We start from the raw sequence: 54,949 nt of genomic DNA, 5'->3' as shown, positions 1-54,949 counted from the left end.
GGAACGGTAAATGGCGATGTGATTGACTATACGTTAAGCACTACCGCTACGACCACTTCAGCAGTAGGAAGCTATCCAATTGCAGTGGCTTTAGGCAGTAATCCAAACTATACGGTAAGCACAACAGACGCTCTATTAACGGTAACACCAAAAGCGATCAACGTGAGTGTGGTAGCCGATAATAAAACCAAAGTATACGGAGACGCGAACCCAGCGTTAACCGCTGTGGTAACCGGAACGGTAAATGGCGATGTGATTGACTATACGTTAAGCACTACCGCTACGACGACTTCAGCAGTAGGAAGCTATCCAATTGCAGTGGCTTTAGGCAGTAATCCAAACTATACGGTAAGCACAACAGACGCGCTATTAACGGTAACACCAAAAGCGATCAACGTGAGTGTGGTAGCCGATAATAAAACCAAAGTATACGGAGACGCGAACCCAGTGTTAACCGCTGTGGTAACCGGAACGGTAAATGGCGATGTGATTGACTATACGTTAAGCACCACCGCTACGACGACTTCAGCAGTAGGAAGCTATCCAATTGCAGTGGCTTTAGGCAGTAATCCAAACTATACAATTATTACTACTAATGCCATTTTGACTGTTATTAAGAAACCAAGTATTGCACTTGTTAAAACAGGCGTTTTTATGGATGATAATAATGATGGTTTTGCACAAGTTGGTGAAAAAATAATGTATACTTTTTCAGTTACTAATACTGGAGATATGACTGTAAATTCGATCAATGTTACTGATGCAATGGTAGGTTTGATAGTTTCTAATACTATGATTCCATCTCTTGCTGGAGGTATGACAGACAATTCTATTACAGGAATCTATGTATTAACTCAAACTGATATTGATGCTGGTCAAGTAACGAATACTGCTGTTGTAAAAGGTAAAGATCCTAAAGGAAATGAGGTAATAGATATATCTGGTACTGATCTAAATAATGATACACCAACAATTACTTTCTTAACTCAAAAGGGAAGTGTTGCAATTACAAAAGATGGAGTATATGTTGACAGTGATAATAACGGAGTAGTGAATGTTGGTGATAAGATAAGATATAATTTTGTTGTAACGAATACTGGTAACGTGACATTAACAAATGTAACGGTCAGCGATCCTTTACCAGGAGTAATACTATCTGGAGCTCCTATAAATTTAAATATAGGTACTTCTAATTCTACTAATTTTGTAGGAACCTATTCTATAACTCAAGCTGATATAGATAATGGTGTTGTTTACAATTTAGCTAGTGTTACGGGTACAACTCCATTTGGTAGTAAAGTAACAGCTAGTTCTACTGATCCAAATCCTTGTACGGATTGTTCTCCAAAACCAAACTGTACTGATTGTACTATCACTTTGTTAACGCAAACTCCTAATTTGAAAGTAATAAAAACAGCTTCTACAACGGGGTATAGTTTAGTAGGTGATACAATCAGCTATACTATAGAAGTGAAAAATACTGGTAATACAACTCTTTATCGAGTTGTTGTAACTGATCCATTGACAGGTCTAAATACTACTATTGCTAGTTTATCTCCAGGTATTTCTAAGTTGTTTAACGAAAATTATTCAGTAACTAAAGCAGACTTGGTGAACAATTCAGTAACCAATACAGCTACTGCTAGTGGATTAACTCCAGGGAACATTACAATTAGTGCTACAGATTCAGTGGTAATTGATAAATCATTAGTATTAGGTTGTGGAAGCATAGTAGTTCACAATGCTTTTTCTCCAAATGGTGATAATATAAATGATGTTTTTGTAATCGACAACATTGATAGTAAAGAATGTTACCCTGAAAATAGTGTCGAAATATACAACCGTTGGGGAGTATTGGTTTTTGAAACTAAAAATTATGACAATAAAACTAATAATTTTGAAGGTATATCAAGAGGAAGAACAACTCTAAGTCAGTCTGAAGGACTACCTACAGGAACTTATTTTTACATTTTAAATTACACTTTCGTAGACGGAAATGGAGATCTTCGAAATAATAAAATGGATGGATATTTATATCTTACTAAATAATTTTAATTCCTGAGGATAATCAATTGTCCTCAGGATAAAAATATAATTTTATTTAGGATTACAGTATTAACATTTAGCTAAACGACTCGTTTTTTAATAGAATAGTGTCGTAATAAAAAACCTACTATGAAAAAGAATTTTTTTTTAATTATTTTGATGTCTACAGCTTTTACTAGTTTTGCCCAACAGGATGCTCAGTATACACAATATATGTATAATACCATAAATGTAAATCCAGCTTATGCCGGATCAAGAGGTGTCATGAGTATTTTTGCTTTGCATCGAACGCAATGGGTAGGGTTAGATGGTGCACCAATTACAAATGTAGCTTCAATAAATACACCAATAAGTGATAGTAGAGTGGGACTAGGTGTTTCTTTTGTCAATGACAAGATTGGACCTACTAATGAAAATACTCTTTCTGCGGATCTATCGTACACAGTTCCTATGTCTGAGAATTATAAACTTTCGTTTGGTATAAAAGGGACAGCAAATTTGTTTAATCTTGATATTTCAAAATTAAATCCAGTTGATATTGATCCTTCAATACAAAATGTAGAGAATAAATTTTCTCCCAATGTTGGTGCAGGTATTTACTTGCATTCAGACAAGGCTTATGTTGGATTTTCGGTTCCAAATTTTATTGAATCGAATCGTTATGATGATAATGAAGTAGCCATTTTTAAAGAGAAAATAAATTACTATTTGATGGCAGGTTATGTGATCGATTTAAGTAGTGAAGTGAAATTTAAACCTGCTGTTCTTTCTAAATTAGTTATTGGTTCACCTCTTCAGGTAGATATTTCAGGAAATTTTTTATTTAGTGAAAAATTCACCGTTGGTGTTGCCTATAGATGGAGTGCAGCTTTGAGTGGTATGGTTGGATTTCAGGTTTCTGATGGCATATATATAGGTTATGGTTATGATAGAGAAACCACAAAACTAAACAACTATAACTCTGGTTCACACGAAATATTTTTGCGATTTGAATTGTTCAGTCGTCAGTCTCGAATAGTATCACCTAGATTCTTCTAAAAATCATGATAATGAAATCAAAGATTCCAAAAAGCCAATTAAGTACTACTAAAGATTTACATAAAAGTAGCTTTGTATCGCTAATGATAGTGTTATTAACTTCAACAGGTATGTTTGCGCAATCGTCTAAAGAGACTAAAGCAGATGATCAATACGAGAAGTTAGCGTATGTAGATGCTATTCAAACTTATGAGAGAATTGCTGTTAAGGGATATAAATCTCAAGATATGTTACAAAAACTAGCAGATTCATATTATTTCAAAGCAGATTTAGATAACGCTGCAAAATGGTATAAAGAATTATTTGCTTTCGCAAAAGATATTGCTCCGGAATATTATTATCGCTATTCACAATGTTTGAAAGCCATAAAAGAGTATAAGAAAGCAGATGAAATGTTAGCAATGTTTAACCAAAAAAGTGGAAATGATTTAAGAGCAAATCTTGCGAGTTCTCAAAAAAATTACCTTGCAGAAATTAAGAAAAATTCAGGAAATTATACTATCGAAAATGCCGGTATTAACTCTGAATATTCAGATTATGGAAGTGCCTATTATGGTAATAAATTAATTTTTGCTTCAGCTAGAGATACCAGCGGATTAAGAAACATGAAGCATACCTGGACAGGTGAAGGTTTTACTAACTTATATGAATCTGATATCGACAATCAGGGTGTTTTGTCTACTCCAAAAAGATTTGGAAAAAAATTAAATTCTAAATTTCATGAATCTACACCCATTTTTACAAAAGATGGAAAAACGGTTTATTTTACAAGAAATAATTTCCTAAACGGAAAAAAAGGGAAAGATTCGGCTAGGATAACTTTGTTAAAATTGTATAAAGCGAATTTAGATGGCGATAAATGGTCAAACATTACTGAATTACCATTTAATAGTAATGAATATAGTGTAGCTCATCCTGCTCTTAGTGGAGATGAAAAGACTTTATATTTTGCATCAAACATGCCTGGAACATTGGGTCAGTCTGATTTGTTTAAAGTTGAAATCAAATCTGATGGTAGCTTTGGTAAACCTGAAAATTTAGGCAAAGGAATAAATACAGAAGGAAGAGAAACTTTTCCTATGGTCACTTCTACAGGCGAATTATATTTTGCCTCTGATGGTCATCCCGGATTAGGTGGATTGGATATTTTTGTATCAAAAATAGATTCGGATGGAACTTATAAAAATGTTCAGAATGTTGGAGAACCATTAAATAGTTCTAAAGATGATTTTGGTTTTTTAATTAATGAGGTAACACGTAATGGATACTTCACCTCTAACAGAGAAGGTGGAAAAGGGGGTGATGATATATACAAATTAATAGAAATTAAAAAAGCAGTATGTGAGCAAATGTTAGTAGGGATTGTTACTGACAAAGAAACTAATTTACCTCTAGCAAATACAGTAGTAACTTTATTAGACGCCAATTTCAAACTATTAAAAGAATATACTACAGCTTTAGACGGTAAATTTGACTTTGGGCAAGTTACATGTGATTCAAAATTTTATATAAAAACAGAAAAAGAAACTTATACAATTATCGAAACCACAGTAAGTATTCCAAATGAATCTGGAAAAACTTTTATTACCATTGCTCTTGATAAATCTGTAAAAGCAGTTAAAGAAGGTGACGATTTATTTAAAATGATAGGTTTAAATAGTATTTATTTCGATTTAGATAAATCATTTATTCGTAAAGATGCAACTGTAGAATTAGCAAAAATCCTTGATGTTTTAGAGCAAAACCCTTCTATGGAAATTGATATCCGCTCTCACACAGATTGTCGTCAGACTGCCAAATATAATTTAGCTTTATCTGAAAGAAGAGCTAAATCGACAATGGAATGGTTGGTGAAAAAAGGTATAAATAAATCTAGATTATCAAGTAAAGGATATGGAGAATCACAATTGGTTAATGATTGTGGTTGTGAACCAACTAGTAATTCAAATTGTACTGAAGAGCAACACCAAGCCAATAGACGTAGTGAGTTTATTGTTAAGGCTAAGAAAAAGTAACACTATTATATCTATATAATATAAAAACTTTCAACTTTATTAATGTCAGTGGTTAGATCAATTTGTTAATTAAATACAGACATATTCCTAAAAAGGTTTAAGTTGAAAAAAAAGGCTTCGATTTTATATCGGAGCCTTTTTATTATGAAATTTATCCAGTTATAATTAGCCATATCTAATAGTACTTTTATGTAAGATGAATATTTATAAAAGTTCAAGAAAAACAACTGATTTAAATAAAATAGGAATTTAAGTTTCTATTATTTGAACTTTAATTCCCAAGACAAAGCAAGAGAATAAATCCAAAAGAAATTTCCTTGGTCAAAAATAATTTCTTGATGTGCTACTCCAAATTGTGCTCCCCAAGCATTTTGTTTATTAGTTGTCGTAAAGTAATAACCAACATTTAACTTTTGGGACTCAAGATTTACTATCGCTGCGTCATTTGGGTTAAATTGAAATTGATTAATTTCTGGAGAGAATCCCATTCCAATAGAAATGCCTAAATAATTATCAGCATCACTTCGATATTTTCTATAAGTTAAGGTTCCAGATTTACTAGTTCCTGTGTCACCTGGAGTAAAATAAGGGCGAAAAGACCAATAACTATTTCCTGTATACCAGCCCAACGATCCAGTAAAAATGTTTGTGGTAGATGAATATTTTAAGGTTCTAAATCCAAGTGAAATCTCAAAACTTTTAGGCAATGATTGGTACAACTCAGCACCATATTTTAAATCTGGAAATAGAAATGAATTTGCTATTCCAACATTTACATAAGCATATAATCCTTTTCTAATTTTAGGATATAAATCAACTTCAAACTGTGCTCCGTTTTCACCAAAGCGCCTATTTATATTTACCTTTGGGGTAATACTTCCATATTTCGTTTGTCTGCTATATTTTAAGGAATAATATTGCATCGGATCAAAAACAGAGGAATACAGATCGACAGCCGCATTAATACCGATACTATTTTTTCTAAGTAATTTATCTAAAGACATTTTGAAATCTTTAGCTTTTTGATCCTCGGGATTTTTATCTAAAACCGCTTCAATTGTTACTAATGCCTCTAATGGATCATTAGTATTTTCTTGAGCGCTTGCTTTTAGATAAAGTAATTCTGAGTCATTTGGAAATAGTTTCAAAGCATTATTAGTCATATCTAATGCCGCATAAGGCAAGTCTGCCCACAATTCATTTTTTATAGCAGCAATCCAAGTATCTTTACTGCTTGAATCTTTTTCTAAAATTGAAGCAAATAATTTTCTTGCTTTTTTATAATCACTATCCCAAGAATATGTTGTTGCCAAAAAGGTATTAATTTCATGGTAATTAGGATATTTACTCAAAATATTTAGCAACGTATCTTGCGCTTGTTTGCGTTGCTGGTTAAAGGCTAAATTTCGAGCAGTTTGAAATGAAGTATCAGGATTTCCATGATACTCATTCTGTTGTCCACGTACTATTATTGAAGTAAAGAACAAAAATGTAAGAGACAGTTTTATATTTATTTTCGATATCATTTCTTAAGATTTTTTTTAAAATTTAAATATTCTTTATTTTCAGGATAAAGTATTAAAAGGCTATCTATTATTCTTTTAGAATCCTTTAAATTACGATTTCTTTTGTATGCTTGACCCAATTTAAATCCAATTTCTGGATTGTTAATCTGATTACTCAAAGCCTTTTTACCTATTGCTATTCCTTTCTTATTTTGTCCAGACCACCAATAAATGTCCATTACAGCCAAATAGGAATCTCCATAAAAAGGAGTTCTATTGATGACTTCAAGCAATTCTTTTTCTGAATTTTTATAGTCACCTTCCCAAGCCAGTATTCTGCCTTTCAGAGTTCTTACATCACCATAATTAGGCATGTCATTTAATATATAATTACACAACAATTTTGCTGATTTACGTTCTTTTTTGAAAGCTAATTCTCTAGCCAAAAAGAAAATTTGATCATGATCAAGTCCTTTTGTTAATTTTTTAATGTTTGCCATTTCGGCATCAGTAAATTCATAAGCAGGCTTGTTAAAGTTAGAAGTTGTACTTGTAATTTTATCTTTTGTGGTTAAGTATGAATTTAATTTTTTAAAATTAGAAAAGGAATTGCTAATCGTTTCTCTAATACCATCGTTAGTTTCGCTAATGTTGAAATTTTCATCGATTTTAAACAAAGTTCCGTCAGAATAAAAGTATTCTTTGTAGATATAATCATTTATACTTCCCTTATAGCGCATTAATGCAATATTATGAACATTTCTAAATTGTCTAACAGTATCTAATCCTTGAGCAATCCAATCTGTTTTTTTTAACTTATTAATATTGTAGTTATTAGTTAAAAAAGAAACTAAACTTGGGGTTACATCTGTATGCGAAGAAATTGATTTTATAATAGCTGTTTTTTTTAATAATGGACTAAAAATGTAAAAAGGCACATGAAAACGAGACAAATTATCTTTTTGAGGTACTGGAATTAATCGATGATCTCCTGTAATTACAAAAATAGTATTTTTATAATCGGCTCTTTTAGAATAAGCTTGCATGAAGTCTTTTAGAGAATGATCAGTGTATAATAAACAAGCTAATATATCTTTATAATCTTTTATTTTACTTTTTTCGGAGCTGGTCTTTGTATTAAGAATGTCTTCTACTTTAGTCAAATATTCCTTTTTTGTTGGAAAATCAAACGGTTCATGATTGGTAAGTGTCATGATAATATCCAACCGCGGTTGTTTATCGTCTTTGAGTTCTGATAAAGTTTTTTTATATATTTCAGCATCTGGATAACCCCACGAAAATCCGCCAGAATTTGCTTTTGTCATTGTATATCCTGGACCAAATTTATTAATATCAATAATTTTGTCAATTCCATTATATTCTAAAAAATTACTTTTTCTATCAAATGTAGATTCGTCACCACAATAATAATTGGTTGCGTACCCATTTGATTTCAAAATACTAATCAACGAATTGTGTTTAGGAAGGGGATTTAATTCCATAAAACCATTTTCCCCAAAAGGTAGAGATCCCATTAATGACGGAAGAGCACCAAAAGTACGGCCTGCATTACTCACGAAGTTGCTCCAATAAATAGATTTTTTAGTCAAGGAATCCAAATAAGGAGTAAAGCCACTATATTCTCCATCATCTGTAAAATCTCTACCTAGTCCTTCAATAATAATGAATACAATATTTGGACTTTGTTCTTTATTAATTGTAAAAAAAGAACCTAATACATCCTTGTTCATTTCAGCATTTTCATCTAAAGGGAATTCTTTTTTAAATGATATATTTCCTTCTGTAGCGTTGGCATTATCATTTTTTGCTCTTATTATATCGCTAACTAAGAAATTTAATTTATTTTGAGTGATGGTTTTTTTAGTACCGGGAATTATTAAATTCAGTAAGCCAATAATTAATAGAACTAAGAGTATTATTTTATAATTTATTTTACTTCCTAAAAAATGGAGTAATCGAATAATTCCTATGTAAAAAAGAGGCAAAATTATAAAAGGTAAAAAAGTCAAAAACGATATCGATAGAGATGCTGTAACCGTGGTGTACATATCATTAAAAGAATATCCTAAAAGGTCGGCTCCAAGATTGAGGTGAGTAGTTATACTATAGCCTATCAAGGCCATTTGCACGATAGCAATTATACAAAACAAAATTTTTACAACAACTACTCCTAACTTACTACTAATAATTTGTAATAGTAGGAAAAGCGGCAAAAACACTAAACCAATTAGTATTGCTGTAAAAAAATCATTCAATAGTTTATAGCCAAAAAGCGCTGCATCAAAATTTTTAAAAATTTCAATGAAACTCAAAAGACAAAATATAAGTAGTAAGGAAACGGTCGAATAGAGGTAATCTAATAAACCGTTTTTATAATTAAATTTAATATTCATTTAGCTGTTATTTATGCTTTTGTCATTCCTTTTCGTGTCATCTCTCCCCATTTCTTTTTTTTGTTAAAATAGTAATCTATATTTCCTCTAATTGCTGCATATAAAATAAAGGGATGATTGACTAAAGGCTCTAGAAAAGCAATAAGTAGTAATCGAAATCCTGTTCCCTTTTTCTTATATTGATGATAGGTTAATTCCTCTGTAATTAAAGCAATCAACGAAAAGAAAACGGTGAATAAATAGGCTAAAACAATAAAAGAAAATGCATAATCCCATCTTATTTTATTGCTTATAACTAGTATGGCAAAATAGAGAATACCCACAAATTCTACCACGGGAGCCATTCTCTCGAAAAAAAACCAGTACGGATAACTTAAAACCCCTAAAGTTTTATACTTTGGATTAAAACCAATTTTTCTATGTTTTTTTAGAGTTTCAATAGTACCACGAGTCCATCTGTTTCTCTGTGAAATAAATATTTTATAATTGTCTGGTGCTTCTGTCCAGCACAACGGATCTGGAATATAGGCGACTTTATATTTTTTATTTTGTTCCTCCATATAGCCTCTCATGCGCACCACTAGCTCCATGTCTTCACCTACCGTATTCTTATCATAACCACCCACTTGTATGGCAATTTTTTTGTCAAACAAACCAAAAGCTCCAGAAATTACTAAAAGTCCATTAAGTCTGCTCCAAGCCATTCTGCCTAATAAAAAAGCGCGAATATATTCTAGAATTTGTCCTTGTTCGATTAGTTTTTTTGGAAAATTCACATCATGTAATTTCCCATCTTTAACGATGCAGGAATTTGAAATTCTGATAACACCGCCTGCTGCAATTACTTTTTTATCAGTAATTTCAAGAAAAGGTTTTATCATTTTTTGAAGAGAGTCTTCTAGTAACAAACAATCAACATCAATACAAGCAACATATTTACTATTGCTTATATTTAAACCCATATTCAAAGCATCCGATTTTCCACCATTTTCTTTATCGACTACAATTAATTTTTCAAATGCAGGATTTGTCGATTTGTAAATTCCCTTTCTAAGCGGTTGCGTCACGATTTGTTCATTCATTAAGTAATCTACAGGTACAAGATTATAGACGGTAATTAATTTTTCTAAACTATCATCTTTGCTTCCGTCATTAATTATAATTACATCATAATTTACATAATGGTTGGACAATAATGAGCGCACATTTTCGACAATATTTAAACTTTCGTTATAAGCAGGAGCAATTATCGAAATGGAAGGCGAAATAGTAGAGGACATGATTTCCTTATAGTTTACAAAGCTATTTTTGTGTTTATACTCGATTGTTTCTATTGCCGAAATAGTAGCTAATACAAGATAAGATAGAATTGCACATATGCTATAAATGAAAAACAAGTATTGTATAATATCAATAATAATTTGCGTTATCATAATTAATTATTTTCTAAAAAATTAATAATTTTTAAAAAATCAGGATCAGGAAACTCTACTTTAAGCTTGGTAAATTTATCCTTATTAAGTATTTTTAAAATTTTTAAGCTAGAAACTTTAATTTCAAATACTTCAGAATGAATGAAATTTATAATAAATGATTCATCACTTTTTTCATAAAGATTTTCCATCATTTTAAAAAAAGCAATTTGTTCCTCTAAAGTACGTTTTTCAATATTTTCCTTTAATATTTCTTTAGCCTCAATCACATCTAAATAGTTAAGGACTTGAATAGATTCTAATCTTACTTTTTTATTAATATGATTAAGCAGATTAATGATTTCTTCTTTGCATTCAAATTGATTGTATATTTTAGCTAATTTCAAAGCAAAAAACACAACTGATTTATTGTTAGAACGCAACCATAATTTAATATTTGAAATGTTCTTACTTTCTAATCTTTCTAGAACTCCCAACAATTGTATTTGATCCCATTCTGAAAGCGGAGTTTCTAAAAGTTCTAAGAATTTTAAACCTTCAAAATGAAATAAACTAACCATGTAGAGTTGCATTTCTTTTCGCACTTCTCTTCTAGGATGGTTAATATGAAGAATAACCTGATCGTATGCTTCTTTTATGTGAAATTGTTTTAATTCTCTTATTCCTTTGGCTATTACATACCACTTTTTATGGTTCAATCGGTTCAAAGCATATTGCATAAGACCACTATGAAAATAGAGTGTCTGAATAGATTCTGCAATTTCACCGGAAATTTCATTTTTTAATTTGATCAATACTGAAATTAATATTTTTCTTTTGTATGATTCGCTCGTTGATCTTTTTAACTGATTGATAATAACTTGTTGTTCTGGACTAATAATTTCTTGCTCATTTCCAGAATATAAATAGTTGATAAGATACGATTCATATTTTTGTTCATACAGTGCTACCGTTCTTTCTTGTTTTCTCAAATGCTTTCTTAAATATCTAAAATAAAAAGTAAGCGGAATAATTACAACCATGAAAAACGCTGACATTATCCAGGTAACTTGAATAATTAGCGAAGATTCGTTAATGTAATTAAAAAGAGATTGATGTATACTCATAGGACAACTTGGCACTGTTTATCAGTTGTATTAACGAAGTAATTTTTTTACTCTAATTATTAATTCATTTGGACTTAAAGGTTTACTCATAAAATCAGTTGCACCCAAATCAAATGCTTTCAATACAATTTCTTCTTGACCTGCTGCTGAAAAAACAATAATAGGAGTAGAGCGCTTTAATTTATTTCGCACATAACTAATTAATTCTAATCCACTAATAAAAGGCATCATAATATCAGTCAAAATTATATGTGGTTCTTGATCCTCAATCAAATCAATTGCTTCTTTTCCATTTGTTGCTGTCAGTATAGTATAGCCCTCTTTTTGCAATCTAAACTTCAGCAATAACAAAAAAACAGAATTGTCTTCTGCTATCAAAACTTTTTTATTAGTGTTCATATTAGTTTTGTATTTTCTGTAGGAGAGTTATTATTTTACACCCTTTTTACTTAGGTGTTTTTGGTAAATTATATCCGTTTAGGTTGTAATTTTAACATTAGTTAATCCATCAACGATTCAATCTATACTTTATTTTATAATTGAGTTTGTTTATAATTAATTTAACATTGAAAGGCATTTTACATACGTAAAATTAGTAGCAGCGGTTTAGTATTTTTACAACAAACATTTATTTGATACAATTAAGCATTTTTTAAATTTTAATTTTTTAGATATTACTTTTAAGAATGCAACGGAGATTATAAATTATTGTATTTATTTAATATTTATTAGCCTTTTTTTTAAGCCTTTAGAATCTCTTATATTTCATTGAAAACAGTTTAATAGAATGTTGAATTAAACCCAATAAATAGAAACGCAAGAATCAAATGAAAATTGAATAAAATTGAGTCGTAGTAAATTTACAAAGACCTCTTAAAGCGCATTAATCTCTTTCTTAAATCGAAGTTTATAAGAATGTTTTTTTTGCTAAGACAGAAGTAGGTTTTCATGTTTTACAATATTTAGATAAAATTTTAATATTTGAAGTGCATAAAAGGGTATTGGGATTTTACTACTTTTATTGTTGTCTAAATATAAAGATAATATTAATAAGAATTATAAAATAAGCCTTAGAATACTAGAAACCTTCAAAAACACCCAATCCAAAAAGAGCAAAGTCGTATTTTACAGGATCAATACGATCTAATTTCCGAAGTGCTAGATCCAATTCGCTTACTGCTTTTCCGTCATTTTGTTTGCGAGTGAGCAAACCTAGTTTTCGAGCCACATTTCCAGAATGTACATCTAAAGGACAGGACAGCGCGGCGGGAGAAATGTTTTTCCATATTCCTAAGTCTACTCCTTTATTGTCTTGGCGAATCATCCACCGTAAATACATATTAATTCTTTTTGCTGCCGAATTGTTCAGTGGATCTGAAATGTGTTTTTGAGTTCTATTTTGGTGTGGAATCTCAAAAAACAATTTTTTGAATTCATGGATGCTTTTTTGCATGGAATCCTTTTCTTGATGTGTGCTAAAAACGGCTTCTAAACCACCATGATTTTGGTAAATATGTTTTAAACTTCTAATGAAGCAAGAAAAATCAGCTCCGTTAAAAGTGCGATGTACAAAAGCATCTAAAGCCTCTAAATTATCTTGACTATGAGACATTACAAAATCATACGGAGCATTTCCCATCAAATCCATCATTCGATGCGAATTTTTAATTATCATTTTACGATTTCCCCAAGCAATAGTAGCACTCAGAAAACCAGCAATTTCTACATCTTCTTTTTGTGAAAATAAATGTGGAATTTGCACGGGATCACTTTCTATAAAATCAAGTGTGTTGTACTGATGTACTTTTTCGTCTAAAAAATCTTTAAGCTCCGATTGTGTCATTGTTAGAATTTAGTTAGCGAGAAATAAATAGTGTTTCAACTTTTAGAAACCTAATTGCTTATTTGTCCGTCAACCATTATTAATTTTCTATCAGCCATATTTGCTAAATCTTCATTGTGTGTTACAATCACAAAAGTTTGTCCCAATTCATCTCTTAACTTAAAAAATAATTGGTGCAAGTTTTCCGCCGAAGCAGTGTCTAGATTTCCAGATGGTTCATCCGCAAAAATGATGGCGGGTTTATTAATTAAAGCTCTCGCTACAGCCACACGTTGTTGCTCACCACCAGATAATTCATTGGGTTTGTGATTAATTCTATGAGAAAGTCCAAGATACTCTAACAATTTTTTGGCTTCTATTTCTGTTTCATTTTTAGGTTTATTGGCAATAAACGCAGGAATACATACATTCTCTAAAGCAGTAAATTCAGGGAGCAATTGATGAAACTGAAAAATAAAACCTAAATTAAGATTTCTAAATTTTGATAACGTCTTATCATTCATCGTTAGAATATCTTCATTGTTAATTCGTAATTCGATGCCACTTTCTGCAGTTGGTTTGTCCAAGGTTCCAAGGATTTGCAAAAGAGTCGTTTTACCTGCTCCGGATGCGCCAACTATAGAAACAATTTCCCCTTTTTGAATATGTAAATCCACTCCTTTTAGAACATGAAGTTGATCGTAATATTTATGTAGATTTTTAGTCTGTATCATTTTTAAACTATTTATACAAAGAAACAAAGATTTTAATGATTATGAATTTCATCACCTACTATTTTACTTTGACAAACTATAAACTTTAGTTAATGAAACCTAAATCATCTTAATTATTGAATAAATTTGGAGATAGAACACAAATTATGAAAAAAATAATTGGAACTTTTTTGGCATTAGTTTCACTTTCATCTTGTGCTAAACAAAAGAATATTTTAGTGCCAAAAAGTATAGAATCAAAAAATATGGAAACAAAAGATAGAATGGAAGTAGCAACATTTGCGGGTGGTTGTTTCTGGTGTACAGAAGCAGTATTTTTAGAGTTAAGTGGTGTAAAAAGTGTTGTTTCGGGTTACATCGGTGGCAAAACGCTAAATCCTACATATAAAGAAATTAGTAATGGCGACACAGGTCATGCCGAAGCGATCGAAATCACCTTTGATCCTGCGAAAATATCATTTGGTGAACTATTAGAAATCTTTTTTGCTACCCACGATCCAACGACTTTAAATCGACAAGGAAATGATATAGGCACACAATACCGTAGTGAGATATTTTACAACAATCCCGATCAAAAACAATTGTCAGAGGATTATATTGCTTTGATGACCACTGAAAATACTTTTGGAAAACCAATAGTCACTAAAATTACTCCGGCAAGCACTTTTTATGTAGCCGAAGAGTATCATCAAAATTATTACAATCAAAATAAAACCCAAGGATATTGCAGTTATGTAATTACTCCTAAAATTGATAAATTAAAAAAATTGTATCAAGAGAAACTCAAAAAATAATTGGCATTAGTTTTGTTAGTTGTTCTGTGAAATTTTAAAATAAATATGAGAGAACAAACACAATTTATCGCAGTTGATAATAAAAAGAGAGATCTAGTTTTGGGAATTCTATTTGATGCTATTGGAATGCTGTCATTTACAGTTCCTTTAATTGGAGAATTTTCAGATGTGATTTGGGCACCTTTAGCCGGTTTTTTAATGACCTGGATGTATAAAGGAACTATCGGGAAAGTGGGAGGGACTATCGCATTTCTTGAGGAGATATTACCATTTACTGATTTTATCCCTACGTTTACATTAACTTGGATTTACAACTATCTAATAAAAAAATAAAACGCACAATAATTAGAGCGTTTTTTTATTCTTTAAAAAGAAATCCTAAACCCATTCGTTTTAGCATTTTTTTTTCAAAAGCCCAAAAAAATTGGAATTGACCAAATAAAAAACCAATTGTTATTAGAAGCACTTGATAGATAGGAAAGATTAAAAGCAAGCGAATAGGGGTAAACCAGTACCCTAAATCTTCATGATTAATTCCCAGCCATATACAAAAAGGTTTTGACAACCATGCCGAAGCTGATCCTGTAATCGCAAAAACAATAAATATTATTGTAAGTTGTAAATTGGTTTCAATTCCCCAACGCTTTTTTAAATTGTTCATCTTTATTTATAATGAATACAAATATAAGAAGATTATCGTAAGGGTACGTAGCCAAAAAGTTTTTGTTTATAGGTATTTTGAAAATAAACCATATAGTTATAAATTAAATAATTTACTTCATATCCATAATCAATATTGGGATCGTAATTTATAGACATTTCATATAAATTAGGATTATAGCGTAACGGTTGTGCGGCACGATTATTCCATTCGCTCACCCAAATTCTATTTTTACTTTCTAAATAAGTCTGGGAATGATAATCTCTTGGATAAGCATTGGTGAGAAGCCAAGAACTAAAACCAGAGTCAATAATCAAAACTTCGTATTCTAGTTTGTCATTGGCAATCCTAATAGTATCACCAGATGAAGCTGTTGTTTTTTCTTTAGCAGGAATGACAGACTTTGAACTAGTACAGCCAATTAGAATACAAATGATAACTGTCAAAATATAAATACTATTTTTCATAACTTGAGAATTAAAACCATAAAGTTACGAATTATAAAGGACTGATTGTCAGTTTTTTTAAGGCATAAAAAAGTCATTTACTTGTGATAAATGACTTTTTATGGATTTATTTTAAGCTGTTTTATTTACCGAATAGTTTCCCCAAAATAGATCCCATACTACCACTTTTTTTAGTAACTGCTTCTATTGCATCAGACATATCTACTTTTCCATCAGCATTTTGATCTAAACCAAATTGTCCTCCATATTTAGATATAGCCTCCATAATTCCGGAATTTTGTCCCGATCCACCCGAAATGGCCGTTATTAAATCTGAAATCTCAAAACTAGAATCGTTTGGGTTTTTGGCTTTGCCAATCAACGATCCCAGGATTTTAGGAATCATGCTACCGGCTACTCCTGATGCTACTTCATTGCTTAAACCAAATTTGTTGCCCAGGTTTCCTGTGAGTTGCTCTGTAAGCTTTTGAATGGCTGGATTCGAAATGTCCTGCGCATTATTTCCGCTGAACAAACTTGCAAACTGCTCCGTTCCACCTTCCGAAACCATTTTTTGTAGCCCGGAAAGAATAGAGCTACTCGCTTCGTTCATTACGGCTTCGTTTTGTTCGTTTGGAATCGCGTTATTTTTAACAACGGCATCATTACCATACTGTTGTACTAACTGTGTTAATTGTTCAAACATGAGATTTAGGATTAGATTAGACTCAAATTTAATAAAAAAAAGATTTATTAATCGAGTTAATAAATCCTTTTTTAAGAAATAATGTAAAAACTATTTCAATAAACTAATGATTTGCGAAGCAAGTTCAGTACCAATTCTATCTTGAGCTTCTCCTGTTGCAGCACCAATATGTGGTGTCAATGAGATTTTATGATTCATTAAGATGGCCATTTCTGGAGTAGGCTCACTTTCAAAAACATCTAATCCAGCAAATAATACTTTTCCGCTATCCAATGCTTTTACTAATGCAACTTCGTCTATAACACCACCTCGAGCACAGTTAACAATTCCTACTCCATCTTTCATGATCGCTAATTCCTTTTCACTAATAATATAGCCGTCTTGAGCAGGAACGTGTAACGTAATAAAATCGGCTTCTTTAAAAACAGATTCTAATGATTGTGAAACAATTGTAGTAGTTATAGATTGTCCATCAAAAAACTCAACTTTAATATCAACTTTAGGGATAAAACTGTCTGCTGCAATAACTTTCATTCCTAATCCCAGAGCCATTTTAGCAGTCGCTTGACCAATGCGTCCAATTCCTACTATACCAAGCGTTTTTCCTCTTAATTCGATTCCGTTTGCATACGCTTTTTTCAAACCATCAAAATTCGTGTCCCCTTCTAAAGGCATATTTCTATTAGAATCATGCAAAAAACGAACACCAGAAAACAAGTGAGCAAAAACTAATTCCGCTACAGATTCTGAGGATGAAGCGGGTGTATTTATCACATGAATTCCTTTGCTTTTAGCATAATCCACATCAATATTATCCATCCCAACACCACCGCGACCAATTATTTTTAAACCAGGACAAGCATCAATAATATCTTGGCGCACTTTAGTCGCACTTCGCACTAAAACAACATCAATATTATTGTCATTTACAAAGTTAGCGACTTGTTCTTGCGCTACTTTTGTAGTAATTACTTCAAAACCACCTTTTTCTAAAGCTAGAATTCCACTTTTCGAAATTCCGTCATTGGCTAATACTTTCATTATTTATATCATTGCGAGAAACAAAGTGATTTGGTTCTCATAGTTAATTTTGTTGTTTTATTAGGAGCTATTTCCTGCTATACGCTGCAATCTTTTTATTCGCCAAAAAGCTCACAAAAAGGATTTTCACTACTATCAGGGCTAGCGTTTTTGTAAATTAGTCTGTTTTTTAAATTTTATTTACTCCTTGTTTAAAAGAGTTTAAATTTAAATTTTAGACTCTAGTTCTTTCATTACATCAACTAATACTTGAACGCTTTCCAACGGAAGAGCATTGTACATAGAAGCTCTGTAGCCACCTACAGAACGGTGTCCTGGTAGGCCAGAAATTCCCGCAGCTTTCCACATCGCATCAAATGTTGCTGCATGCGCTTCATCATTCAACAAGAAAGTAGCATTCATATTAGAACGATCTTCAACCGCTGCTGCACCTCTAAATAATGGATTTCTATCTATTTCTGCGTAAAGCAAAGCTGCTTTAGCATTATTAATTTTCTCAATTGCTGCTATTCCGCCAAGGTTTTTTAACCATTGCAACGTCAATAAAGACGCATAAATAGGAAAAACAGGAGGTGTATTATACATACTTTCTGCTTTAATATGCTTAGCATAATCTAGCATACTTGGAATTATTCTTCCGTTTTTACCTAGAATTTCTTCCTTGATCACCACCAAAGTAGCTCCAGCAGGTCCCATATTTTTTTGGGCTCCCGCATAAATAAGATCAAATTGAGAAAAGTCTAATTGTCTAGAAAAAATATCAGAACTCATGTCGCATACTAAAAGTGTATCAACAGAAGGAAATTCCTTCATTTGAGTACCATAAATAGTGTTGTTACTGGTGCAATGAAAATAATCGACATCTGTTGGGATGTTGTATCCTTTAGGAATGTGATTGTAGCTTTCCTCTTTTGAAGAACCTACAATAAGAGTTTCACCAAAAAGTTTGGCTTCTTTAATAGCTCCACTCGCCCAAGTTCCGGTATCAAGATAAGCGGCTTTTCCGTTTTCTTTCATTAAGTTGTAAGGAACCATTAAGAATTCTAAGCTTGCTCCGCCAGCGAGAAATAAGGCGCTATATCCTTTTCCTTCTAGGCCTAAAAGCTCAATAACAAGGGCTCGAGCTTCCTCCATAACAGCAACAAAATCTTTGCTTCTGTGTGACATTTCTAAAAGAGATAATCCCGAATCGTTGAAATTTAAAATTGCTTGTGCTGATTTTTCAAAAACTTCTTGTGGTAAAATGCAGGGTCCTGCGCTGTAGTTGTGTTTTTTCATGGTGTAGTTTGTATCCGAAAAATTAAAGTGCAAATTTCGCAAATAGGACTCAAAAAATCGCTACTTATTTCGAAATTATTAAACATAATTATACTACGTTGTTATCAAAAACGAAATTGTATCTATGTTATCTGCGTAATTCCATAATGCTGGTTTTTGAGTTTGACCAAAAGCAATACTGTTTTTTACTAAATCATTGCTTACCACACACTGTATTTGTTCACTTTCTAATTCTATTCTGGCTTCTAATTCTTCTATGTTATTATAATATTCATAAAAAACGCTAGAAATAGGTGAGGCGTGGCTTGGGTCTTCCTTTAAAGTCAAAAAACCATTATCTAGTAATTTAAAATTACTCATTAAGAAAACGGCTTTGTTATAATCGTAATTATTAGCGTATTTTTCATAATGAATCACGTCTTGATATTCAAAAACAGCTTCGAAAAAAGCTACAAACGAGTAGTCTTTTGGAACAAAAAGTTTAGATACGTTGCGACATCCTAATCCAAAATATCTAAAGATATCTTCACCCAAAGCACAAAGCTGCTCTTTAGTTTCAGAACCATTTAAAATGGCAACAGAATTTCTGCTTTTTCTGATTATTGAAGGTTTGTTCTTAAAATAAAACTCAAAATATCGCGCTGTATTGTTACTTCCGGTAGCAATTACGGCATCAAAATTCTCTAATTTGCCTTCAATAAATTTTATTTTATCAGACAATTGTGGTTCGACAGCTATTATGTATTTCGCTAAAAAAGGCAATAAATGTTGGTCATTTGATGATGTTTTAACGAGCACATTATTTCCTGTAATTAAAACCGAAAGAAAATCGTGAAAACCTACTAAAGGGATATTTCCAGCTAGTATTAAAGCAACATTTTTAACTTTATTTTTTTGTAAATCATAAGCAGAAAGCCATTGGCTTAAATTTTCTTCGGTAAGCGCTTCTGCCCAAGATTGTATAGAAAAATAAACTTGTTCGGGAGTGTACCATCCATTATGTGACTGTGATAATTGGATCAAATCAATAAAAGCATCAAAAAAGGTTTCATTGTGTAATACAGCCGGATTTTTTAAAGTTTGATTTTCTGAAAATTGATTTAAGAATTTTCCTAATTCAACAAAAACACTTTTTTTTGTTTCTAATGTCATAATGTTTGCTTATGAAAAGTTTTGATTGTAATTTTGCACAAAAATAAGGATAAAGTAGTAGGCTTTGTAAAAAAAACATAAGTTTTAAAATCAAATCCTATACATTCTTATTTATACTTTAAAACAAAGAACAATGGCAATTATTATAACAGACGAATGTATCAATTGTGGTGCTTGTGAACCAGAGTGCCCAAATACAGCAATATACGAAGGAGCGGACGATTGGAGATATAAAGATGGAACCAAACTAAAAGGAAAAATTATCTTACCAGATGGTACTGAAGTTGATTCTGATGAGGCTCAAACTCCTATTTCTGATGAAGTTTATTATATTGTTCCAGGTAAATGTACGGAATGTAAAGGTTTTCATGATGAACCACAATGTGCTGCAGTTTGCCCTGTAGATTGTTGTATTCCTGATGATAATCATGTTGAGTCAGAAGAAACATTACTAAACAGACAAGCGTTTTTGCATAATGAATAATTTTATATTCATTTAAGACATAAAAAAAAACCGGAGCAATAAACTCCGGTTTTTTTTATGTCTTAAAATAATAATTATTCTTTTACCATGATGTAAGTAGTAACTTTTACCTGATCTGTATTGTCATCGTATGTTTCTAAAACTAGATCACCATTACTATTAAAGTAACCAAATGAAGTCGTGTCTTTTGTTTTATAAATATAATTGTTGTTTTTTGTTTTTCTTAAAACTCCTTTTTCTTTTCCTCCAGGAAAAATAAAGTTATATCCTTTTTGATCTAGAGCAACTTGATATTTTTGTCCATTAAGTTCGTAATAGGCAGATCGGTCAGTGTCTACCATATTAGTTACTCCATCAGCTGTTACTGCTGTAGTTGAAATTACTTGAACAGGGGTTTGTTGTATTTCTTTGTTTAATGCATTAGAGTCGGCATCTTTTAATTCAATATTTTGAACTTCTTTTAATTTTTCAGTTTTTACAATCTTTTTTTCACCTTGAGAGTCTTTTACAGTAGTTACAGTAGTTTTTACTTCTGATTTTACATTTTTATTTTGTGCCTGAATAGTTAAAGAAAATAAAACTGCAGTTATTCCTAGTATTATCGTTTTCATAATGTATAATTTTAGTGATTAATATTCAGTAAAAATACTGTATATTAATGAGTTAACTATTGTATAATTCTCTAAAAAAGTTATATCATTCACGGAATTATATTTTTAATTTATTTTTCACCATAAAAAAAGAGCTGTTATAAAACAGCCCTTTTAGAAAAAAAATCAAATTTTGTTAGAAACTAAATCCTAGTCTCGCGTAATAATATGCTCCGCTAAAACCCATTTGAACAGCATCCCAATATCCTCCACCTTCAACCCAGTCATCTTGTTGATCTGGATAAACATTTAGTAAATTGTTAGCTCCAATAGTAATTTTTGCTGATTTACTTAATTTATATCCTAATGTTAAATCAGTAACGATTTTTGCGCTATAGGTATCCGTTGCTGCTTTTACTTGATTTGCGAAAGAACCATAATCGGCTACATCTTCGTCCATTTGGTAGTCTAGTAATTTTACTTCACTGAATCTGGTAAAGGCTAATCCTGCGTCGAAAGCTTTTCTATTGTAATTGAAGTTTAAACCAAATTTATTATTTGGAGCAGACGCTAATAAAAATCCTTTATCACGTTCGCCAAAAAATGCATTTGCTGGTAAATTGCCATTTTTAACTTTGTCAATTTTCATATCATTTATATTTCCTACTAGCGTTATACCAAATTTATTGTCATTAATTGTCTTTTTCCAAGCTAAAACTACATCAAGCCCAGCTGTTTTTGTGTCTACTCCGTTTACGAAAAATTGCGCTTTGTCAACTCCGATCCCTAAAGGTTTTGCGTCAAAATAACCAGTTAACACAATTCTATCTTTTACATTAATAATATAACCATCTACAGTTGCAGTAAAATCACCGTAATTAGCTGTAAATCCTAATGAAGCATTTACTGCTTTTTCTTCATTTAATTTTTGAATTCCAAATGATTTTGTAACTGGACTATTGTTTGGAGAAAGTAAAACTTCTGTTGCTCCAGCGGAACTGAAATTTGTAAAACGTAAATTATAATATACTTGTGCTAATGATGGTGCGCGGAAACCCGTACTTACAGAACCTCTAATATTGATATTTTTGTTGGCTTTTAATCGCATTGCCAATTTACCATTTAAAGTGCTGCCAAAATCACTGTAGTTTTCAAAACGAACTGCTCCACTTACTAAAAAAGCTTCTGTAATGTCTAATTCTGCATCCGTATATAAAGATAAATTAGTTCTACTTCTATCTACTTCGTTAATCGGACTGTATCCTGGAAATCCTTGTGATCCTCCTGGTCTTGGCAAGGTCATTGGAGAATCTGGATCCGCTGGGTCATAATCAGGATTTGGGATTGATGGAATTGTCTGAGTCAAAGGATCAGTTATTGGCTTTCTATTGATGTCGTAAGTTGCGTAAGATCCTTCTTCGCCAGCAAAAATATTAAATTTCTCCGTTCTAAATTCAGCTCCAAAAGCTAAGTTTAAGCCATTCATTACAGTGCTATAATTTTTCGATAGATCAAAATTAGTTGTGTTTTGGCTTAAGCTGTGTCCTCCAGCATCAAACTCCGTTGGTGAAGCGCCTTCTAGCGAAGCATTGATTGTTCCTTTGGTATAGTAGTGAAAAAGATTTTTTCCATACGTATTACTAATATCAATTTTCCAACCACCAGCAGTCTCAGTTCTGAAACCGGCAGCCATAGAAATATCGATTATATTTGACGTGATTCTAGGTGTAAAGCCTCCTGGATATATAGACTCTACCACACGTGGTCCGTCAGTACGAGTAAATGCATAAGCATCAGTATCTCTAAAATTTCTTCCGCCAAAAGCATAGAATTCTGTTTTATCTGAAATAGGAATTACCATATTTGCAAAAATATTAAAACCTTGAATGGCCGCTTCACCAAACCCTTTTCTAAAATCAAATCCTGGACGTAATGTTTTATTTTTGTTGATATACTCCGTAGTAAAGTTGGCAAAACCACCTTTTTCGCCAATAGCAACACCATAATTTGCGGCTACTTTTACCGATCCTCCATCAAAAGATTGATTTTTTCCAAAAGTATTTCCGTTGCCATTTTTATCCAAACGATATCCTTTTGTATTTGCTGTGCCAGTAGGAAAGTCTCCTTTTGCATTGGTATTAAAGGCGCCATAAGTTACCGTTCCTGTTAGTTCGTTTACATCGTCATTTAGTACTATATTGATAACACCCGCAATAGCATCAGAACCATATTGAGCCGCAGCTCCATCTCTAAGAATTTCTATCCTTTTAATAGAAGAGGCAGGAATAGCATTTAAATCAGTTCCTGTATTTCCACGGCCACGTGTTCCAAAAAGATTGATTAAAGACGATTGATGTCTTCTTTTTCCGTTAATTAAAACTAAGGTTTGATCGGGTCCTAAACCTCTTAACGAAGCAGGATCTACGTGATCGGCACCATCAGAACCTGATTGTTTATTAGCATTAAAGGAAGGAGCTACATACTGTAGTAATTCATTAATTTCTAATTTACCACTTTGAGTGGTTACATCTTTTACACTTATAATGTCAATAGGAACCGCAGAATTGACAACCGTTCTTTTAGTATTTCGGGAACCAACTATTTGAACTTCTTGTAAAACTTGTCCGCCTTCTTCAGAGAGGGTAACATTAATCGTAGAATTTGTTGCAGCTCTTTCAGTATTAGAAAATCCAACATAACTAAAAACTAGTGTTGCACCTTCGTTCACTTTTATTTTATATGCTCCGTTTGAATCAGTCGAAACTCCATTAGAAGTCCCTTTTTCGATAATATTAACACCAGGTAAACCAATACCTGTATTGTCTTTTACAATACCTGAAATTTCTTTTTGGGCAAAAAGAAACGAGACGTTTAACAGAAAAAGTAGTAGAATAAATTTTTTCATAATCAGTTAGTTTTGGTTTTGGTTAGAAGTAATTAGTACTGCAATATAATATTTTTTTAACATAATTTTGGTAAACGGAAGTATTTTGATAAATAATTTATCATTTAGCTTTTATTAAGCTATAAAATTATCAAAATAATAAATTGTTATAAAAAAACGTATTTTAAATGCAAAATGTTTTAAAAATAAATAACAAGAGCATTAATTTAATGATTATGCTACCAAACATTTATTATATCTTATATTTGCAGACTTTAAAAAGAAATTATAAAAAAACGCGTAGCGGGCAACTGCTATTTGTAAACTTAAATAGTATGAAAGCAGGAATTGTAGGGTTACCAAATGTTGGAAAATCAACATTATTTAATTGTTTGTCAAATGCAAAGGCGCAAAGTGCTAATTTTCCTTTTTGTACTATCGAGCCAAACATAGGAGTTGTAAACGTACCAGATCCAAGAATAGAAAAACTAGAAGAATTAGTAAAACCAGAGCGTGTTCAAATGGCTACTGTTGATATTGTAGATATTGCAGGATTGGTAAAAGGAGCTAGTAAAGGAGAAGGTTTAGGAAATCAATTTCTTGGAAACATTAGAGAGTGTAACGCTATTATTCACGTTTTACGTTGTTTTGATAACGATAATATCGTTCACGTTGATGGAAATGTAAACCCAATTCGCGACAAAGAAACGATTGATATCGAGTTGCAATTAAAAGACTTAGAAACGGTTGAAAAACGTTTAGAAAAAGTAAATCGTGCTGCTAAAACTGGAAATAAAGAAGCGCAAACCGAAAAAGCACTATTAGATCGCATCAGAGAATCGCTGTTACAAGCAAAATCAGCTCGTACCATTACACCTCAAAATAATGATGAAGAGATTTTGATGGAATCTTTCCAATTAATTACAGCAAAACCAGTTTTGTATGTTTGTAATGTAGATGAAAATTCAGCAGTTAGCGGAAATAAATATGTAGATCAAGTTCGCGAATTAGTAAAAGATGAAGATGCTGAAGTTATTATACTTTCTGTAGGAGCTGAAGCTGACATCACGGAGCTTGAAAGCTACGAAGAGCGTCAAGTTTTCTTAGAAGATATGGGATTGAGCGAGCCAGGTGCATCTGTTTTAATCCGTGCAGCTTACAAATTATTAAAACAACAAACCTACTTTACCGCAGGTGTAAAAGAAGTTCGCGCTTGGACTATCAATATTGGATCTACTGCGCCTCAAGCAGCAGGAGTAATTCATACTGATTTCGAAAAAGGATTTATCCGTGCAGAAGTTATCGCTTACGAAGATTTCGTTCATTACGGTTCAGAAGCTAAATGTAAAGAAGCAGGAAAATTCAAAGTAGAAGGAAAAGAATATATCGTAAAAGATGGTGATGTAATGCATTTCCGTTTTAACGTATAATAAGATATTTTACAAAGAAAAATAGAAACTGCTAAAGAAATTTAGCAGTTTTTTTTGTACCTATTTCCAGCTTTCCGTTTCAAGATTTTCCTAGAAAGCTTTTTTTTCTAAGACCATAAAGGAGCTTCTTCCAGTCGCTCTTTCTGGTCAAGAAAAAAATAAGCTTTCTTGAAAAATGCTTTCCACTACAATCTGGGGTAAAAAGGGATTGCTACAATTTATTTTTTAGTACATTTAAGAAAAATAAATTTTTATGAAAATTATAGCTTTTGGCGCAAGTTCAAGTACTAACTCTATTAATAAAAAATTAGCCACTTACGCAGCTTCCTTATTTAAAAATGCGGAAGTAGAAATACTCGATTTAAACGATTTCCAGATTCCGCTATTTAGTATTGATGTAGAAAAAGAAACAGGAAAACATAGTGTGGCACAAGCTTTTTTAGACAAGATTAATACTGCTGATATTTTGGTAGTTTCTATGGCAGAACATAACGGAAATTACGCTGCGGCTTTTAAGAATATTTTTGATTGGTGCACCAGAATTAGAAAAGATGTTTTTCAAGACAAACCAATGCTTTTAATGTCAACTTCTACGGGAGCAAATGGTGCAACCAGCGTTTTAGGAGTTGCTAAAAATGCATTTCCTTTTTATGGAGGAAATGTAAAAGTGACATTCTCCTTACCAAGTTTTGAGGCTAATTTTGATATTGAAAAAGAAGAAATTAAAAACGATAAGATGCGAAATGAACTTCAAAAAATAATCGCAGATAATTTTTAAAAATATATGACTTCAGTACGATTACATTCCATTTTAGATAATGACTTTTACAAATTTACGATGCAACATGCTGTCATCAAACTTTTTCCAAAGGCTAAAGTTCGGTACGCATTTATTAATCGTGGTAAACATCAATTTCCAACTCATTTCGCTGACTTACTTCGTAAAGCAGTTGATCAAATGATTTATTTGAAATTGACAGTAACCGAAAAAAAATTCCTTGCCGATAATTGTCCTTATTTGGATCCAACTTATTTGGATTTTTTACAAGGCTATCAATACGATCCTACCGAAGTTTCCATTGAGCAGGAGGGAAGTGACTTGAAAGTAGTTATTGAAGGATATTGGTACCGAACGATTCTATGGGAAGTTCCCTTGATGGCTTTAATTTCTGAGCTTTTTTATACTTCTCAAAATTTAATTCGTTTGGACGATGAAGAAGTAAAACGAATCTCCAAAGAAAAAATACAGAATTATAATGATTTAGGAGTTGTAATTTTAGAATTCGGAACACGTCGCCGTCATTCTTATAAAGTCCAAAAAATGGTTAACGAAACCTTAGATACTTTTGGTGCAAACAGTTTTTTAGGAACAAGTAACGTGCATTTAGCTATGTTGCAAAACAGAAAACCATCGGGAACACATGCTCACGAATGGTTTATGTATCATGCTTCGGAATACGGATTTAAAGTTGCGAATGCGGTTAGTCTCGAAAATTGGACAAAAGTATACCAAGGAGATTTAGGGATTGCCTTAACGGATACATACACAACCGAAGTGTTTTTTGAACAGTTTAATAAAAAGTTTTCCAAACTTTTTGATGGTGTTCGACACGATAGTAGCGATCCAATTGAGTTTGCCAAAAAAACAATTGAGCATTACGAAAAAATGGGAATTGATCCGAAATCAAAAATTATTGTTTTCTCCGACTCTTTGAATTTTGAAAAAGTAAAAGTCATTGCTGATTTTTGTAGAGGAAAGATAAAAATGTCTTTCGGGATTGGAACAAATCTTAGTAATGATGTAGGTTTACCGGCTATGAATATGGTAATTAAACTTACTGATACCAAACCTGAAAACAGTCATTGGGAAGCTGTTGTGAAATTATCAGATGAGAAAAATAAGCATACAGGAACTCCAAAAATGATTGCTTTGGCACAACAAGTTTTAGGAATAGAATCTTTAAATGAATCGATTTTATAAAGGTCAAATCATTTTTAATAATTTTGAAGTGTAGCTCTTTTAAAATATATTGAGATATCCTATATTAGCACACTCAATACCATACAAAAAAGCTAAGGCTAATAGAACAAAGTTAAAATCCACAAAATAGAAAATGTCCGATCAAAATCAATATACCGAAGATAATATTCGGTCACTAGACTGGAAAGAACACATTCGCATGCGTCCCGGAATGTATATCGGGAAACTAGGAGATGGTTCCTCGCCAGATGATGGTATTTATATTCTTTTAAAAGAGGTTTTAGACAACTGTATCGATGAATTTGCGATGGGAGCTGGAAAAACCATTGAAGTGACTATTAGAGATAAAACAGTTTCGGTTCGGGATTATGGTCGTGGAATCCCGTTAGGGAAAGTAGTTGATGTCGTTTCTAAAATGAATACGGGAGGAAAATACGATTCTAAAGCCTTCCAGAAATCAGTTGGTTTAAATGGTGTTGGTACCAAAGCCGTAAATGCTTTGTCTGATTATTTTCGTGTGGAATCGGTTCGTGACGAAAAACAAAAAGCAGCAGAATTCTCCGCTGGAAATTTAGTTTTAGAAGAAGATATAATCGAAACCACTAAGCGAAAAGGAACCAAAGTTACTTTTACGCCCGATGAAACTATTTTTAAGAATTACAAATTCCGTTTAGAGTATGTTATTAAAATGGTCAAGAATTATTGTTACTTAAACAATGGTTTGACGATTATTTTTAATGGAGAAAAATACTATTCTGAAAACGGACTTAAAGATTTATTAGAAGCTACGATTAACGCTGAAGATTTAGAATATCCTATCATTCACCTGAAAGGAGAGGATATCGAAATGGCATTAACGCATAGTAAAACACAATATAGCGAGGAATACCACTCTTTTGTAAATGGTCAAAACACCACTCAAGGAGGAACCCATTTAGTAGCATACCGTGAAGCAATTGTAAAAACCATTAGAGAGTTTTACAATAAAAGTTTTGAAGCCTCTGATGTTCGTAAATCGGTTGTAAGTGCGATTAGTATTAAAGTAATGGAACCTGTTTTTGAGTCACAAACCAAAACTAAATTGGGTTCTACAGATATAGGTTCAGATCCAGGAATGCCATCGGTTCGTACTTTTGTAAATGATTTTGTGAAAACAAAATTAGATAATTATTTACACAAGAATCCGGTTACTGCAGAAGCATTATTGCGCAAAATTTTGCAAGCCGAAAGAGAACGTAAGGAATTATCAGGAATTAGAAAACTCGCTACCGATCGTGCTAAGAAAGCAAATCTGCACAATAAAAAATTGAGAGATTGTAGAGCGCATTTACCAGATACAAAAAATCCTAGAAACTTAGAAAGCACGCTTTTTATAACTGAGGGAGATTCGGCATCTGGATCTATTACAAAATCGCGCGATGTAAATACACAAGCTGTTTTTAGTTTACGAGGAAAGCCTTTGAACTCTTACGGAATGAGTAAAAAAATTGTTTATGAAAATGAAGAATTCAACTTGCTGCAAGCGGCGTTAGATATTGAAGATGGATTAGAAAAATTACGTTATAACAATATTGTAATTGCAACTGATGCCGATGTCGATGGAATGCACATTCGATTGTTGTTAATTACTTTTTTCTTGCAATTTTTTCCAGAATTGATAAAAGAAGGACACTTGTATATTTTGCAAACGCCACTTTTTAGAGTTAGAAACAAGAAAGAAACGATTTATTGTTATTCAGACGACGAACGAAAAGAAGCGATTGAAAAATTGAAACCAAAACCAGAAATTACCCGATTTAAAGGTTTGGGAGAGATTTCGCCAGATGAGTTCAAAAACTTCATTGGAGAAACTATTCGTTTAGATCCTGTAATGATGGATAAAAATACGTCGATTGAGCAATTATTGTCTTTTTATATGGGTAAAAATACGCCTGACAGACAAGAATTTATCATTAAGAATTTGAAGGTGGAATTGGATGTGATTGAAAAGAACTAATAATAATATAATTATATGATACGTAAAAAAGAGATGTTTTATCTGGTTATTGCTTTTGTTGTTGGACTTGCTACTGCATTTATGATTTTTAAAAATTAAAAAAAAATCGAGATTGAATTAGATTTTTAAATAGAAATAAAGAATACTATAATTGATGTCAGAAAATCTTCAAAATAATTCGTTATTCTCTCAAGTTGTCAATTTGCTTCAGCAATCAAAGCAACAAGTAGTGCGAGCTATAAATCAAACTATGGTTTATACTTATTATGAGATTGGTCGAATGATTATAGAAGAAGAACAAAACGGAAAAGATCGTGCTGAGTATGGTAAGCAATTATTAAAAGGACTTTCAAAAGAGCTGAATCAAGAGTTTGGAAAGGGATTTTCAATAGATAATTTGGAGAGAATGAGGAAGTTTTATTTAACTTATTCAATTTCCGCATCGTTGATGCGGATTTCTGATGATTTAAATTCGTCATCACTGATGACGAATTATGAGGAAGGAAAAACACAGTCAATGACTACGTTATTTAAAAACAATAATTCATTCAATCTTACGTGGACTCATTACATATTCTTAATGCGTATTGATGATGCAAAAGAAAGAAGTTTTTATGAAATCGAAACTGCAAAAAATAATTGGAGCGTTCGGGAATTAAAGCGACAATATGATACTGCTTTATATACGAGATTGTCTTTAAGCAGAGATAAAGAAGGAATTTTGAAACTTTCTCAACAAGGACAAATTATAGAGAAGCCAAAAGATATAATCAAAGATCCTTACATTCTTGAATTTCTTGGTTTACCAGAGTTAAATCAATATTCGGAAAATGAACTTGAAGAAGAAATTATCAATAAATTAGAACACTTTCTGTTAGAATTAGGGAATGGTTTTACGTTTGTTGCCAGACAAAAAAGAATCACTTTTGATGATAAACATTTTAGAATCGACTTGGTTTTTTATAACCGAATATTAAAATGTTTCGTTCTTATTGATTTAAAAATAGGAGATTTAAAACATCAGGATTTAGGTCAAATGCAAATGTATGTGAATTATTATGACAGAGAAATGCGTTTCGAAGAGGAGAATAAAACAATTGGAATCGTACTTTGTCAGAATAAAAGTGATTTAGTTGTAGAATACACATTACCAGAAAATAATGAACAAATTTTTGCTAGTAAATATAAAATGGTGTTGCCAAGTAAAGAGGAATTAATCCATTTGATTGAACAAATATAGAAGAATTTAAATGGAGTTATTATAGCGCCATAATTTGAGTTTTAAGCATTTTTATGAAAGACGAAGACGAAGATAACATCATACCAAACGAAGACGAATCGCAAAACGAAACGAATGATTCTAACGAGTCAAACGACGAAGGATTTGAAGATATCATAACTTCAGGCGGACAGCATTTTTACGATAATCAAGAAGACGGAAACGATACCATTACCAAAGTTACGGGAATGTATAAAGACTGGTTTCTGGATTATGCCTCTTATGTAATTCTGGAGCGAGCCGTTCCTGCGATTGAAGATGGTTTTAAACCAGTACAACGCAGAATCATGCACTCGCTAAAAGAATTGGATGACGGTCGGTATAATAAAGTAGCAAACGTAGTTGGTCACACCATGCAATACCATCCTCACGGGGATCAGAGTATTGGTGATGCAATGGTGCAAATAGGCCAAAAAGAATTATTAATTGATTGTCAAGGAAACTGGGGGAATATCTTAACTGGTGATGGAGCAGCAGCTTCTCGTTACATTGAAGCGCGATTGTCTAAGTTTGCTTTGGAGGTCTTATATTCTCCAAAAATTACAGATTGGGGTGTTTCGTATGATGGTCGTCGTGCCGAACCCAATAATCTTCCTGTAAAATTCCCGTTGCTTTTAGCGCAAGGAGCTGAAGGAATTGCGGTTGGACTGTCGATGAAAGTATTGCCTCATAACTTTAATGAGTTAATAGATTGTTCTATCAAAATATTAAAAGGAAAACCTTTTACCTTGTATCCGGATTTCATGACGCAAGGAATTGCTGACATTTCTAACTACAACGATGGTTTACGTGGGGGACGTGTTCGTGTTCGTGCTAAAATTGCGCAACTCGACAAGAATACATTGGTGATTACCCAAATCCCGTTTTCGACTAATACTACGACTTTGATTGATAGTATTTTGAAAGCCAATGATAAAGGTAAAATCAAAATCAAGAAAATTGAGGATAACACCGCGGCTGATGTAGAGATTTTAATACACCTTTTCCCTGGAGTTTCTCCTGATAAAACCATTGATGCTTTATTTGCTTTTACAGCTTGTGAAACTTCAGTAGCGCCATTGGGCTGTGTGATTGAAGATAACAAACCGCTATTTGTAGGTGTTTCTGATATGTTGCGCATTTCAACAAACAGAACGGTACAATTACTAAAAAGTGAACTTGAAATTCAACTGAGTGAATTAGAGGAACAATGGCATTTTCTTTCTTTAGAACGTATTTTTATCGAAAATAAAATCTATCGTGATATTGAGGAAATGACTACTCGTGAAACCGTACTAAAAGCGGTGGATGATGGTTTAAAACCGCATATTCAGCATTTAAAACGCGCCGTTACCGAAGAAGATATTTTACGTTTATTGGATATCCGAATCATGCGTATCTCTAAATTTGACAGTAATAAAGCGCAGGATAAAATTGAAGCGCTAGAAGGTGATATTGAACAAGTAAAACATCATTTAGAACATCTGATTGATTTTGCTATTGCTTATTTCGCTAAATTAAAAGAGAAGTACGGAAAAGGCAGAGAACGTCAAACGGAACTTCGTATTTTTGATGATATTGAAGCTACAAAAGTAGTATTGCGTAATACGAAATTGTATGTAAATAAAGAAGAAGGTTTCGTAGGAACAAGTTTGAAAAAAGATGAATATGTAACCGATTGTTCGGATATAGATGATGTTATTGTATTTCTTCGTGACGGAAAAATGATGATTACAAAAGTAGATGCTAAAACCTTTGTGGGGAAAGATATTATTCACATTGCCATTTTTGACAAAAGCGATAAACGAACGATTTATAACATGATTTATCGTGATGGAAAATCGGGACCTTCGTATATAAAACGTTTTAATGTTTCGGGTGTAACACGTGACAAAGCCTACGATTTAACCAATGAAACCGCAGGATCACAAGTAGTGTATTTTTCGTGTAATCCAAATGGAGAAGCGGAGGTAATTACTATTTTGCTACGCCAAATAGGAACGGTTAAAAAACTGAAATTCGATATTGATTTTGCTAATCTGGCGATAAAAGGTAGAAGTTCAAAAGGAAACTTGGTTACCAAATATCCCATCAAAAAAATCGAATTGAAAGAGAAAGGAATTTCGACTCTTTTGCCTCGAAAAGTTTGGTTTGATGATACCGTGCAACGATTAAATGTAGATGGAAGAGGAGAATTACTTGGCGAATTTAGACCGAGTGATAAAATTTTGATAATTTCCCAAACAGGAAAATTAAAAGTAATCACGCCAGAATTAGCTACGCATTTTGATCAAGATATGGTCGTTCTTGAAAAATGGATTCCAAAGAAACCAATTTCTGCTATTTATTACGATGGTGAAAAAGAACGGTATTACATAAAGCGTTTCTTAGTCGAAACAGAAAATAAAGAAGAAAGTTTTATTACTGAGCATCCCAATTCACAATTAGAAATTGTGTCAACGGATTATCGACCAGTTGCAGAACTAATTTTCCCGAAAATAAAAGGAGTTCAGAAAGAAAGCATTACAGTTGATATTGAATCCTACATTGCTGTGAAAGGATTTAAAGCATTAGGGAATCAATTGACAACTGATAAATTAAAACAGGTAAACCTTCTAGAGCCATTGCATTATGAACTTCCAGTTGAGGTTGTTCCAGAGAAAATTGCAATGGATGATAATCTAGACGAAACAGCATTAGAATTAGACGATGATGGTCAAATAACCTTAAGTTTAGAATAAAAAAAAGCGCTCATTGAGCGCTTTTTTTATAAAATCAAATTAATTTTTCTTTCGCATTTTCATATTGAGGAATTCCACAGCTAATGAAAAAGCAATGGCAAAGTATAAATAGCCTTTAGGAACTGCACCTACATGTTCTCCCATTAAAGCAGCATTAGATAAGTGCATACTTTCTGTAATCAACATAAAACCTATCAAGATTAAGAAAGCCAAACCTAAAATTTGTATCGATGGATTGGCGTTTACAAAATTCCCTACTGGAACCGCAAAAAGCATCATCACTCCAACCGAGATCACTACAGCAGTTACCATAATATACAAAGCACCAGTAACACCATTGGTCATTCCCACAGCGGTCAAAATACTATCTACAGAGAATATAAGGTCAATTAATAAAATCTGGAAAATTACATTTCCAAATGATTTTGCTGCAGTAGTTTTTAAATCCTTTTCTTCTTCCCCTTTATGATCTACTTTTTCGTGAATTTCTTTGGTGCTTTTATAAATTAGAAATAAACCTCCTAATAATAAGATCATCGCTTGACCCGTAAAATCAGCACTAAACCAAGTCCAGTTTATACTGAAAAAAGGCTCTTTCATAGCAATTAGCAACGTAATTCCAAAAAGCAAAGCGATGCGCATGAACATGGCTAAAAACAAACCGATTTGTGTCGCTTTTTTACGTTTTTCTACTGGTAATTTACCAGTTACAATTGATATAAATATAATGTTGTCAATTCCCAATATAATTTCAAGAAAAGTTAAGGTCAACAAAGCAATCCATGCATCTGGATTTAAAAATACTTCCATTTTTTATTCGTTATAGTTTATAATTTTATAGAAAAATTAATCTGAAATTTTAGTTACAGTTCCTCTTTGTTTTGTATCAGAACCGATCATCCCGAATTCAAATGTATAAGAATCTTTAGTAGTAGTCAAAATTTTCATGTTGATAGCTTTTTCTTCTGCTTTGTTTTTTGGATGTAATTTAACTAACACATATTCGCAATCACTAATCCATCGTACCGAAGCCGTATCTGTTTTTCCTTCATAAGTTTCAATTTCAATACTGTCATTGCGTTCAAAAACAGTTGTTTTTTTTACTCCATCAACCGTATGTTCAAACTTGAATTTTCCAGTTTTAAAATCTTTGCAATTGCGTTCCCCATCATAACACGAAATTAGTAATAAGAGTAGGGGAAGTAAAATTAACTTTTTCATATTTTATTTTTTATTATTAGGGCCTATTCCAGCTGTACATTGCAATTCCTCGGTTATAAAACTTTTTTTCTAATGACAAAAAAGGAGCTTCTTCTAGTCGCTCTTTTTTGTCCAGAAAAAATAGTTTTATTCCCTGCGGGATTTTCACTTCCATCTGGGGCAGTACAATTATACTATTTTAATATCGTATTTATCTAAAAGTCCAGGAATTCCTTGCATCGAAAATTTAGCTTTTTTCATAGGATTAAATTCAGGATCAATTTTGTAATTGTATGCTGATGTAAAATCAACGCCTGCTAATAACGTATCATTAAAAATAGCATTGTCAAGATTACAATTTTCAAAACTAGATTGTGTAAGATTTGCGCCTGTAAAAGTTACCTCTTTCAACGAACAAGAATTGAACTTTGTTTTGGGCATTTTTTTATTGGCAAATGACGAATAATCTAAAACACAATCTTGAAAAGTAACTGTAAATAAGAAGTCCGTGCATTTATTAAAATGGATTCCTAATAACTTACAGTTCTTAAAACCAACCGTTTTCATACTTGTTGCTGTAAGGTCAATCATTGATAAATTACAATCAATAAATTCACAATCCATAAAGCTATTATTCGAAAAATCACTATTCGAAAAATCACAATTTTTAAAAGTGCAATCTTCAAATTCTCGATGATTAATTCTCTTATTGATCCAGTCTACTTTTTCAAATGTTTTCTGAATGTGTATTAAGTCTTCCATTAGTCGTTAAATAAACTTTTTACCATTGTTTTCAAACCTAAAAATGCAAGATAAACTCCAATACCACAAAATATAATTCCTACAGCCAATACAAGATAATGCCATACATTTTGTTTATTAATAAAAGCATTATAAATAACTGCCGGTCCTAAAAACAAAAGCGGTAAAGCACCAGCTAAATATTTTAATCCTTTATTTAAAAGAAGTTTGTTAGTTGCCATTTTTTGAATTTAAAATTAAATTTCAAGTAGTAAATGTACCTGAATTAATGTTGATTTACACTGTAATAATCGACTGCTTTTCTTACGCTACCAAACTCTTTTAATAGTTCGCTAGCTTTTTCATAAGGAACTTCAATTTCATCCATTATCATTTTTACACCACGATCTACTAACTTACTATTGCTTAGTTGCATATCGACCATTTTATTACCTTTTACTTTCCCTAACTGAATCATAGTGGTAGTTGTTATCATATTAAGGACAAGCTTTTGTGCAGTTCCTGCTTTCATTCTAGAACTTCCGGTAACAAATTCTGGACCTACAACTACATCTATGGGAAATTTTGCAGTTTGTGAAATCGGACTTCCTAAATTGCAGGAAATACTTCCCGTAATAATATTTCTTTTATTGCATGCTTCCAAACCAGAAATTACATAAGGCGTTGTTCCTGATGCAGCAATTCCTACTACAACATCCTTTTCGCTTATGTTATGTAGTTGTAAATCTAACCAAGCTTGTGTGGTATTGTCTTCTGCATTTTCTACTGCTTTGCGAATGGCAGTATCGCCGCCAGCAATAATTGCGATAACCAAATCGAATGCAACACCAAAGGTAGGAGGACATTCTGAGGCATCTACAATCCCTAAACGACCGGATGTTCCCGCTCCAATATAAAATAGACGGCCGCCTAATTTCATTTTGGCTACAATTACATTTATTAAATTTTCAATTTGAGGTAATGCTTTTGCAACAGCAAGTGGAACAGTTTGATCCTCTTGATTCATATTGTAAATCACATCCTTAACTGACATTTTTTCTAAATGTTGGTACTTTGAAGGCTGTTCTGTAGTCTTTGTGAAGGTCATTTTAAATACGGTTCTAAATTATATAGGGAAACTTACGATCTGTGAATGATATATTTGAGTAAATTATAAGCAATAATAAAAATTAATTTCTATTGGGAAGGTTTGTGATAAATCGCTTTTTAGCTTCAATAGAACGTTCAAATTATAAATTTATAAAAAATAGGCTAATGCAATTCCAATTACTATCATAGAAACTTTGGCGATATTAAACTTGTGTCCTTCGCTACTCTCAAAGATAATTGTAGAAGAAATATGAAATAATATTCCAATTACTATAGCTGTAATTTGGCTGTGATACTCGTTTAATCCTGTAAGATATTCTGACGCCAATGTTCCTAAAGGCGTCATCAATGCAAATGTGAGCATAAAAGCAAAAATTGCTTTCTTGTTTAAATGCGAATTGATGAAAAAAGTAGTTAAAATAATAGCTATAGGAAGATGATGAATAGCAATTCCTAATGCTAGTTTTCCGTGATCATGACCAACAGGGAAACCTTCTAAAAACGCATGGATACAAAGACTAATGAACAATAACCATGGAATATGAGAAAGGTTCGGATTTCCATGAACATGTCCGTGTTCTGCACCTTTGGAGAAAAACTCTAAAATAATTTGGAATAAAATTCCTATCATAATAAAGATTCCTGCAGTATCATTATGGACTTCACCAACGTCATGATTATGTACTGCGTACACTTCTGGCAACAAATGCATTACGGTTAAGGAAAGCAAGAAGGAACCACTAAAAGCCAAAAGTAGCTTTAGATTGGTTTTGTTTTTTGGTCTTAAAACCAAAGCAATACAATATCCTAAAAGGACCGAAAGTAAGGGTAATAGATAATTCATTTATTTAAAAATCATGATTAATCGCTCGCTTTCTGTTTTGTGGAATTTTTTTAATTTATAGTCACCAAAAATATCCAATAAGTAGATTCCGGCTTCCTCCATCAATTGTTCAAAATCTTGAAGCGTTAATGCTTTTACTTTTTCGGTAAAATGAAATTGTTGCCCTTTATCTTCAAAATCAATTTCTTTGTATATGTGACCGTCTTTCAAATAACGTTTGATGTGAAAATCAATTTCATCAACAGTTTTGGTTTCTTCTGGAACCAAAGTGTTAACAACTTGGTGCACATTCATAAAATCGATTGCTGCAAATCCATATTCAGATAGACTTTCTTTAATGGCTTTTAAAGTCGTTAAATTGTCTTCTTCATTTTCAAAATATCCAAAACTGGTAAATAAATTGAAAATTGCATCGTATTTTTCCTCAAAAGGCACTCGCATATCGTGCACTTTAAAGTGTAAGGTTTCGTTTGCATTTTTGTTCGCCTCGGCAATACTATTTTCGGATAGATCTGCACCGAGTACATCAAAACCCAGTTGATTCAAATAAATAGAGTGACGACCTTTTCCGCAGGCTAAGTCCAATACTTTTGCTTTTTCAGGAAGGTTTAGATAATGTGTTAAATTATCCATGAAAACTTGCGCTTCTCTATAGTTGCGTTCTTTATAAAGAATGTGATAATATGGTGTGTCAAACCAGGAAGAGTACCACTTTTCTGCTGGTTTTACTTGATTTTCTGTTGACAGTTTTTGAGCTTCAGACATTTATTCTTTTTCAATTAATTCGATTGATGCAAATTTAGTGTATTTTTGCAGAAAAAGAACTATTTCCCTGCGATACAAACAGAACAAAAGCATATATTTTTTTAATACTTACTCCCATAAAAAGTAGTGTTACTAAAGTACCTCTCAAAAATGTTTTTTTGTTGCTGATACAGTTAGGATTTACTTGTTGGAATTTATAGAAAAATGGAAGATAATTTTAAAATGGTTGCCAAAACCTTTTTTGGTTTTGAGGAGATATTAGCAAAAGAATTGCAAATGTTAGGCGCGCAAAATGTAGAGCAAGGCGTGAGAATGGTAAGTTTTAAGGGAGACAAAGGATTTATGTACAAAGCAAATTTAGCTTTGCGTACTGCTTTGAAAATATTAAAACCGATTTATTTTTTCAAAGCCAATAATGAACAAGCTTTATACAAAGGTATTTCTGGAGTGAATTGGTCTAAGTTAATTGGTGCCAATCAAACTTTTGTGATTGATACAACAGTACATTCTGAATATTTTAATCATTCTGAGTTTGTTTCACAAAAGTGTAAAGATGCCATTGTGGATCAATTTCGCGAAAGAACAGGTCAAAGACCAAGTATTGATAAAGTGCATCCTGATTTGCGAATTAATATTCATATTGATAAAGATCAAGTTTCTGTCGCCCTTGATACTTCTGGTAATGCTTTAAACCAGCGTGGTTATAGAACCGCTACCAATATTGCTCCTATAAATGAGGTTTTGGCTGCAGGAATTTTATTGCTTTCGGGTTGGGACGGACAAACTGATTTCTTAGATCCAATGTGTGGATCTGGAACTTTTCTTGCCGAAGCGGCGATGATTGCTTGTAATATTCCAGCAAACATTAACCGTAAAGAATTTGCTTTCGAAAAATGGAATGATTGGGATAATAATTTGTTTGACGCTATATCTGATAGTTTATTGAAACGCGTTCGTGAGTTTCATCATACGATTAAAGGATATGATAAAGCACCAAGTGCCGTTCAGAAAGCAAAAGACAATATAAAAAATGCGAATCTTGATGACTATATAACTATCGAGGAAAACAACTTTTTTGATACTGAAAAAACAACAGAAGGGAAATTGCACTTAGTGTTCAATCCGCCTTATGATGAACGATTGGATATACATATGGAGGAATTTTATAAAAGTATTGGTGACACCTTGAAGAAAAATTATCCAGGTACCAATGCTTGGATGATTACAGCCAATTTAGAAGCATTAAAATATGTGGGATTAAAGCCTTCCAGAAAAATTAAACTTTTTAATGCCGGATTAGAAGCCCGTTTGGTAAAGTACGAAATGTACGAAGGAAGTAAGAGAACAAAGTTTCAGGTGGTTCCGGAAGATAATTCAAATACACCAGATGCTAGTTTATAATTTCAAATTGTTTTTAAATTAATATAACTCAAAATTAGAAATCGGATGACTAAATTACAAATACGAGCATTTATTTATCAACTGGGATGCTTTGCAATATTATTTATTTCTGCAAGATATTTGGTGGCACAGTACACTAATTTAACTGGATTTTGGATTCCATTAACAGCATTTGCAATTGGAACACTATTATCACCAAAATTTCAAGCGATAAGAACAAAGGATGGTGAAAAATTCTACATGAAGTGGATTTTTATGAAAGGAATTAAAGAAATAGGATAGATTTTTTATCAGAAAATAAAAAAAAGGAGATACTTTCATTACGAATTTATCTCCTTTTTTATGAAATCATCTCCAAGTTATTTTTTCTCTTTGACAGGTATTTTTATTTTCTTTTTATAGATTGGTACAAAATAAGTTACGGTGTAATTAAATCCTACTCCAAAACTACCATCGTAAGTTCTATTAAAACCGGGTATGTACAAATTAGAGAAGTTTTCAGGTTCTTTATTAGTAATTAGTCGGTTTAGTCTAAGGCTAAAGCCCATAAAAACATTGTTAAATACTTTTGCTTTCACCCCGGCAACCACTTCAATCCAACTTGCAGACAATCCATCAAAACTTTTCCCTGAAGAAATTATAGGAGTTTCTCCAAAATACGGATTAGAATTGTAAATTCTGTAATTATTTAATTGCTGATTAAAAGTACTAAAACCATATCGCAATCCAATAGAGATAATGTTTTCCATATCTAGCCAGTTTTCATAAGCGTTGTAATCAAAACCAGCTTTTATGTAGGAACCTTTTGTAGTGAAATTTACACGATCATCATCTGTCGTTTTATTTTCGTTCCCTAATTCGGCAGCCAAAAAGTATTTTTTTGTTAATCGGTAATCGCCTACGAGTTCAATTCCTTTATAGTTTTTATCATATAAGGCTCTAGTGAGTTTATATAAGTCTAGACCAACTCGCACACCATACCTATCTGTTTTCTGTGTCGTTGTTAATTCTTTTTTTACTACAGGTTCTATTTCTACCAATGGCAATGGCGTACTAGGGATTTCCTGTTCTGTTTTTTCAGTGGCAGGAATATTTTTCTCTGGTAGGCTTTGTTTTGGTGTTTTGGGTTTTGGGCTAGTTTCTTGTGCCTGAACTACAGTCAACGCTAAAACGAGAAAAAAACTAAAAAAAGATCTTAATGTGTGTTTCATTTTCGTTTTCAATATTATTTTTTTCAACCGATATAAATTTCATCCATCTTTTACTAGGATCTACGGGATCGGTATGTGTATAAGGATTTGTAGGATCTAATGTGAAATTAGTTTTATAACCACACGCTCTAGAAACAAAGATTTCTTTAGTACTGTAATCAAATCGTATAATGTCTTCATCCACATTTGCTGGATTTGAATCTGCAAAATTTAATGTAAACCTATAGGTTGTATTCGTACCTACAGTTTTTAGAGGAATAGAAATGGTGTTGGCACTTGTGGTTTGTAATCCGCCAAAAAGAATACCATTTGGCATTCCTTCACCTACTACTTTTAAATTATTTACATTTTTTAAAACCGAAGGATTCAAAAAATCATAAAAACTAATCACTAGACGAGGTGTTGTAGGTGTATTTGCATCACAAATATCATCTTTTTCACAAGAAGAGAAAGTGAAGGCGAAAACCAATACCAATAAAATTATTTTTTTCATAAATCCTTAAATTCAAAAATTACTAGCAAAAAATAATCATAAAAGACAATCGTACTTTTAAAATTAATATTTCAGAGCAACATCTTCTAACGTTTACTTAATATTACCTTCTTTCTAGCAACACTACGTTTTCTACGTGATGCGTTTGCGGAAACATATCTACGGGACGGACTCTTGTTACCTTATATTTCTCGTCCATTAATGCTAAATCGCGCGCTTGTGTAGCAGAGTTACAACTTACATAAACCACTTTTTCAGGAGCAATTTTCATAATTTGTTCAATAACATCCTTATGCATACCATCTCTTGGAGGATCAGTAATAATTACGTCTGGATGACCGTGTTGAGCGATAAAATCATCATTAAATACCACTTTCATATCACCTACAAAGAACTCACAATTAGTAATTTCATTGCGTTCAGCATTTAACTTGGCATCTTTAATGGCTTCTGGAACACTTTCTACGCCAATTACTTTCTTAGCCTTTTTAGAAACAAATTGTGCAATTGTACCGGTTCCGGTATATAAATCGTAAACTATTTCATTACCTGTTAATCCAGCAAAATCTCTTGTTATTTTGTATAATTCGTATGCTTGATCTGAATTGGTTTGGTAAAAAGATTTAGCATTAATACTAAATTTTAAACCTTCCATTTCTTCCAGAATATAATCTCTACCTTTATATAATTTGATGTCCGTATCATACAAAGTATCATTTGCTTTACTATTTATAACATATTGTAAAGATGTAATTTGAGGGAATTTCTCGTAAAGATGATCAAGAAGTAATTCTCTTTTGGCTTTATCGTTTTCAAAAAACTGAATTAAAACCATGATTTCACCAGTAGAAGCAGTACGCAACATCAAAGTACGTAATAAACCTTCATGTGCTCTAGGATTAAAGAAAGTTAATCCATGTTCATTGGCAAAAGCGCGAACTTCATTGCGAATGGCATTCGATGGATCTTCTTGTAAATGACATTTGTTAATGTCTAGAATTTTGTCCCACATTTTTGGAATATGAAAACCAAGTGCATTTCTATTTCCTAAATCTTCGGTGCTTTCAATTTCTTTTTCAGTTAACCAACGGCTGTTTGAAAAGGAAAATTCCATTTTGTTTCTGTAGAAGAACTGTTTTTCTGAACCTAAAATCGGTTCGAATTCAGGAAGTTCTACTTTTCCTATGCGCTGTAAGTGATTTAATACTTCATTTTGCTTGTAATACAGTTGTTGGCTGTATTTCATATTTTGCCATTTACAACCACCACAAACTCCAAAATGTTCACAAATAGGAGTTACACGATGTTCTGAGAATTCATGAAAATGAACTGCTTTTCCTTCGTAATAGGCTTTGCGTTTTTTGAATGTTTGCACGTCTACTACATCGCCAGGAACGACATTAGGAATAAAAACTACTTTACCATCGGGAGCCTTTGCTACCGAAACGCCTTTTGCACCAGCATCAAGGACTTTTATTTGATGAAAGACAACTTTGTCTGTATTTTTCTTAGCCATAGCGCAAAAATAAGCCTTTGATTGGTTTTATAAATTCAAATTTCAAAATATTTTCAAAAACTATCTAATTTATTCTGACAAGATGCTATAAAATGCTATAAAATGCAATTTGAGTGCTAATAAAAAATAAAAGTAGAGGAGAATTCTTTAAGAAATTCTTTTAATAATTATGTTGTAGGAATGGTAATATTAAGAGTGTTAGTTTTTTAAAGATCAGATGTTTTTATTTAGGATGGGTTTTCTTAAAAGATGGAAACATTGTGAATTAATGAATAGAAAGTAAATAAAAAGTTAAAGTTCTATAATTTATAATTTTCTTAAGTAACAACTTTATAAATTTACTATGTATTTAACATTGTCTTTGAATATGGCTAAGAAAACTGCTCCTCATATTGTGAATACTTCGGCTAATCTATTAGGTTTTTGTCTTTTTGTAATCACTTCTTTGCGAATGAATGGAAGTATTATAGGGAGTAAAATAGATGAATTTACCTCTGTGATTGCAGTTTTTTTAGTACTCTCTTGTTTGTTTTCCTTTTTTTCAATTCGATCAAAATTTACTCCTCGAAAAGTTAAATTAGAAAAAATTGCTGATTTGTTTTTTATTGTCGCTTTAATAGGAATCTTGATTATAATCTTATTGATAACACTCAATTTTATTCAATAATATTTTTTTTAGAGTTGCAATCAAATTATGTTTCGTGTTGCCCCAAATAAATCAATTTCATAAAAAAAATAGATTTTAACATTTAGACTATAATATATAGAAATTAAATATTCTTCCTTTTTATAAGTACAGCAAAATGAGCGATAAAAAACAAGTTTTTCATACCGATACCCAAAAAAGATGGTTAACATTTAAATGGACGGGAAGGTTTTTTCTTTTTTTTGTTCTGTTAATGATTCCTATACTAATCCTAACTTTAGCCAGAGGAATAAAGCCAATTTTGCCTCTATTAACTAATGAAATAGAAATATTGCATCATCTTAATTCACCTATTATTCCTGCCATCATGGATAAAAAAGAATTAGAGAAATACAAGGGCTTTGAAGCTTATATAAAATCACGTGAAAAAATTAATGGATTCAAAACGGGTAAAGACATTCGTAATACAGAACAAATTCGAGCTGCTTTTTATGTAGATTGGGATCCGCAGAGTTATTATTCCTTGCAAAAAAATATCGGAAAGCTGAATATGGTAGTTCCTGAGTGGTTTTTTATTGACTCTAAAACAGACCGTTTAAAAATGGATATCGATAAGACTGCTTTAAAATTAATGAAAAAGCATAATATCAAGATAATACCTCTTATCAATAATGTCAATAGAGAAAAAGGAGCTGGTGAATTTGATGGAGAAATCATTCATCGTATTCTTACAAATCCTATTAAAAAAAAGTTACTAATCGATGATATTGTAGCTGCCTTAAAAAAATATGATTTACAAGGAGTCAATATCGACTTTGAAGAGTTTATCGAAAAAACGAATGAGCCATTGATTGCTTTCCAGAAAGAACTTTATGAAAAATTACATCCTTTAAATTACATCGTTTCTCAGGACATAATGCCTTATAATGAGGATTTTAATATAAAGGAGTTGTCAAAGTATAATGATTACCTTTTTTTGATGGCGTATGATGAACATTTTGGGAGTAGCGTTCCAGGTTCAATAAGTAGTCAGCGTTGGATCGAAAAAGTATTAGATGAAACCGCAAAAGGCATTTCTCCTAGTAAGATAATCTTGTGTTTTGCAGGTTACGGATACGATTGGTCCGCCAATATGGAAGCTAAAAATGTCACTTACCAGCAAGCGCTGTCAAATGCCAAACAATTTAATTCGGTTATAGATTTCAATAATGATACCTATAATAATTTTTACAAGTATACAGATGGTACTGTAAAACACGATGTTTATTTTACTGATGCGGCTACTAATTATAACACCATTCGGTTTGCAGATGAGTACGGAACTGCAGGAACAGCTTTATGGCGTTTGGGTAGTGAAGACGATAGGCTGTGGAGTTTTTATAATCTCAGTTTAACGAACAAAAGTTTGCTTAAAAATCCTTTTGATTTTAATAAATTAAAAATAGTTAAAACACCAAAGGCAACACCAGATTATATTGGGGAAGGTGAAGTTTTAGATGTGGTAACGGAGCCGTCTCCTGGCAGAATTTATTTAGAGGTTAATAAAGCGGAAGGGATCATTACCGAACAAAAATATGTGGAGTTGCCTACCAAATATGTAATCAAAAAATTTGGGAATGTAAAAAACCAAGTGATTCTGACTTTTGATGATGGACCAGATCCAGATTTCACCCCTCAGATTTTAGATATATTAAAGAAAGAGAAAGTACCTGCTACTTTTTTTGTAGTGGGTTTACAAGCAGAAAGTAATTTGCCACTTTTAAATCGAGTATACCAAGAAGGACATGAAATAGGAAATCACACTTTTACGCATCCTAATATCGCCTTAGTCAGTTCTGAAAGAGCTCAAGCTGAAATGGAAACTACTCGATTGCTTATAGAAGCTGTTACTGGCAGAAGCACGATTCTTTTTAGAGCGCCTTATAATGCAGATGCAGAACCTACTACCGAAGCGGAACTAAAACCTATTGCGCTTAGTAAAAAACAAAATTATTATACAATTGGAGAAAGTATTGATCCCAATGATTGGCAAAAAGGAGTTATTGCAGATAGTATTTACAATCGTGTAGTTCGTAGCTATGAGTTGAATCCTGAACGAGGAATAATATTATTTCATGATGCAGGAGGCGATCGCCAAGCCACGGTAGATGCGTTACCTCGTATTATTCATTATTTTAAAAATAAAGGAGTGCAGTTTACAACTGTTGCACATTTAATAGGAAAAACTAGAAATGAGGTGATGCCAAAAGTAAATAGTAATTTGATAGCATTAGATAATACTATATTTAGTTTTGGATATTGGTTTGGTAATTTTCTTTCAGCTGCTTTTTGGTTTGCTATTATTTTGGGATTATTACGAATTATAGCGATGGCAATAATGGCATTTATTCAAAAAAGAAGAAGTGCAAAAACTAAAGATTTTTTTAATTTACCATTAGTGAATGTTCCCTGCGTTAGTATAATTGTACCTGCTTACAATGAGGAAGTGAACATTGTAAAAACAATACAAAATTTATTACGTCAAGATTATCCTAGTTTTGACATTATTGTGGTAGATGATGGTTCTAAAGATTTAACTTATAAAAGAGCATTTGAAGCATTTGGTACAAATCATCAGGTTAAAGTTTTTTCTAAATCAAATGGAGGTAAAGCTTCGGCTTTGAATTTTGGAATTGGCAAAACAAAAAATGACTTTGTAGTTTGCATTGATGCAGACACACAACTGAAAGGAGATGCCGTTTTAGAATTGATGAAAAGGTTTTACATTCCTTTAAAAAATAATGAAATAGTAGGTGCTGTTGCTGGAAATGTGAAAGTAGGTAACGAAAACACAATGCTGGCCAAATGGCAAAGTATTGAATATACAACTTCACAAAATTTTGACCGCCGTGCCTTTGATTTAATAAATGGCATAGCCGTTGTTCCTGGTGCAATTGGTGCTTTTAGAAAAGAAGCTATTTTAAAAGTCGGTGGTTTTACCACTGATACGCTCGCAGAAGATTGTGATTTAACTATTCGAATTTTAAGAAGCGGTTATCGTATTATCAATTGTGTAGAGGCAATTGCAGTCACTGAAGCTCCAGAAACAATAAAGGAATTTATGAAACAACGTTTTCGTTGGACTTATGGTATTATGCAAGCCTTTTGGAAAAATAGAGATGCTTGTTTTAATAAGAAATACAAAGGATTAGGAATGGTTTCACTCCCTAACATCCTCTTATTTCAAATTATTCTTCCAATGATTGCTCCTTTAGCAGACTTGATTCTTATTTTTAGTTTATTATGGAATTATAATAGTTTAGAAAGCATGAGTAAAATAGGAATATATTATCTTGTCTTTATGGCTGTAGATATACTAGTGAGCGTTATTGCTTTTGGATTCGAAAAAGAAAAATTCGGAAAATTAATCTGGCTCATTCCACAACGTTTTGTGTACCGACAAATAATGTATTTTATTTTATTCAAGGCTTTAGGAAAAGCAATCAAAGGAGAAAGTCAAGGCTGGGGAGTTTTAACAAGAACTGGAAATGTAAAAACAGTCGAATAAAATTTTAAGTGTCAATTGGTAAAATTTCAAAAAAAATTAGAATAATTTACTGCATCTTAGAAATGGCTTTCCAAAGAAGTGTTATTTATCGGATTTTAAAACAAATGCTATAGCTTTCTCAGCAAGAGGTCTCATTACTTGATAACCCATTTTATTGGGATGTACGCCATCATTTGAGTATTCTTTTTTTAAACCTTCATGCGCATCAACCATAACGGAATAATAATCGATATAAACAATGTCATTACTTTGAGTATAATTTTTAATTATTTCGTTCAATGCTTTTATTTTCTCAATAGGTTGTTGATTGGGTTTCCAAGAAAAATCAATAGCGGGCAGAACCGAACAAAGGATTACTTCAATCTGATTGGCTGTAGCTAATTCTACCATCGAAAAAATATTATCTCGAATCATTTCAAGACTAGATGGACCAGTATTTCCAGCGATGTCATTAATTCCGGCAAGTATAATAACTACAGTTGGTTGTAAGGCAATCACATCGGCTCTAAAACGAACAAGCATTTGAGGGGTAGTTTGTCCACTAATACCTCGATTGATATAAGATTTATTCACAAAATAGTCCGGATCAATCATTTTCCAGAACTCAGTAATGGAATCTCCTATAAAAACCACTCTTTTTTCTTCTAATACAGGAATTGGCAACAAACTGTTTTCTTGTTGGTATTTACTTAAATTAGGCCAGTCTTGAGCTTGTTTTTTTGTTGCCATCGTTATTGACGAAAATTTGTAATTACTGTGATTTCAATTTAAGAAATAGCAAGGTGTAATGCAATTTCTAAAAACAATTTGGACAAATTTACCCTTTATCTGCCAGAATTTAAATTTAAGAGCTTTTATCTTTTATTAATTGCATCAGTACTAATAGAATAGTTAAACGCAAAATGATTATTCGATTATAGACTCTCTAATAAACGAATGTTAATTTACTAAAATTGTTTTAAAATTGAGATTTAAACTTGATTATACAATTTGTTTATCTTTAAATTTATGAAAAAAAACGATAATGAGATTGTATCAAAAACTTTCAAAGATTAATTTTTTAAAAAAGAGCTATGCTTTTAAATTTCTATTTGTTGCTTTTATTGGCATCCATATTCCGCTTATAGGAATGTTATTTTATGTTCTTTATGGCAGTAAAAATATAGCTGCAAATACTATATTATTCGTCGGACTAGTCATGACATTAATAGCGAGTGCTATTACATTATATTTTTTAAAGCATTTAATTAAACCAATTGAAATAGCCTCTAAAGCTTTAGATAATTATAGAAATGAACGAAAAGTACCCTCTTTGCCAACAGATTTTTCAGACGAAGCAGGTTTGCTAATGCGAAACATACAAAAATCAATTTTAGAGAATGAGCGTTCTTTAAGTGATAATCAAGATTTAATTTATTTGCTTTCACATGATTTTAAAAACTTCACTGGAAACTCTCAAGGTTTAGCGGAACTTATTTTAGACGAAAGTCCTTCAGAAATAGTACAAGAATATGCTCAATTAATTAAAAAAAGTACTATTCAACAGTTTGTTTTTATAGAAATATTTATAAAACTAATGAAAGATCAAGAAGAGCTTTTAAATCGTCCTCTGAAAGTAAATACAATTAGTTTGCAATCTGTTCTTGCAATAGTACGCATACAAGTCGCTCCAAAATTAATTTCTAAAAAAATTATATTAAATTCTTTTTTCCAAATTGACGAAGTGCTTTTGACAATTGAGGAGGATTTGTTGGTCAGAGTATTGGTCAATTTAATTGATAACGCTATTAAGTTTTCATTTCCAGAAAGTGAGATTCAATTTACCGCAAGTAAAATTGACAATAAGATTGCTCTTGTAGTTTCTGATTCCGGAATTGGATTTAACCTAAATGACAAAGAGGAACTATATAAAAGATTTACAACTCGAAGTAGGGTAGGAACATCAAACGAACCTTCAACAGGAATAGGATTGTACTTGTGTAAAAAAATAGTTGAGAAGTATCAGGGAAACTTGATTTTAGAAAGTCAAGGTGTTAATAAAGGATCTACATTTTCTGTGCTTTTTACTAGCTTTTAATCGACGTTTAATGCTTTAAAATTTCGTTAAAAAGAGTATTTTTAAAAGAAAAATAGGATTAAATGAGCTAAATTTGAGAGAATGTAGATTTTTAATGAGACAGGATTTTTTTAAGTGAAAGAAAAACTAGACTCTCAATATTTTAAAATCTAAATTTAAATTAAAAACATATTTATTAAAATTTATTTAAAAATACAAGTATTATGAAAAGAAATGCAACCGCAGTATGGAATGGTTCACTAAAAGAAGGAGCCGGAAAATTAACAACACAAACTACAACGCTAAAAGACTCTCAATATTCATTTAAATCTCGTTTTGAAGAAGGAGTAGGTACCAATCCTGAAGAATTGATTGCTGCAGCACATGCAGGTTGTTATACAATGCAATTGACTGCTTATTTAAGCGAAGATGGTTTTAAAGTAGAAAGTATTGAATCAAAATGTGATATTGATTTACAAGAAGGAACAATTGTTACTTCTCACATAACAATACACGCAAAAATAAAAGATATTGCTGAAGACGTTTTTCAACAATATGTTACGAAAGCAGAGAAAAATTGTCCTGTTTCTAAGGTGTTAAATGCAGCTATTTCTACAACTGCTACTTTAGCTTAAAAACTGATTTTCTTTTATATAAAAAAGGCTTGATTTATAGTACAATCAAGCCTTTTTTGTATTGTATTAAGAAGATCTATTCAAATAAATCAGAAGATAGGTAACGATCACCACGATCGCAAATAATGGCTACAATTACTCCTGATTCTAAAGTGTTCGCTATTTTTATTGCCGCAGCAACAGAGCCACCACTACTCATTCCTGCAAAAACACCTTCTTCAAGTGCCAGACGTTTGGTCATTTCACGAGCTTCTTTTTCAGAAACTTCAATGATTGTATCTACTTTCGAAGCGTCAAAAATCTTAGGCAAGTATTCTTGAGGCCATTTTCTAATTCCTGGAATTTGTGAGCCATCGCTAGGTTGTGCTCCTACGATTTGGATATTACTATTCTTTTCTTTCAAATAGGCAGACGTTCCGATGATTGTTCCAGTGGTTCCCATAGCAGATACAAAATGAGTTACTGTACCTTCGGTATCATTCCATATTTCTGGACCTGTTGTTTTATAATGTGCTTTCCAGTTGTCATCGTTGGCAAACTGATTGAGCATGATATAGCCGCCTTCAGCGACTTTTTTATCAGCGTAATCTCTAGAACCAATTATTCCCGTGCTAGCGGGCGTTAAAATGACTGTAGCGCCATATGCTCGCATAGTTTGGGTACGCTCTTTTGTAGAATCCTCAGGAAGTATTAATTCTATTTCTAAATTAAACAGTTGTGCAATCATTGCCAATGCAATTCCGGTGTTCCCACTAGTGGCTTCAATAAGTTTATCTCCTTTCTTGATTTCACCTCTTTCTAAGGCGGATTTAATCATGTTATAAGCAGCACGATCCTTAACGCTACCTCCAGGATTATTTCCTTCTAATTTGAGTAAAAGTTTTACATTTTTGTTTTGTACCAAGTTCGTAGATTCTACCAACGGCGTATTTCCTATAAGGTCTAGTATTTTATGTGATTTCATTCTGTATTGTATTCGTATGTTTTTTTAAGATCACCACCAAATAGTGAAGAGGATAGTGCTAATTGTTTTATGAATAATATTTGTAAAGTAAAACTGTTATAAACAGCAACAACCAAGATATAAAGGGATGTATTTAGAATTGAATGGCATTGTATAAATTTTATAAAGAAAATCAAAGATATTGAACTTTGTCGATATATCGTAATGCGGTTATTTAGAGATTTTGAAGTTTTTATAAAAAGTAAAAATTTTTCATCAAAAGATATTTTTAGAAACCTCAAAAACTTTACAATATGAAAAAGTATATTTAATCGATCTTTTTCTAAATTAGCAATTAAATACAATTTCATGAAAAATAATTTGACTTTTATAAGTGATGTTTCAAAGAAGGAATTTCCAATTGATGATAAGATTTCTGGCAAAGCGGTACGAGATCCAATTTTTGCATTAATTCAGACTGACTTTCCAGAATTTGATGAAAATAAATTTCTATCGGTTTCAGAACTCAATATGTATCGTGAGAAATACATCTCTAATTATTTAGCGGTAGAAATTGGAGAACTTTCTAATTTAGAAAATAAAGTTATTGGATCCCTAAAAAAAGATGTTTCATTAGTGAGTAGTGTAGAAGACGAAGTAGGTGATCGAACTTTTGGACAGAAGGTCGCAGATAGTGTAGCTGCGTTTGGAGGAAGTTGGAAATTTATCATCATGTTTGGTGTTTTTATCCTGTTGTGGATAATGGCAAATATTTATCTTTTGGTAGATAAAGGATTTGATCCCTATCCATTTATTTTGCTAAATTTAATCTTGTCATGTTTGGCTGCATTACAAGCTCCAGTAATTATGATGAGCCAAAATCGTCAGGAAGAAAAAGACAGGGAAAGAGCAAAGAAAGATTATATGATTAATTTAAAATCGGAACTTGAAATCAGAATGCTTCATGAAAAATTAGATCATTTGATTATGCATCAACAAGAAGAATTAATTGAGATTCAAAAAGTACAAATCGAAATGATGAATGATATTTTATCTAGAATAAAATAATTTTTTTCAGTTCAAAAAAAAGTAAAAAGGAAACCCTTTTAATAGTGTTTAAAAAAATAACCGCCAACCATAAAAGCACCATTTAGAACAGCAGAAACTACGATTAATTTTTTATAGTTTCTGTTGGTGTCAATAAAATTTAAACCTAAAATTGCTAGAAAAAAAAGGGTGGTTAGCAGAGCAGGATACATCTTAAAAGATTCTATAAAATCACCTTCTAAAAGCAGTAAAAAACTACGTTGAAAACCACAGCCCAAACACTCTATTCCAAAGAGTGTTTTACTTAAACAAGGGAACATATATTTTTCTAAATCCAATGGTTTTGTTTTTTACAATTTTACAAAAAAATAACTAACGGCTCAAATAATAAATAGGCAATTTTAAATTCATTACTTTTGGAATCTGATAATTTAAAAGATGAAAAAGTTTATAATCCCCATAATGATTGTTGCAATAATGGTTGCCTTGTACCAACAGGCGAGTGCCGAAAAAAACGTGTACATTATGGTTGTTGCAATTGTAATTTTTATGATTGGAATGATGAAGTTAAGTGCCAAAACACCTAGTAAAAATCAAGATAAAGAAGACGAAAATGTTTAGTAAAGGAGATAAAGTTTCTGTGCTTGATGAAGCCATGGATGGAGTAGTGTTGTCAGTCAAAGAGAACCAATTTACGATAGAAACAAAGGACGGATTCGTGATGACATTTTTTGTCAATGAATTGCTTAAAATAAACGATTCCAGCAACTTACTAGATTCTATTAGAAGAATAAATGTAAGTGAGATTTCAAAGGAAAAAGAAATCCCAAAAGCACGAAGTTTTGTCAAAGAGAAAAAATCTAGACACGAAATTCCTGCTCCAGAGTTTGATTTGCACATCGAAAAACTAGTACCAAACAAACGCGGAATGTCAAATTATGATATCCTAACTTTACAAACAGAAACAGCTAAACGCCACATCGAATTTGCGATTAGAAATAGAATTCCGAAGATTGTTTTTATACATGGTGTTGGCGAAGGTATTCTAAAAGCAGAGCTGGATTTCTTGTTAGGACGATATGATAATATTGCTTTTGCAGAAGGTAATTATCAAAAGTATGGACAAGGAGCTACGGAGGTTTTTATAAAACAGAGTGCGATGTAAAATGTTTTTCTAATTCGGAAGCCAAATAAAAAAGGTTCAATTTTAAGAGAATTTCAAATTGAAAATTCTCTTAAAATCGAACCTTTTTTGATGTTGAAATAGTGCTTTTTATTAGCCTATTTTTAGTCAATTTTATAGCATTAATTAGTAGTCAATAATTCTCCATAAATGAAATTATCGCCTAATAGAAAATCACTATTCCCTTTCTTTAATTTTGCTTTTTTGATAACCAAAGTATGCTTAAAACCGTTGCCAAAAACCGTAGTTGTTACTTCGATAATTCCGCTAGTATTTGCAACTCCAGCGACTGCAACCCACTCTTCAAGAACAGGTGGGCTTGCTGGAAAAGCAGTGTTGCAAAAATAATCATCGGTCAATAATCCAGAGAATAATCGGTAGGTAAGTTTGTTTTTTGTATCACTTATCAAACCAGTTCTTGGGGTGTTTAGTGGTGTAGCTGCATTCACAATTAAGCTAGGATCTATGTCAAGAATTAGCGCTTCGCTACTATTTTTATCATAAACTTGTTTCGAACTAGAGCATTGTTTAAGCACTTTAGTGAAGGCCAATGGTAAAGCTGTAGCGCTTATAACATAGTCTCCAAAAGGGAAAGTTTCATATACTTGTTCGCCGTTTGCTTTGCTAAAAGTAACATTTCTAAAAGTTATATTGTGATTGTATCCTGTGATTTTCGAACTGTTATCCGTTGTATTTACTGTTTTTTTTGCAGTGCTATTAATCACTATTTGTCCACCAGTAGCAGTCCATTGATCTGTTACAATTGGTGTAGCCGGAGGAATCAATTCGCAAATCGTTGAAGACGTTAATTTATCATTATACAACCGATAAATAAGACGATTGGTATCACTAATTAAAACTGTTTGAGAACTTGTTTCAGTAGGAAAAACAATTTTAGTAGCCTCAAAAATTAAGGATTCGTTATCTTTTAATTTATAAAGTAACTGATTTGTAGTACATTTTTGAACTTCAACAGCATCAAAACTGATGCTTTCTTGTGTTAAATCTCCATCATCACAGCTGTTTAAGACTAATGTGAAAACCAATAAACTTAGGATTTTTTTCATTTTTATAATATTTGTAACAAAAATAGAATTTTAATTTGTTCGAAATACATTCCTGTTTAAAAATAGCCTATATGATCTAAGTTATGCCTTGATTAATTATTGATTATTACTGAAAATACTAGGTACATTTAAGATTTCAAATTGAATTATCCTATTCTAAAGCAGAATGAAAATCGTATATTTGCGCGAATTTAATATCGTCTATGAGACTTAATAAATATTACTCAGCTGCTTTTTTAGCTTTTTTTATCTGGGGTTTTTTTAGTTTTGCTTTAAAACCTTTACACAATTATCCGTCTTTAGATATACTATTTTACCGTGTGTTTTTTAGCGTTATTACAATGGTTTTGATTAACCTTATTTTTAGAAAAAATGTGATTCGCAAAGATTGGAACCATTTTAAAAATAGCTCTTCTAAACAAAAAAGAAGTATTGTTTCCTTGACCCTTGGAGGCGCAATTTTTCTTATTCTAAATTGGTTTGTTTTTATCTATGTGGTTAATCACATTAGCGTTAAGGCTGCTTCTTTAGCGTATCTAGTTTGCCCTATATTAACTACTGTTTTTGCTTATTTTATTTTAAAAGAACAACTTACTAAATGGCAATGGGTTGCTGTAATGATTAGCTTTACAAGCTGCATATTGCTTTCCTTTAATTATTTTAGAGATATTTTTTATAGTCTTATTGTAGCAACAACATACGCCTCTTATTTGGTTAGTCAAAGGAAAAATAGTGAGATGGATAAGTTTCTTGTTCTAACTATTCAGCTTGTTTTTACTGCAGTTGTTTTATTGCCATTTTATCCAAAATACAGTGGACCTATTCCCACAGAACCTTTGTTTTATGGTTGTATGTTTTTTGTAGTTGTGTTTTTTACGATTATTCCGTTGTTTCTAAACTTGTATGCACTCAAAGGGATAAACTCTTCAGCAGTTGGGATTATGCTTTATATTAATCCAATAATAACGTTTTTAGTAGCCATTTTCTAT

General features: G+C 32.0%; 51 protein-coding genes (1 of these 51 running past the window's edge). 22 read left to right on the top strand and 29 right to left on the bottom strand.

The window, feature by feature from the left end:
* The 3 genes from J3S90_RS14730 to J3S90_RS14720 all read left to right on the top strand — a co-directional run.
* Positions 1-2,049: DUF7507 domain-containing protein (locus J3S90_RS14730; protein WP_210646822.1), on the top strand; the 2,049-nt coding region annotated here is incomplete at its 5' end.
* A gap of 126 nt (positions 2,050-2,175) precedes the next feature.
* On the top strand, positions 2,176-3,084 hold the full coding sequence (locus J3S90_RS14725) for a PorP/SprF family type IX secretion system membrane protein (protein ID WP_210646821.1): 909 nt from the start codon (positions 2,176-2,178) through the stop codon (positions 3,082-3,084).
* Positions 3,085-3,095: 11 nt separating this feature from the next.
* Positions 3,096-5,099: an OmpA family protein gene (locus J3S90_RS14720; protein WP_236023975.1), complete on the top strand. Its 2,004-nt coding sequence runs from the start codon at positions 3,096-3,098 to the stop codon at positions 5,097-5,099.
* Between the two features lie 260 nt (positions 5,100-5,359).
* Here J3S90_RS14720 and J3S90_RS14715 read toward each other — a convergent pair whose 3' ends face one another.
* The 7 genes from J3S90_RS14715 to J3S90_RS14685 all read right to left on the bottom strand — a co-directional run bounded on the left by J3S90_RS14715 (position 5,360) and on the right by J3S90_RS14685 (position 14,113).
* Positions 5,360-6,625, bottom strand: a complete 1,266-nt coding sequence (locus J3S90_RS14715) for a YaiO family outer membrane beta-barrel protein (RefSeq protein ID WP_210646820.1) — start codon at positions 6,623-6,625, stop codon at positions 5,360-5,362.
* Positions 6,622-9,018, bottom strand: coding sequence for an LTA synthase family protein (locus J3S90_RS14710; protein ID WP_210646819.1), 2,397 nt, complete (start codon positions 9,016-9,018; stop codon positions 6,622-6,624). The genes J3S90_RS14715 and J3S90_RS14710 overlap by 4 nt, the downstream gene beginning before the upstream one ends.
* A gap of 11 nt (positions 9,019-9,029) precedes the next feature.
* On the bottom strand, positions 9,030-10,451 hold the full coding sequence (locus J3S90_RS14705) for a glycosyltransferase family 2 protein (RefSeq protein WP_210646818.1): 1,422 nt from the start codon (positions 10,449-10,451) through the stop codon (positions 9,030-9,032).
* A 2-nt stretch (positions 10,452-10,453) separates the two neighbouring features.
* Positions 10,454-11,557 carry a hypothetical protein gene (locus J3S90_RS14700; RefSeq protein WP_210646817.1) on the bottom strand — a complete coding sequence of 368 codons (1,104 nt, stop codon included), beginning with the start codon at positions 11,555-11,557 and terminating at the stop codon, positions 10,454-10,456.
* Positions 11,558-11,587: 30 nt separating this feature from the next.
* Entirely contained in the window at positions 11,588-11,956 is a 369-nt protein-coding gene (locus J3S90_RS14695) for a response regulator transcription factor (RefSeq protein WP_188051554.1), read from the bottom strand.
* Positions 11,957-12,635: 679 nt separating this feature from the next.
* Complete coding sequence (locus tag J3S90_RS14690) at positions 12,636-13,400, bottom strand: TIGR02757 family protein (protein ID WP_210646816.1); 765 nt, start codon at positions 13,398-13,400, stop codon at positions 12,636-12,638.
* Between the two features lie 50 nt (positions 13,401-13,450).
* Positions 13,451-14,113, bottom strand: coding sequence for an ABC transporter ATP-binding protein (locus J3S90_RS14685; protein WP_210646815.1), 663 nt, complete (start codon positions 14,111-14,113; stop codon positions 13,451-13,453).
* Positions 14,114-14,259: 146 nt separating this feature from the next.
* Here J3S90_RS14685 and msrA point away from each other — a divergent pair, with 146 nt between their 5' ends.
* Together msrA and J3S90_RS14675 are read left to right on the top strand one after the other, a co-directional pair.
* Complete coding sequence (msrA, locus tag J3S90_RS14680; RefSeq protein ID WP_210646814.1) at positions 14,260-14,907, top strand: peptide-methionine (S)-S-oxide reductase MsrA; 648 nt, start codon at positions 14,260-14,262, stop codon at positions 14,905-14,907.
* Positions 14,908-14,952: 45 nt separating this feature from the next.
* Complete coding sequence (locus J3S90_RS14675; protein WP_210646813.1) at positions 14,953-15,240, top strand: hypothetical protein; 288 nt, start codon at positions 14,953-14,955, stop codon at positions 15,238-15,240.
* A gap of 25 nt (positions 15,241-15,265) precedes the next feature.
* On the opposite strand, the gene J3S90_RS14670 is transcribed toward J3S90_RS14675, so the two are convergent.
* The 6 genes from J3S90_RS14670 to J3S90_RS14645 all read right to left on the bottom strand — a co-directional run bounded on the left by J3S90_RS14670 (position 15,266) and on the right by J3S90_RS14645 (position 20,191).
* Positions 15,266-15,568, bottom strand: a complete 303-nt coding sequence (locus J3S90_RS14670) for a DUF6787 family protein (protein WP_210646812.1) — start codon at positions 15,566-15,568, stop codon at positions 15,266-15,268.
* A 32-nt stretch (positions 15,569-15,600) separates the two neighbouring features.
* Positions 15,601-16,035: a DUF6146 family protein gene (locus tag J3S90_RS14665; protein WP_210646811.1), complete on the bottom strand. Its 435-nt coding sequence runs from the start codon at positions 16,033-16,035 to the stop codon at positions 15,601-15,603.
* Positions 16,036-16,156: 121 nt separating this feature from the next.
* Positions 16,157-16,720: a hypothetical protein gene (locus J3S90_RS14660; RefSeq protein WP_210646810.1), complete on the bottom strand. Its 564-nt coding sequence runs from the start codon at positions 16,718-16,720 to the stop codon at positions 16,157-16,159.
* Positions 16,721-16,810: 90 nt separating this feature from the next.
* Positions 16,811-17,761 (bottom strand): D-2-hydroxyacid dehydrogenase, encoded by a 951-nt coding sequence (locus tag J3S90_RS14655; RefSeq protein ID WP_188051546.1) that lies wholly within the window; start codon positions 17,759-17,761, stop codon positions 16,811-16,813.
* A gap of 207 nt (positions 17,762-17,968) precedes the next feature.
* A complete protein-coding gene (gene serC / locus J3S90_RS14650; RefSeq protein WP_210646809.1) occupies positions 17,969-19,039 on the bottom strand; it encodes a 3-phosphoserine/phosphohydroxythreonine transaminase in 1,071 nt (356 codons plus the stop codon).
* A 93-nt stretch (positions 19,040-19,132) separates the two neighbouring features.
* Positions 19,133-20,191, bottom strand: coding sequence for an acyl-CoA reductase (locus tag J3S90_RS14645; RefSeq protein ID WP_210646808.1), 1,059 nt, complete (start codon positions 20,189-20,191; stop codon positions 19,133-19,135).
* 133 nt (positions 20,192-20,324) lie between these two features.
* On the opposite strand from J3S90_RS14645, the gene J3S90_RS14640 reads away from it, so the two are divergent.
* On the top strand, positions 20,325-20,675 hold the full coding sequence (locus tag J3S90_RS14640) for a 4Fe-4S dicluster domain-containing protein (RefSeq protein ID WP_121925579.1): 351 nt from the start codon (positions 20,325-20,327) through the stop codon (positions 20,673-20,675).
* 74 nt (positions 20,676-20,749) lie between these two features.
* Here the strand turns inward: J3S90_RS14640 and J3S90_RS14635 are convergent, their stop codons facing one another.
* Entirely contained in the window at positions 20,750-21,286 is a 537-nt protein-coding gene (locus tag J3S90_RS14635) for a hypothetical protein (RefSeq protein ID WP_210646807.1), read from the bottom strand.
* 175 nt (positions 21,287-21,461) lie between these two features.
* On the bottom strand, positions 21,462-24,170 hold the full coding sequence (locus tag J3S90_RS14630; protein ID WP_210646806.1) for a TonB-dependent receptor: 2,709 nt from the start codon (positions 24,168-24,170) through the stop codon (positions 21,462-21,464).
* Positions 24,171-24,484: 314 nt separating this feature from the next.
* Between J3S90_RS14630 and ychF the strand changes: the two genes are divergently transcribed.
* The 6 genes from ychF (at position 24,485) to J3S90_RS14600 (ending at position 33,555) form a co-directional block, all read left to right on the top strand.
* Complete coding sequence (gene ychF / locus J3S90_RS14625) at positions 24,485-25,579, top strand: redox-regulated ATPase YchF (protein ID WP_188051541.1); 1,095 nt, start codon at positions 24,485-24,487, stop codon at positions 25,577-25,579.
* A 253-nt stretch (positions 25,580-25,832) separates the two neighbouring features.
* Positions 25,833-26,357: an NADPH-dependent FMN reductase gene (locus tag J3S90_RS14620; protein ID WP_210646805.1), complete on the top strand. Its 525-nt coding sequence runs from the start codon at positions 25,833-25,835 to the stop codon at positions 26,355-26,357.
* A 6-nt stretch (positions 26,358-26,363) separates the two neighbouring features.
* The gene (gene pncB / locus J3S90_RS14615; RefSeq protein ID WP_210646804.1) at positions 26,364-27,560 is read left to right on the top strand and encodes a nicotinate phosphoribosyltransferase; all 1,197 of its coding nucleotides are present in this window, start codon (positions 26,364-26,366) and stop codon (positions 27,558-27,560) included.
* A 133-nt stretch (positions 27,561-27,693) separates the two neighbouring features.
* The gene (locus J3S90_RS14610) at positions 27,694-29,556 is read left to right on the top strand and encodes a DNA topoisomerase IV subunit B (protein ID WP_188051538.1); all 1,863 of its coding nucleotides are present in this window, start codon (positions 27,694-27,696) and stop codon (positions 29,554-29,556) included.
* A gap of 154 nt (positions 29,557-29,710) precedes the next feature.
* The gene (locus J3S90_RS14605; protein ID WP_210646803.1) at positions 29,711-30,796 is read left to right on the top strand and encodes a PDDEXK nuclease domain-containing protein; all 1,086 of its coding nucleotides are present in this window, start codon (positions 29,711-29,713) and stop codon (positions 30,794-30,796) included.
* Positions 30,797-30,849: 53 nt separating this feature from the next.
* On the top strand, positions 30,850-33,555 hold the full coding sequence (locus J3S90_RS14600; RefSeq protein ID WP_210646802.1) for a DNA gyrase/topoisomerase IV subunit A: 2,706 nt from the start codon (positions 30,850-30,852) through the stop codon (positions 33,553-33,555).
* Positions 33,556-33,594: 39 nt separating this feature from the next.
* Here the strand turns inward: J3S90_RS14600 and J3S90_RS14595 are convergent, their stop codons facing one another.
* The 7 genes from J3S90_RS14595 to J3S90_RS14565 all read right to left on the bottom strand — a co-directional run bounded on the left by J3S90_RS14595 (position 33,595) and on the right by J3S90_RS14565 (position 38,215).
* Positions 33,595-34,365 carry a TerC family protein gene (locus J3S90_RS14595; protein WP_210646801.1) on the bottom strand — a complete coding sequence of 257 codons (771 nt, stop codon included), beginning with the start codon at positions 34,363-34,365 and terminating at the stop codon, positions 33,595-33,597.
* Positions 34,366-34,401: 36 nt separating this feature from the next.
* Positions 34,402-34,776, bottom strand: a complete 375-nt coding sequence (locus J3S90_RS14590; RefSeq protein ID WP_188051534.1) for a DNA topoisomerase IV — start codon at positions 34,774-34,776, stop codon at positions 34,402-34,404.
* Between the two features lie 168 nt (positions 34,777-34,944).
* Positions 34,945-35,517 (bottom strand): pentapeptide repeat-containing protein, encoded by a 573-nt coding sequence (locus J3S90_RS14585; protein ID WP_210646800.1) that lies wholly within the window; start codon positions 35,515-35,517, stop codon positions 34,945-34,947.
* Positions 35,517-35,738, bottom strand: a complete 222-nt coding sequence (locus tag J3S90_RS14580) for a DUF6095 family protein (RefSeq protein WP_188051532.1) — start codon at positions 35,736-35,738, stop codon at positions 35,517-35,519. Before J3S90_RS14580 ends, J3S90_RS14585 begins: the two co-directional genes overlap by 1 nt.
* A gap of 44 nt (positions 35,739-35,782) precedes the next feature.
* Positions 35,783-36,604, bottom strand: a complete 822-nt coding sequence (gene murQ, locus J3S90_RS14575; RefSeq protein WP_210646799.1) for an N-acetylmuramic acid 6-phosphate etherase — start codon at positions 36,602-36,604, stop codon at positions 35,783-35,785.
* Positions 36,605-36,754: 150 nt separating this feature from the next.
* Positions 36,755-37,450 (bottom strand): ZIP family metal transporter, encoded by a 696-nt coding sequence (locus J3S90_RS14570; RefSeq protein WP_188051530.1) that lies wholly within the window; start codon positions 37,448-37,450, stop codon positions 36,755-36,757.
* Positions 37,451-38,215 (bottom strand): class I SAM-dependent methyltransferase, encoded by a 765-nt coding sequence (locus J3S90_RS14565; RefSeq protein WP_188051529.1) that lies wholly within the window; start codon positions 38,213-38,215, stop codon positions 37,451-37,453. It lies immediately after the preceding gene.
* Positions 38,216-38,419: 204 nt separating this feature from the next.
* Here J3S90_RS14565 and J3S90_RS14560 point away from each other — a divergent pair, with 204 nt between their 5' ends.
* Both J3S90_RS14560 and J3S90_RS14555 read left to right on the top strand, forming a co-directional pair.
* Positions 38,420-39,616 (top strand): THUMP domain-containing class I SAM-dependent RNA methyltransferase, encoded by a 1,197-nt coding sequence (locus J3S90_RS14560; RefSeq protein ID WP_210646798.1) that lies wholly within the window; start codon positions 38,420-38,422, stop codon positions 39,614-39,616.
* 45 nt (positions 39,617-39,661) lie between these two features.
* Positions 39,662-39,898, top strand: coding sequence for a hypothetical protein (locus J3S90_RS14555; protein WP_188051527.1), 237 nt, complete (start codon positions 39,662-39,664; stop codon positions 39,896-39,898).
* 77 nt (positions 39,899-39,975) lie between these two features.
* On the opposite strand, the gene J3S90_RS14550 is transcribed toward J3S90_RS14555, so the two are convergent.
* From J3S90_RS14550 to rlmD, 3 genes are all read right to left on the bottom strand, one after another.
* A complete protein-coding gene (locus tag J3S90_RS14550; protein WP_210646797.1) occupies positions 39,976-40,827 on the bottom strand; it encodes a DUF6048 family protein in 852 nt (283 codons plus the stop codon).
* The gene (locus J3S90_RS14545; protein WP_188051525.1) at positions 40,799-41,320 is read right to left on the bottom strand and encodes a DUF6452 family protein; all 522 of its coding nucleotides are present in this window, start codon (positions 41,318-41,320) and stop codon (positions 40,799-40,801) included. The genes J3S90_RS14550 and J3S90_RS14545 overlap by 29 nt, the downstream gene beginning before the upstream one ends.
* Positions 41,321-41,423: 103 nt before the next feature.
* On the bottom strand, positions 41,424-42,836 hold the full coding sequence (gene rlmD / locus J3S90_RS14540; protein WP_210646796.1) for a 23S rRNA (uracil(1939)-C(5))-methyltransferase RlmD: 1,413 nt from the start codon (positions 42,834-42,836) through the stop codon (positions 41,424-41,426).
* A gap of 343 nt (positions 42,837-43,179) precedes the next feature.
* On the opposite strand from rlmD, the gene J3S90_RS14535 reads away from it, so the two are divergent.
* The gene (locus J3S90_RS14535) at positions 43,180-43,503 is read left to right on the top strand and encodes a hypothetical protein (RefSeq protein WP_236023974.1); all 324 of its coding nucleotides are present in this window, start codon (positions 43,180-43,182) and stop codon (positions 43,501-43,503) included.
* Positions 43,504-43,639: 136 nt separating this feature from the next.
* Complete coding sequence (locus J3S90_RS14530; RefSeq protein ID WP_210646795.1) at positions 43,640-47,029, top strand: polysaccharide deacetylase family protein; 3,390 nt, start codon at positions 43,640-43,642, stop codon at positions 47,027-47,029.
* A gap of 81 nt (positions 47,030-47,110) precedes the next feature.
* Here J3S90_RS14530 and J3S90_RS14525 read toward each other — a convergent pair whose 3' ends face one another.
* Positions 47,111-47,758, bottom strand: coding sequence for an SGNH/GDSL hydrolase family protein (locus tag J3S90_RS14525; protein WP_210646794.1), 648 nt, complete (start codon positions 47,756-47,758; stop codon positions 47,111-47,113).
* A gap of 295 nt (positions 47,759-48,053) precedes the next feature.
* Between J3S90_RS14525 and J3S90_RS14520 the strand changes: the two genes are divergently transcribed.
* A complete protein-coding gene (locus J3S90_RS14520) occupies positions 48,054-49,106 on the top strand; it encodes a sensor histidine kinase (RefSeq protein WP_210646793.1) in 1,053 nt (350 codons plus the stop codon).
* Between the two features lie 203 nt (positions 49,107-49,309).
* On the top strand, positions 49,310-49,720 hold the full coding sequence (locus J3S90_RS14515; protein ID WP_210646792.1) for an OsmC family peroxiredoxin: 411 nt from the start codon (positions 49,310-49,312) through the stop codon (positions 49,718-49,720).
* Between the two features lie 76 nt (positions 49,721-49,796).
* On the opposite strand, the gene cysM is transcribed toward J3S90_RS14515, so the two are convergent.
* Positions 49,797-50,684: a cysteine synthase CysM gene (gene cysM, locus J3S90_RS14510; RefSeq protein WP_210646791.1), complete on the bottom strand. Its 888-nt coding sequence runs from the start codon at positions 50,682-50,684 to the stop codon at positions 49,797-49,799.
* A gap of 348 nt (positions 50,685-51,032) precedes the next feature.
* On the opposite strand from cysM, the gene J3S90_RS14505 reads away from it, so the two are divergent.
* Entirely contained in the window at positions 51,033-51,731 is a 699-nt protein-coding gene (locus J3S90_RS14505; RefSeq protein WP_188051519.1) for a DUF1003 domain-containing protein, read from the top strand.
* A gap of 38 nt (positions 51,732-51,769) precedes the next feature.
* Here J3S90_RS14505 and J3S90_RS14500 read toward each other — a convergent pair whose 3' ends face one another.
* Positions 51,770-52,048: a DUF2752 domain-containing protein gene (locus J3S90_RS14500; RefSeq protein WP_188051518.1), complete on the bottom strand. Its 279-nt coding sequence runs from the start codon at positions 52,046-52,048 to the stop codon at positions 51,770-51,772.
* A gap of 100 nt (positions 52,049-52,148) precedes the next feature.
* Between J3S90_RS14500 and J3S90_RS14495 the strand changes: the two genes are divergently transcribed.
* Positions 52,149-52,331, top strand: coding sequence for a hypothetical protein (locus J3S90_RS14495; RefSeq protein ID WP_210646790.1), 183 nt, complete (start codon positions 52,149-52,151; stop codon positions 52,329-52,331).
* Positions 52,324-52,875 (top strand): Smr/MutS family protein, encoded by a 552-nt coding sequence (locus J3S90_RS14490; RefSeq protein ID WP_210646789.1) that lies wholly within the window; start codon positions 52,324-52,326, stop codon positions 52,873-52,875. Before J3S90_RS14495 ends, J3S90_RS14490 begins: the two co-directional genes overlap by 8 nt.
* 140 nt (positions 52,876-53,015) lie before the next feature.
* Here J3S90_RS14490 and J3S90_RS14485 read toward each other — a convergent pair whose 3' ends face one another.
* Positions 53,016-53,960, bottom strand: a complete 945-nt coding sequence (locus J3S90_RS14485) for a hypothetical protein (RefSeq protein ID WP_210646788.1) — start codon at positions 53,958-53,960, stop codon at positions 53,016-53,018.
* Between the two features lie 203 nt (positions 53,961-54,163).
* On the opposite strand from J3S90_RS14485, the gene J3S90_RS14480 reads away from it, so the two are divergent.
* A protein-coding gene (locus J3S90_RS14480; RefSeq protein ID WP_210646787.1) for an EamA family transporter crosses the window boundary here: on the top strand, positions 54,164-54,949 show its 5' portion. It continues 123 nt past the right edge of the window; the window shows 786 of its 909 coding nt (coding positions 1-786); it begins with the start codon at positions 54,164-54,166; its stop codon lies off the right edge, out of view.

Source organism: Flavobacterium flabelliforme (assembly GCF_017948675.1).
Taxonomy (GTDB): Bacteria; Bacteroidota; Bacteroidia; order Flavobacteriales; family Flavobacteriaceae; genus Flavobacterium; species Flavobacterium pygoscelis.
The sequence above is the reverse complement of the archived record's forward strand: the minus strand, read 5'-3'. Positions and strand labels throughout refer to the sequence as shown.

What these genes read in the sequence shown, in the direction of transcription:
- J3S90_RS14725 (WP_210646821.1), top strand. Translation starts at nt 2,176, where the DNA reads ATGAAAAAGAATTTTTTTTTAATTATTTTGATGTCTACAGCTTTTACT.
- J3S90_RS14720 (WP_236023975.1), top strand. Translation starts at nt 3,096, where the DNA reads ATGAAATCAAAGATTCCAAAAAGCCAATTAAGTACTACTAAAGATTTA.
- J3S90_RS14715 (WP_210646820.1), bottom strand. Translation starts at nt 6,625, where the DNA reads ATGATATCGAAAATAAATATAAAACTGTCTCTTACATTTTTGTTCTTT.
- J3S90_RS14710 (WP_210646819.1), bottom strand. Translation starts at nt 9,018, where the DNA reads ATGAATATTAAATTTAATTATAAAAACGGTTTATTAGATTACCTCTAT.
- J3S90_RS14705 (WP_210646818.1), bottom strand. Translation starts at nt 10,451, where the DNA reads ATGATAACGCAAATTATTATTGATATTATACAATACTTGTTTTTCATT.
- J3S90_RS14700 (WP_210646817.1), bottom strand. Translation starts at nt 11,557, where the DNA reads ATGAGTATACATCAATCTCTTTTTAATTACATTAACGAATCTTCGCTA.
- J3S90_RS14695 (WP_188051554.1), bottom strand. Translation starts at nt 11,956, where the DNA reads ATGAACACTAATAAAAAAGTTTTGATAGCAGAAGACAATTCTGTTTTT.
- J3S90_RS14690 (WP_210646816.1), bottom strand. Translation starts at nt 13,400, where the DNA reads ATGACACAATCGGAGCTTAAAGATTTTTTAGACGAAAAAGTACATCAG.
- J3S90_RS14685 (WP_210646815.1), bottom strand. Translation starts at nt 14,113, where the DNA reads ATGATACAGACTAAAAATCTACATAAATATTACGATCAACTTCATGTT.
- msrA (WP_210646814.1), top strand. Translation starts at nt 14,260, where the DNA reads ATGAAAAAAATAATTGGAACTTTTTTGGCATTAGTTTCACTTTCATCT.
- J3S90_RS14675 (WP_210646813.1), top strand. Translation starts at nt 14,953, where the DNA reads ATGAGAGAACAAACACAATTTATCGCAGTTGATAATAAAAAGAGAGAT.
- J3S90_RS14670 (WP_210646812.1), bottom strand. Translation starts at nt 15,568, where the DNA reads ATGAACAATTTAAAAAAGCGTTGGGGAATTGAAACCAATTTACAACTT.
- J3S90_RS14665 (WP_210646811.1), bottom strand. Translation starts at nt 16,035, where the DNA reads ATGAAAAATAGTATTTATATTTTGACAGTTATCATTTGTATTCTAATT.
- J3S90_RS14660 (WP_210646810.1), bottom strand. Translation starts at nt 16,720, where the DNA reads ATGTTTGAACAATTAACACAGTTAGTACAACAGTATGGTAATGATGCC.
- J3S90_RS14655 (WP_188051546.1), bottom strand. Translation starts at nt 17,761, where the DNA reads ATGAAAGTATTAGCCAATGACGGAATTTCGAAAAGTGGAATTCTAGCT.
- serC (WP_210646809.1), bottom strand. Translation starts at nt 19,039, where the DNA reads ATGAAAAAACACAACTACAGCGCAGGACCCTGCATTTTACCACAAGAA.
- J3S90_RS14645 (WP_210646808.1), bottom strand. Translation starts at nt 20,191, where the DNA reads ATGACATTAGAAACAAAAAAAAGTGTTTTTGTTGAATTAGGAAAATTC.
- J3S90_RS14640 (WP_121925579.1), top strand. Translation starts at nt 20,325, where the DNA reads ATGGCAATTATTATAACAGACGAATGTATCAATTGTGGTGCTTGTGAA.
- J3S90_RS14635 (WP_210646807.1), bottom strand. Translation starts at nt 21,286, where the DNA reads ATGAAAACGATAATACTAGGAATAACTGCAGTTTTATTTTCTTTAACT.
- J3S90_RS14630 (WP_210646806.1), bottom strand. Translation starts at nt 24,170, where the DNA reads ATGAAAAAATTTATTCTACTACTTTTTCTGTTAAACGTCTCGTTTCTT.
- ychF (WP_188051541.1), top strand. Translation starts at nt 24,485, where the DNA reads ATGAAAGCAGGAATTGTAGGGTTACCAAATGTTGGAAAATCAACATTA.
- J3S90_RS14620 (WP_210646805.1), top strand. Translation starts at nt 25,833, where the DNA reads ATGAAAATTATAGCTTTTGGCGCAAGTTCAAGTACTAACTCTATTAAT.
- pncB (WP_210646804.1), top strand. Translation starts at nt 26,364, where the DNA reads ATGACTTCAGTACGATTACATTCCATTTTAGATAATGACTTTTACAAA.
- J3S90_RS14610 (WP_188051538.1), top strand. Translation starts at nt 27,694, where the DNA reads ATGTCCGATCAAAATCAATATACCGAAGATAATATTCGGTCACTAGAC.
- J3S90_RS14605 (WP_210646803.1), top strand. Translation starts at nt 29,711, where the DNA reads ATGTCAGAAAATCTTCAAAATAATTCGTTATTCTCTCAAGTTGTCAAT.
- J3S90_RS14600 (WP_210646802.1), top strand. Translation starts at nt 30,850, where the DNA reads ATGAAAGACGAAGACGAAGATAACATCATACCAAACGAAGACGAATCG.
- J3S90_RS14595 (WP_210646801.1), bottom strand. Translation starts at nt 34,365, where the DNA reads ATGGAAGTATTTTTAAATCCAGATGCATGGATTGCTTTGTTGACCTTA.
- J3S90_RS14590 (WP_188051534.1), bottom strand. Translation starts at nt 34,776, where the DNA reads ATGAAAAAGTTAATTTTACTTCCCCTACTCTTATTACTAATTTCGTGT.
- J3S90_RS14585 (WP_210646800.1), bottom strand. Translation starts at nt 35,517, where the DNA reads ATGGAAGACTTAATACACATTCAGAAAACATTTGAAAAAGTAGACTGG.
- J3S90_RS14580 (WP_188051532.1), bottom strand. Translation starts at nt 35,738, where the DNA reads ATGGCAACTAACAAACTTCTTTTAAATAAAGGATTAAAATATTTAGCT.
- murQ (WP_210646799.1), bottom strand. Translation starts at nt 36,604, where the DNA reads ATGACCTTCACAAAGACTACAGAACAGCCTTCAAAGTACCAACATTTA.
- J3S90_RS14570 (WP_188051530.1), bottom strand. Translation starts at nt 37,450, where the DNA reads ATGAATTATCTATTACCCTTACTTTCGGTCCTTTTAGGATATTGTATT.
- J3S90_RS14565 (WP_188051529.1), bottom strand. Translation starts at nt 38,215, where the DNA reads ATGTCTGAAGCTCAAAAACTGTCAACAGAAAATCAAGTAAAACCAGCA.
- J3S90_RS14560 (WP_210646798.1), top strand. Translation starts at nt 38,420, where the DNA reads ATGGAAGATAATTTTAAAATGGTTGCCAAAACCTTTTTTGGTTTTGAG.
- J3S90_RS14555 (WP_188051527.1), top strand. Translation starts at nt 39,662, where the DNA reads ATGACTAAATTACAAATACGAGCATTTATTTATCAACTGGGATGCTTT.
- J3S90_RS14550 (WP_210646797.1), bottom strand. Translation starts at nt 40,827, where the DNA reads ATGAAACACACATTAAGATCTTTTTTTAGTTTTTTTCTCGTTTTAGCG.
- J3S90_RS14545 (WP_188051525.1), bottom strand. Translation starts at nt 41,320, where the DNA reads ATGAAAAAAATAATTTTATTGGTATTGGTTTTCGCCTTCACTTTCTCT.
- rlmD (WP_210646796.1), bottom strand. Translation starts at nt 42,836, where the DNA reads ATGGCTAAGAAAAATACAGACAAAGTTGTCTTTCATCAAATAAAAGTC.
- J3S90_RS14535 (WP_236023974.1), top strand. Translation starts at nt 43,180, where the DNA reads ATGTATTTAACATTGTCTTTGAATATGGCTAAGAAAACTGCTCCTCAT.
- J3S90_RS14530 (WP_210646795.1), top strand. Translation starts at nt 43,640, where the DNA reads ATGAGCGATAAAAAACAAGTTTTTCATACCGATACCCAAAAAAGATGG.
- J3S90_RS14525 (WP_210646794.1), bottom strand. Translation starts at nt 47,758, where the DNA reads ATGGCAACAAAAAAACAAGCTCAAGACTGGCCTAATTTAAGTAAATAC.
- J3S90_RS14520 (WP_210646793.1), top strand. Translation starts at nt 48,054, where the DNA reads ATGAGATTGTATCAAAAACTTTCAAAGATTAATTTTTTAAAAAAGAGC.
- J3S90_RS14515 (WP_210646792.1), top strand. Translation starts at nt 49,310, where the DNA reads ATGAAAAGAAATGCAACCGCAGTATGGAATGGTTCACTAAAAGAAGGA.
- cysM (WP_210646791.1), bottom strand. Translation starts at nt 50,684, where the DNA reads ATGAAATCACATAAAATACTAGACCTTATAGGAAATACGCCGTTGGTA.
- J3S90_RS14505 (WP_188051519.1), top strand. Translation starts at nt 51,033, where the DNA reads ATGAAAAATAATTTGACTTTTATAAGTGATGTTTCAAAGAAGGAATTT.
- J3S90_RS14495 (WP_210646790.1), top strand. Translation starts at nt 52,149, where the DNA reads ATGAAAAAGTTTATAATCCCCATAATGATTGTTGCAATAATGGTTGCC.
- J3S90_RS14490 (WP_210646789.1), top strand. Translation starts at nt 52,324, where the DNA reads ATGTTTAGTAAAGGAGATAAAGTTTCTGTGCTTGATGAAGCCATGGAT.
- J3S90_RS14485 (WP_210646788.1), bottom strand. Translation starts at nt 53,960, where the DNA reads ATGAAAAAAATCCTAAGTTTATTGGTTTTCACATTAGTCTTAAACAGC.